The organism is Devosia sp. LjRoot16, from assembly GCF_964252795.1.
Taxonomy (GTDB): Bacteria; Pseudomonadota; Alphaproteobacteria; order Rhizobiales; family Devosiaceae; genus Devosia_A.
Genome location: NZ_CAXUPH020000007.1, coordinates 229,788 through 287,458, shown reverse-complemented (window position 1 = coordinate 287,458; position 57,671 = coordinate 229,788). Strand labels below are relative to the sequence as shown.

Below are 57,671 nucleotides of genomic sequence, written 5' to 3'. Positions count from 1 at the left end.
TCCTCAGGGATTGACGATCTTGCCGGTAGCATTGGCTGACGCGATGGCCCCCGAGGCCGAACTGATCGCGGCGATGGCTCCGCTCATCGCCGACCTTGCCGAGGACGGCGCCGGCGCGGTTGCGCTCGCCGGGTCGCGCGGCAAGGGCCGGTCGGACCGGCAGTCGGACTACGACTTCCGCGTCTACGCCCATGCCTACCGGCAAGACCTGAAGCAGACCGGGCAATGGAACCGCTTCGAGGCGGCCATGGCCGAGTGGCAGTCGCAGGGCGTCCGCATGGATGGGGTCTGGATGCGCAGCTACACCGGCGTCGAGAGCGATCTTGGCGCCTGGCTCGGCGGCACTGCCATCCCCAAGAGCTTCGAGTGGACCATCTGGGGCTACCACCTGCCGACCGATCTTTCGAGCCAGCAGATCGTCAGCGATCCGGAAGGCCGGCTCGCCGGCTGGAAGGACCAGCTCGCCTGCTACCCGGAGCCGCTGCGTAACTCGGTGCTCAAGCAGTACCGCGAGATCCTGAACTACTGGGCTGCCGACTATCACTATGAGAGCAAGGTCGACCGGCGCGACCTGGTGTTCCTTGTCGGCATCACCGGCAAACTCAGCAACGCGATCCTGCAGGTCGTGTTCGCGCTCAACCGCGCCTATTACCCGGGCGATGGCTGGAACCTGCCGATGGCGGCAGAGCTGCCGCTGCTGCCGCCCGATTTCACCTCCCGCATGGCGGCGATCCTGGAGCCGGGGCGCGACCCCGACGCCTTCCACCGCCAGCGCACCGAGCTCATTTCCATGATCGCCGATCTGGAGGTGCTGATCGCGGCCTGACCGGCCGTGGTGACGCCGGAGCCGAGGACTCCGGAACAACGACCAAAAAACGACCGAAGACCCAACGAATACCTGTGATTGAGGAGACACATCGTGAAGTTCACGCATCAACTGGCTGCCCTGGCGCTTGCCGGCACCGCCATCCTGTCCACCGCCAGCTTTGCCCAGGAGCAGGTGAACCTGACCTGGCAGATGTGGGGTGACGAGAAGGATACCCCGCTGTTCCAGAGCCTCGCCGACCTGGTGACGGCCGAATACCCCAACATCAAGGTGACGCCGCAATTCTCCGGCTGGACCGATTACTGGACCCGCCTGCCGGTGCTGGCCTCGTCCGGCCAGATCGCCGACCTCGTCGCCATGCAGTCGATGCGCATGCCGAGCTTCTATGGCGTGCTCGAGCCGCTCGATCCGTTCATCGCGGCGGACAATTTCGACAAGTCGGCGTTCGAATCCTCGATCATTAGCGGCCTGTCGCAGGATGGCGTGCAATACGCCCTGCCCTATGACGTCGGCCCGTGGCTGATGTTCTATAACCGCGACAAGTTCGCCGAGGCCGGCATTGCCGAACCCAAGCCCGACTGGACTTTCGACGACTTCAAGGCAGCCGCCGAAAAGCTGACCAGCGGCGACAATTACGGCTACGCCGTGCAGGCCTTCGATTTCGTCGCCCAGCCGATCGCCCTCGGGGCCGAGTATTTCAATGACGGCAACCAGTTCGACCTGACCAACCCCGGCTATGCCGCCGCGGTGGGTAAGCTCGTCGACCTCGTGGCGGTCGCCAAGGCCTCGCCGGTCTTTGCCTCGGGCGCCGGCGCCCAGACCGGCAGCGGGCGCTTTGCCGCCGGCAACGCCGCCATGGTGATCGATGGCCCCTGGTCGCTGCTGACCACCCAGGCCTCGGTCGGCTTCAAGGTCGGCGTCGCCCCGCTGCCGCGCGGCGAAGGCCCGTCCCGCTACATCACCGCCGGCTCGGGCTGGGGCATCTCGGCCGCCAGCCAGCACAAGGATGAGGCGTTCAAGGCACTGAAGGTGCTGACCGGTCCCAAGGCGGCGGAGATCCTCGCTTCGGCCGGCCGTGCCCTGCCCGGCCGCCTCGCCGAGCAGAAGTTCTGGTACGACGTCGCCGCCAAGGATATCGCCGGCGCCCGCGAGACGCTGCAATACTCCTTCGACCACTCGACCCCGTTCCGCCTCAATGAAAGCTGGAACGAGTTCGAGAACCTGCTCACCCAGTATCTCCCGCTGGCGCTCAACGGCGACAACACCACGGACGCGGTGCTGGCCGATATCCAGAGCCAGCTGCCGTAAGTCCCGACGCCCGGCCGGCCCCGAATCCGGCCGGGCTACCTACTGCAATGGCGCCGTCACAGGCGCTGCGAGGGAGGAGGTGCCCATGACACTTATCCAGGATACCGCGGTCGCGACCAGCGCCCCGGCCGCCCGCCCGCGAAGGCGCAGCGGGCGACGCGAGGGCCGCACGGCCTTCTTCTTCCTGCTGCCTAGCCTGTTGGGGGTACTGCTCTTCCTGGTGCTGCCGATCATCGCCTCCCTGGCGCTGAGCTTCACCAACTGGAAGCTGCTCGGCAAACCCGCCTTTGTCGGCTTCCAGAACTACATCCGGCTGTTCACCGCCGACCCGCAGTTCTGGACCGTCCTACGCAACACGCTGTTCTTCACCGTCGAATATCTGGTGCTGAACATCATCATCTCGGTGGGGCTCGCGACCTGGATCGCCAGCCTCAAGCGAGGGCAACGGTGGTTCCGGGTGGTGTTTTTCCTCCCCACATTTACACCCGGAATCGCCGTCGCCATCGTCTGGATGCTGATCTTCGCGCCGGGCGGCTTCTTCGATTTCATCATGAAGTCGCTGTCGCTGGGCGTGCCGAACCTGTTGACCGACCAGACCCTCGCCATGCAGGCGGTGATCATCGTCTCGCTCTGGGCCAATGTCGGCTACAACACCGTGCTGTTCAACGCGGCGCTCGACATGGTGCCGCCGAGCTATCTCGAGGCGGCCAAGATCGATGGCGCCAGCGCCTGGGATCGCTTCTGGAAGATCCGCCTGCCGCTGATCTCGCCCACCCTGTTCTTCGGCACGGTGATGACCGCCATCACCTCGCTGCAGGTGTTCGACCAGATCTATGTGATGACCCGCGGCGGCCCCGGCAACGCCACCGCCACGCTGGGCTACGCCATCTACCAGCGCGGCTTCCAGAATTTCCAGATGGGTTACGCCTCTTCCATCGCCTGGGTGATGTTCGCGCTGATCATGGCGCTGACTGCCCTGCAATTCTGGCTGCAGCGCAAGTGGGTGCACTATGACAACTAAGGTCCGGTCCCGGCGCCTCACCCTGGCGCTCGATATCCTCAACCACGGCGCGCTGATCCTCGTGGCGCTGCTGTTCCTGTTCCCGTTCTTCTGGATGGTGTCGAACGCGGTGCGCTCGAATGCCGAGGTGCTGGCCATCCCGGTGCGCATCCTGCCGCAGGAGTTCCAATGGGATAATTTCGCCAAGACCTGGTCGGAGCTGCCCTTCGGCCGCTTCTTTCTCAACTCGATGGTCGTCGCCGGCAGCGTCACGGTGATCACCGTGGTGGTCTCGTGCCTCGCCGGCTATGCCTTCGCCCGGCTGAAATTCCCCGGCCGCGACACCCTGCTGCTCGGCTATGTCGGCACGCTCATGGTGCCCTCGATCATGCTGATCATCCCGCTGTTCCTCATCGTCAACAGCCTGGGCATGGTCAACACCTTCCAGGGCGTCATCCTGCCGGTGGCCTTCAGCACCTTCGGCGCGTTCCTGTTGCGCCAGTTCTTCCTCTCGATCCCCGACTCGCTCGAGGAAGCGGCGCTGATCGACGGCGCCTCGCGGCTCCGCATCCTCATCAGCATCATCGTGCCGCTGTCGATGCCGGCCATCGGGCTCCTGTCGCTCTTCACCTTCATCGCCCAGTGGAACAACTTCCTCTGGCCGCTGATCGTCATGACCGGGCAGGAAAACGCCACCCTGCCGGTCGGCCTCACCCACTTCCAGACCCAGCAGGGCACGCAGTGGAACTACATCATGGCTGGCGCCGCCCTCTCGATGCTCCCCGGCATCGTACTGGCGATCCTGCTGCAGAAGCTGATCTACAACTCGATCGCGCTGAATGCGGGCATGGGTGGGCGGTAGGACCACCCACTGCCGGTGGCGGCCTCGCGTCCCCTCTCCCCTCTGGGGAGAGGGTTAGGGTGAGGGGTAGCCAAGCACACCAGAAGAGCTGCTATCGCCGTTTGCCCCGCCCCATCCGCGCGCTTGGCGCCCCTCACCCCGGCCCTCTCCCCAGAGGGGCGAGGGGGCGTTGTGGTGCCGCCAGTGCTACCTGCCGTCCACCGAAGCCCGCAGTCGGCCCCTCTCCCCTGAGGGGAGAGGGTAGTGCAGCTAGGACCGTCAGGTCCGTAGCGGAACTAGGGTGAGGGGTTCAGCTTCTCAGCGGGCGCTCGCTGCACCGCTTCACCCCTCAACCGGCGCTGCGCGCCACCTCCCGGCGAGGGCTACGCCCTCGTCCGGTTCCCCTGAGGGGAGAAGGGACAGATGGCCACCATCGCCGCGCGCCCCCAAAACAAAAAGGGGCACCCCTGAGGATGCCCCTTCGCTTCGATTATGCGACCGCCCCTACTTCAACATCCCCGTCTGCACCGAGCCCTGCAGCTGGCGCTGGAAGATGATGTAGGTGACGAGCACCGGCAGCACCGTGATCACCACGGCGGCGAACAGCGCGCCGAAGTTCACTGCATAGCCCGCCTGCGAGGCGAATGACGCCATGCCCTGGCTCAGCACGTAATTGGCGGTGTTGGTGTTGAGCGCGATCGGCAGCAGGAACTGGTTCCACAACCCGAGGAAGTTGAAGATCGCCACCGAGGCGATGCCGGGCTTCGCCATCGGCAGCATGATGGTGAAGAAGATGCGCCACGGGCCGGCGCCGTCGATCATCGCCGCCTCGGCGATCTCCTGCGGCAGGGTGCGGAAGAAGGCGTAGAGGAAGAACACCGTGAACGGCAGCGCGAACGCCACATAGGTGATGATCAGGCCGGGGAAGGTATTGAGCAACCCGAAGCCGCGCAGCGTCTGGAACAGCGGCACCACGGCGAGGAAGATCGGGAAGGTCAGCCCGGCCAGCATCAGGTAGTAAATGATCTTGCTGCCGCGGAACTCGTAGCGCGCCAGGTAATAGGCGCACATCGAGCCGAGCAGCATGACGATGGCCAGCGCAAAGCCGACAACGATCACCGTGTTGAAGAAATAGGTGCCGATCGACGCCGAGGTCCACGCCGACACGTAGTTGTCGAAGTTGAAGCTGGTGGGCAGCGTGAAGGGCGAGGCGAAGATCTGCTGCGTCGTCTTGAACGAGCTCATCAGCACCCAGAGCAAGGGCGCGCAGATGATCACCACCCAGGCGATGAGCGCGATGTGCGAAATCGTGGCGACGGTCTTGTCGGTCCAGATGGTCTTTCTCGCCACCGGATGTTCGAACTGCGCCACCGGCTTGGTCGGTGTTGCGACCGCGGCCGCGCGAATGGCGGGCGCCGCGACGATGGCAGCCGGCTTCGACTTGGGCGGACGACCGGTCCACCAGAACACGAAGAACACCAGCGCGGCAAAGATCAGCGTGATGATCGCCAGCGTTGCGCCCATCGAGGTCGCATAGCCGAACTTGCCCTTCTTGAAGGCGGTATTCAGCAGGTGCTGCGAAATCACCACGGTGGAGTTGGCCGGGCCGCCCGACGGGTTCAACGCCTGCATATAGACGAAGGCGTCGAGCGCCAGGATGCCGAGATAGACGTAAGCGGTGCGGATATTGTCGCGGATCATCGGCACGGTGATCGAGATCGCCGTGCGGAAGCGGCCGGCGCCATCGACGCGCGCCGCCTCATAGACCTCGGCCGGGATGCCTTTGATCGCGGCGATGAACAGCACCATGTAGAAGCCGACCATCGACCAGGCGATGACGAAGATCGAGGCGCCCATGGCGGTGCGCTCGTCGCCGAGCCAGGCGAAGGACTTGAAGAAATCGAACCCCAGGGCGGTCAGGATACCGTTCAGCAACCCGCTCGAGGGGTCGTACATCTGCGCCCACAGGATGCCGATGACGATCGCCGGCACCGTGTAGGGGAAGAACGAGATGACCCGGTAGATGCCGGAATGCTTGAGCCCCTGGATCTCACCGCGGGTCACCCCGCCAATGGTCACCAGCGTCGCCAGCGTCACCGACAGGATGATCACCAGCGGCGGCAGCACCACCACCAGGACGATGGAGTTGTAGACCGCCTTGGTGAAGACCGGATCAGTCAACAGGGTGACATAATTGGCCAGGCCAACGAAGTTCATCTTCTTCGAAAAGCCTGACCAATCGGTCATTGAGTAATAGAAGGCTTGCACGAATGGCGAGATCACGAAGATCACGTAGATCGCCAGGGGGAGCCCCAAAAACACCAGCGCGAAGCTGGAGCCCTCGAGGCTTGGTAGTTTCCACCGACGGGTTGTCGTGGCCGGTGCCCTCGCCATCGTGCTGTCCATTACTTCACTTCGACTTTCGTGACGGAGGCGTCGTTGTAAACGGCGCTGGTGATCGCCTCGAGAGCGGCAGTGAAGGCGGCTACGTCAAGCTTGCCATCGAGGAAGCTGTTCCAGACGACGAGTTCGTCCTGGTTCGTGCCGTAGAGGTCGAACGAGTTCCAGGTGAAGACGTCGTTGCCGGCGTCGGCCAGCAGCTTGCTCTGGGAGACCAGAGCGGTCGAACCGAAACCGTCGGCCGGCACGGTGTCCTTGACGATGGTCGGGGCGAGCTTCGTCTTGGCGAAGTTCGTCGCGGCTTCCTTCGAGAGCATCGTGCGGAGCAGTTCCTTGCCACCGGCAAGGTTCAGCGCGCCCGCCGGGATGATGAACGGTTCGCCCGCCGTGGCGTGCAGAGCCGTCTTCGGCAGCTTGTCGTTGGCGTCGATCGACAGTTCCGGCATGCCGGTCATCTTGAAGTCCGCCTTGGTGGCCGGCTTCATTTCGTTCTCGATCCACGAGCCCGACGGATAGAGCAGGAACGACTGGTCGTTCGACCACTGCGCCTGAGCAGCGGTGAACTGGGTGCCCGCGCCACCCGGCTTCATCATGCCGCCCGAGATGATCTCGTGCAGCGCGGTGAAGACGGCCTGGAACGCCGGATGCGACCAGAAGCCCGGGGTGAAGTTGTCGACGGCCAGACGCACTTCGTCGCCGCCCGCCTTGATCGCCGAAGCGACCGCAGTGGTGCGGTAATAGGTCGCCGCTTCCTTGCCCCAACCGAACAGGTAAAGGCCCTTTTCCTTGGCAACCTTGCCGAGCTCAATGGCTTCGGCCCAGGTGGTCGGCGGGGTCCAGCCATTGGCCTCGAACAGCGAGGCCGAGTACCAGATACCGTAGACGGTCATCACGTAGTTCAGCGCGATGAACTTGTCGCCGAAGGTGCCCGGCTTCTCGACGCCACCCACCAGGGTGTCGCGGATCTTGGTGCCTTCGAGGCTCGGCGCGTCGAGCACCGAGTTCATGTCTTCGAGCTGGTCGATGATGGCCGCAAAGCCGATGGCCTGCGCACCCGAGTTGTCGATCAGATCCGGCGGGTTGCCGCCGAGGAAACGCGGCTGCAGTTCCTGGGCGATCTGGGTCGACGGCGACACCTTGACGGTGACGGTCGGGTGGTTCTTCTGCACGAGGTTGGCGGCGAACTCGACATAGTCGATGCCGTAACCGCCGTTGAAGATGACGGCGTCAACGGTCGAACCGTCGGCGACACCAAACGGATTGGCCGCGTCCTGCGCGAAAGCGCTGGTCGAGCCGAGCAGGCCGCCAAACGGCGCGACTGCCACGAGGGCCGTCGTGCCGCGCAGGAATGCGCGGCGGTCAATGGTCTTTTTGAACATTTAGTTCCTTCCCTTCTCCAAGTATTTAGTCGTTAGGCCCCACGCCAAACGCCTCCGTAGTCCCTCAGGACTCCCCACGGATGCGCGTGCCGTAAAGATCTTCGAGAGCGCGATTGTGTTCGTCGCCCCCGGGGATATTTGCCGAGATGTAGAGCGGCGGCGTCTTGCCGCGCTTGAGCAGCGCTTCAGCGACGCCGATGGTGATGCGCTGAGCAATGAATGCTGCGGTGAGCGAGGAGACTGCGCCTACGCCCATGCCACCCTCCAGTTGCAGCGTACTGTCGCCGAAGGGCGCCAGGTTGTCGATGGCGATATCTGCCACTTCCATCAAACGCTTGCCGCTCGGATGCTTGGGCGTGACTTTGCTGGTGTGGTCGAAGCTGGTCACCGCCACCACCTTGTGGCCGCGCGCCTTGGCGGCGAGCGCCAGCCCGACGATCGAGCCGTTGACGCCCGAGTTCGAGGCGATGATGAACACGTCGTTCTTGTCGAGCTCGTAGAGCGACAGGAGGTTTTCCGCGACGTTCGGGTCGCGCTCCAGCGCGGCGCCGCCAAGGATCGACAGGTCCTTGCCGCCGCGCAGCACCAAAGCGCGCAGCGGGATGCGGTTGGCGGCGATCAGCCCACCGGCGCGGCCGGCGATTTCCATGGCGAAGGCTTCCGAGTGACCGGTGCCGAAGGCCTGCACCACGCCGCCGGCCGCGACGGCGTCGGCCACCAGCGCGATGGTGTCGTCGATCGCCTGGTTCGGGCCCGCGAGCTTGGCGAGGCGGGTCGAAACTTCGGTATGAAACTGCGTAGTCAGGTCGGTCATAATCACATGGGTTCCGTTAGGTCTGGGCCGTCGCGCGGCGCGCGGCAGTGTTAGGCAAGCCACCCCGCATCGGGCGGCGGCGTGGCGCTACCGCGGCGCCGGAGGCGGCGAGGAAGCGCGTCGTGCGGTCGAAATTCGATTGCGCAATCAACAGGTAAAGCAAATCCACCACGAACAGCTGGCAGTGCCGGGCCGACAGGTCCGCCGGCTGCAGGTAGCCATCGGGCGAGGCGGCGATCAGCACGTCATGGGCGAGGCGAGCCAGCGGCGAATCCGGGTTGCCGGTGATCGCCACGGTATGGGCGCCCGACGCCTTGGCGACGGTCAGCATCTGGATGGTTTCGTCGGTGCGGCCGGTATTGGAGATGCCGATGGCAACGCACCGGTCATCGAGTATGGCGGCGCTGGTCAGCCCGTTATGCACCTCGGCCCAGGTATGGACATTGACGCCGATGCGGTAGAGCCGCGCCTCGGTCTCGAGCGCCGTGAGCGCGCTGCCGCCGACGCCATAGACGTCGAGCTGCCGAGCCTTGACGATCGCCTGCGCCACCCGGATCGCGGTGGGCATATCGAGCAGCCCCGCCGTGGTCTGGAGGCTCAGCACATGGGTGTTGAGCAGCGCGTTGCGGATCTCGTCCGGCGAGTCATCGGGCCCGAACGAGCGGCCGATTTCGCCGATCCACGCCGCCTTGGCGCCGCCGCGGCCGACATCCTCGGCAATCCCGACGCGCAGCTGCGAATAGCCGCCATAGCCGATCATCCGGCAGAAGCGGGTCACGCTGGCGGCCGAGGTCCCCGCCCGCTCGGCGAGATCGGTGATCGAGAGGTTCAGCGGCGCCTTGGGATCGTCAATGAGGACCGCTGCGATTTTCGCCATCGTAGCCGGCATCTGGGACTGGTAAGTCCTGATCCGGTCCAGAACGCTGAACGTCTTTGCGATGGCGGTCATCTATGTTAGGAGCCCATGCCCTGAAAATCACTCTCAAGAAGGCCGCTGTGCGGATGAAAACAATTCTTATCCAGCAATTTTCACGAAGGCAAGCGGGTCGATAACGCGATGAACAAGGCGTTGCTCGCCATCGATGTGGGCGGTTCCACATCGCGTGCCACTCTGGTCGATCATGCCGGCCGCTGTCTCGGCCAGGGCCGCAATCGCGGCGGCAACCCGGCCTCGAACAGCCCGGAACAGGCGGCTTCCGCCATCATTTCGGCGGTCGAGGCCGCCGTCGCCGATGCCGGCGGCCAGCTCGATATCGAGCTGGCGCTGCTCGCGCTGGCCGGCCCCCGCGCCCATGTCGCGCAGGATCGGCTGGAAGCGGCCTTCCGTGAAAATGGCCTCACCGGGCCCCTGGTTTTCGCCGGCGACCTCGAGGCGATGCTCGCCTCGGTCACCGCGGCGCGCGATGGTTATTGCATCGTCGCCGGCACTGGCGCCGGTGCGGTGCGGGTCCGCAATGGCGCCATCGAAGCCGTGGTCGACGCCGCCGGCTACCTGCTCGGCGATCTCGGCTCGGGCTACTGGCTCGGCCACCACGCGGCGATCGCCGTCACCGCCGACCTAGAAGGCCGCGGCCCCAAAACCGTGCTGACCGCCGCGTTGCTCGGCGCCTTCGGCATCGCCTATTCCGACGAAAAAGCCTTCAGCGGCCGGCAGCTCTGCCTGCAGCAGTTTGTCGACGCGATCTACAAGCTCCGCCCGATTGAGCTCGCCCGCTTCGCCCCACTGGTCATCGCCAACCGCACCGATCCGGTGGCGGCGGCGCTCCTCGCGCAGTCCGAGGCCTACCTCCTCGCCGACTTCAAGATGATCTTCGATCCCGGCATGCCCGGTCCGGTAGCGCTCGGCGGCGGCATCGCTCCGCACCTGTTGACGCTGCCCGCCGCGGTCTCCGAAGTGATGCGCGCCGCCGGCCACACGCCGGATGTTCGCATCGCCGGCGACGGCTCGGTCGGCGCCGTGGTGCTGGCGCTGCGGGCCATTGGCGAGGCGGTGGACGACAGCACGGTCGCGACCGTCGCCGCATCGATGGCGGCAAGGAACGCGACGTCGGCGGTTTCGGCCTAGGAGTACCTAAGGACCCCTTGACTTCCTTGCGCGCACGGGCGTCGCAAAGTGCGTCCCCTCGCCCCTCTGGGGAGAGGGTCAGGGTGAGGGGGAGCCAAGCACACCGGCTGAACGAGTGCCCCCTCTACCTGTCCTGATTGTCGTGCGCTTGGCACCCCTCACCCCACGGATGAGGCCTCCGGCCCCATCCGCCGCCCTCTCCCCAGAGGGGCGAGGGGGCGGTGTGGCGCGACCAGTGACAACCCGCAGCCACCCGCTTGCCCAACCCCCTGTTGTCTGACAGCTTTGCCAAAAAGCCAGCGAAGTGCCTTGGGGGAGGTCCACCATCGTGACTGTCACCGTCTCAACCCGTCGCCGCGTCGGGCGCACTGCGCTGGAGCTGCCGGTGTTCGGTTTCGGCGCCGCGCATCTGGGCGAGCTCTACGCCAGGCTGGACGAAGCCGAGTCACAGGCGACCCTGGCCGCCGCCTGGGAGGCCGGGGTGCGCTTCTACGACACGGCGCCCTGGTATGGCCGCGGCCTCTCCGAGCATCGGCTCGGCGGCTTCCTCCGCACCCGGCCGCGTAACGAGTTCATCGTCAACACCAAGGTCGGCCGCATCCTCCACCGCCCCGATGACCCGGCAAACTTCAGCACCGCCCCCTGGGCCGGCGGCCTGCCGTTCGAGGTGGAGTTCAACTACACCCATGATGGGATGATGCGGGCCTACGAGCAGGTGCTGCAGCGGCTGGCGCTCAACACCGTGGATTCCCTGGTGATCCACGACCTCGACACCATGTTCCACACCCCCGAACTGGTGACGGTGTACCTGAAGCAACTGACCGACGGCGGCGGGCTCAAGGCCCTGCAGGAGCTGAAGGCCGCCGGCGATATCAAGGCGATCGGCGTCGGCAATAACGTCCCCGGCAATCTCGACGAGATGCTGAGTGCCATCGACGTCGATTTCGCCATCGTCGCCATGCCCTATACTCTGCTCGACCAGGGCGTGCTCGATACCTCGATGCAGCGCTGCCTCGATCGCGGCATCAGCGTCATCATCGGCGCCCCCTTCGCCTCCGGCATCCTCGTCACCGGCTCAGGCGCCGGCGCCATGTACGCCTATGGCAAGGCCCCGCCCGAAGTGCAGGCGAAAGTCCGCGGCATCGAGGCGGTGTGTGCGGCGCACAATGTCAGCATGCCGGTCGCAGCGCTGCAGTTCCCGTTAGCCCATCCGGCCGTGGTCTCGGTGATCCCCGGCGCGGCGAAGCCATCCGAGGTGCAAGCGAATGTCGCGGCGCTCGCGGTGAACATTCCCGCGGCGTTCTGGTCAGATCTGAAGGCGCAAGGCCTGCTAGCGGCAAACGCGCCGGTGCCCAGCCGCTAAAGCCCGCAGCCCAGTGACTAATCCAACTGCCTGATCCGCAGCGCCAGATACGGCCGGCTCGGCAGTTCCACCCCAAACGCCGCGTCCGCCTTGCCGCCGCGCACCACCTCGCCGTGCCGCGTCGGGTGCGGGATCAGTGCCGGGATGCGCTTGGCCGGCGTCACCGTCATCGCCCAGGTGTCGATCAGGTCGACCTCAAAATTCCCGTCTTCCTTCGGCAGCCCCGTGGTCCATTGATTGGGCTGGTGCTCGCCGAAATAGATGTAGCTGACCTTGCCGTCGCGGGCCCCGGAGATGCGGCTCCACGGCCAGGAGGCATTGTGGCCCATCGGCGTCAGCCCGTCCGTCGCGTCTTCCTCGACGATGGCGCGGAGGAACCCGATGCGCTTCCAGGCTTCGCCATGGAGTTTGCCGCCCTTGGCCCACCAGATCAGGTCGTCGGGGTCGGCATAGGTCTCGCCATGCCCGGCATAGCCGCCGCGCATCACCGTGGTCCAGAACCGGTGGGTGAGCTCCTCAGCCGTGATGTTGCCCCAGCTCGGCCAGATATTGCCCTCATATTCCGGCTCGTCGTTGACCACGGGCTTGCCATACTGCTCGCGCCATTCCGGGGTGCGCTTCACATCCCAGTTCTGGATGCAGACATGGCTGACCCAGGCCTTGCGATGGTCGAAATTCATCGACTGGTCGCCATTGTGGATCGACTTCAGGTGGCCGTAGGGGTCGTTCTCTTCGAGGATGTGGAAATAGCGGTCCCACTGCGCCACCGGCTTGGTGTCGAGCAGGAAATCGTACTCGTTGGCGAGCGCCCACCAGACGTTGGCATAGGCGCTGAGCCGGGCCGCGAGATAAGCGACGTAGCGGAAATCCTGTTCCGCCGACATGTTCGAGTAGCCCCAGCGGTCATAGGGGTGGAAGATGATCAGGTCCGCCTCGATCCCCATGTCGCGGAGTTTCCCGACCTGCTGCTCGAAATGCTGGAACGCTTTCGGGTTGGGCCGATCGAAATCGAGCTTGCCGTCGGCGCCCGGGAGATAGACGTCTTGCAGCGGCTCGTTGGTGTTGAACGGATAATCCTTGGGGAACACCCCCATGCGGATCTTGTTGAACCTGGCCTTGCCGAGCGTCTCGAGCGTCTCGGCCTGCATGGCGAGCGGCTGGTGCGTCCAGGCATAGCAGGTGGTGCCGAACGGCACGTAGGGCGTGCCGTCGGCATGAGCGAAGTGGAACTTGTTCTTCACGGCCACCGGCCCGTGCTGGCCGGGGCGCGCCGCGGTGACGGTGAAGCTGCCGATCTTGCCGTCGAGTTCGGTGGTCTTCGACCGCGTGCGGAACGTCCATTCGCCCTCATGGTCGGGCATGAAGCGCACGCGATAGGTGCCGTCCCCATCGTAGAAGCCCGGCACCCGCACTTCGCGCGAATGCTGCGCGAATACCGCGTCGAAGCTCACCTCGAGATAGGGGTTGCCGCTGGCCGGGCCGGCAAAGCTCGCTTCGAAAATATCGTACTTGGCGGTCATGGAGAGATCCTCAGTCGATGCGCTTGAACAGCAGCGCCAGATAGGGTTTCGGCTCGAAATGCAGCACGTCGCCACGCTTGACGCTCGGCGCGAGCGGCGTCTCGGTCATGTTCCAGGTGTCGATCAGCGTGGCGCTGTACTGCTCGTCGGGCGGCACCGCGACTGTCGCCTCGCTCGGCTGGTTCTCGCCCAGGTAGCTCAGGTAATAGCGGTGCGGCTGCCCGGCTGTCGGCCACCAGGCCATGGCCGGAGCCCAGCTCTCTTCGCCTGCTGGCGGCACGAACAGCTGCTGCAGCACCACATTGTCGAGCCCGCCTTGCATGGCGATGCGATAGGCGCCGGTGGATTTGATCGGATCGAGCCCTTCGTCAGGCCCCTCCTCCATGATGCGGCGAAGGAAGGCGATGCGCGCAACGCTCTCGCCGATCAGCTTGCCGCCCTTGGCCCACCAGATGGTGTTGGTGTCATTGTTGAAGGTTTCGCCATGGGTGACATAGCCGCCGTTCACCGCGCCATCCCAGAAGCGGCGCACCATCTTGTGGCCACTGATATTGCCCCAGAGCTCGGCGATGGTGCCCTCGTAGCAGCACTCGTCGATCGAGACGGGTTTGCCGTATTTCTCGCGCCACACCGCCGACATGTTGGCACTCGAGCGCTGGATCGAGGCGTGGGTGATACGCGGGTGGTTGTGGTCGTAGAACTTGAAGCAGTTATGCACCGATAACAGGTGCCCAAAGGGGTCGTTATCGGCGGTGATGTTGATGAAGCGATCCCAGTCCTGCGGGCTCTTTTGCGGCATCAGGTCGTATTCATTGGCCATCGACCACCACACATTGGGGAAGGCCGCGAGCCGCGCGGTAAGGTAGCGCAGGTACCGGTCATCCTCGGCCGGCGACATGTGCGAAAAGCCCCAGCGGTCGTAGGGGTGGAAGACGATCAGGTCGGCTTCGACCCCGATCTCCGCCAGCTGCTTGATGCGCTGCTCGAGATGCTGGAAATAGGCCGGCTCGAACTGGGTGAAATCGAACTTCCAGCCATACTTGTCGGCCCCGGCGAAGCTGCCGTCCCACTTGCTTTTGCCCGCAGTCACCAGCTTGAACGGATACCGCTCCGGCTCGTTCTCATTGTAGCGATAGTGCTTGGGGAACACGCACATGCGGATCTTGGTGAAGGGCGCCTTGGCGAGGCTCGCGAGCGTCTCCTCCTCCAGCACGTCGCCCTGCAGGTTCCACACATAGGCGGTGGTGCCGATATTGGTGTAGCGCGTGCCATCGGCGTAACGGAAATGGTGCCGGTTGGCGACGCGCACCGGACCGTGATGGTTGGGCAGAGCGGGGCCGACCTCGAACGTGCCGGTGACATTGTCGAGCACAGGCGCATTGCTGCGGGTTTCGTAGCTCCAGGTGCCCGCGGTGTCGGGCAGGAAGCGCAGTTTGTAGACGCCGTCACCGTCATAGAAGCCGTTGACCCGCACCTCGCGCTCGCCCTGGCGGAAGGTGGCGGTGAGCTGGATCTCGAGGAAGGGGTTGCCGGTGGAGGGGCCCGTCAGGCTCAGCTCCCAGGTGGCCCAAAGCGAGGCGGCGGTCGTGGTCATCTCTGAAATTCCCTTGGGTACAAAATGCTAGGGGCAGCAGCCAAAAAGGCCCCCTCACCCGGTCCTTCGGGCCGACCTCTCCCCCCAGGGAGAGGTGACGATGGGGGCGAGATGGTGCCTCCCTCCCACCTCTCCCTGGGGGGAGAGGTCGCCGCGCAGCGGCGGGTGAGGGGGCCTTTTGACCTCTACGAAGATCACGCCGCCACCTTCCGCGGTCGCCAGCGGCTCTTTGTCGTCGGGATCGAGCTCAAGAGCAGCTTGGTGTAGTCGTGCTGCGGATCGCCCATCACCTGGCGCGCCGGGCCGAACTCCACCACCACGCCCTTGTTCATCACCGCCACGTAGTCGGAGATGTAGTAGGCGGTGGCGAGGTCGTGGGTGATGTAGAGAAAGCTCCGGCCGGCTTCGTCGCGCAGCTGCTTGAACAGGTTGATGATGATCATCCGCCGCGACGCATCGATCATCGATACCGGCTCGTCCGCGACGATCAGCTTCGGCTGCGGGATCAGCGCCCGCGCCACCGAAATGCGCTGCAGCTCGCCGCCCGAGAACTGGTTGGTGTACTTGCCGCGCACCTCGCCGTATTTGAGCCCGACGCTGGTGAGCGCCGCCGCCACCGCCGCCTCCGCCTGGGCGCCATCCATGCCGCCGACCCGTCGCGCCGTTTCATGCAGGTACGCATCGACCGGCCGATAGCGGCTGAAGGCCTCGAACGGGTTCTGAAAGATCGGCTGCACCAACCCGAGAAACTGTTGCTTCGATAGCGTCGTGCCTTTGCCGGTCACCACCGTGTCGTAGACGATGGCCCGGCCCGAGCTCGGGGTTTCGAGCCGCAGCAGGGTCTTGGCCAGCGTGGTCTTGCCGCTGCCGGATTCCCCGACCACCGCGATCACCACCGGCTTGTCGCTCTCGACGTTGATGTTGACGTCGTTCAGCGCCCTGACCTGCCGCGAGCGCACCAGGCCGCCCTGCCGGTAGACCTTGTTCAGGGCTTCGGTCTTCAGGATCACGGTCATGCCGCTGCCCCCACAATCTGGCTGGGTCGCGCCATGAAATGCCCCGGCTTCACCTCGATCAGCTCCGGCTCCACCCGATAGGCCCGGTCACCCCCTGCCCCGGCCATGCTGGCCAGCACGCCGCGCATGCTGTCGTCGCCAATGGTGGGCAGCGAGTCGATCAGCATCTTGGTGTAGGGGTGCTGCGGGTCGGCGAAGACGCTTTCGGTATCGCCATACTCGACCACCCGGCCGGCATACATGATCAGCATCTTGTGGGTGACCTGGTAGTGGACGCCCATGTCGTGCGAGACGACGAGGATGGTGTTGCCCATCAGTTCCTGCACTTCCATCAGGAGCAGCAGGATTTCCTTCTGCACCACCACGTCGAGCGCCGTGGTCGGCTCGTCCGCGATGATCAGCTCGGGCTGGAAGAAGGTGGCGAGCGCGATCATCACGCGCTGCCGCATGCCGCCCGACAGCTGATGCGGGTAGGACTCCATCGCTTCAGCCGGCAGGCCGAGCTTGCCGATATAGGCCCGCGCCCGCTCCAGCACCCGCTTCTTGTTGCTGTCGGTGCCGGGGAAATCGGTGAACTGGTCGCGGATGCGGATCACCGGGTTCAGCGAGTTCATCGAGCTCTGTGGAATATAGGAGATCGATTTGAACCACTCCCGGCGGATGGTCTGGGTGTTCACCGGCAGCCCGTCAGCACCCTTCATGCCATATTCGATGCTGCCGCCACTGAGCGACATCGGCGATTGGATATCGCCATAGATCGCCTTCATCAGCGTGGACTTGCCGCAACCGGATTCTCCGGCAATGCCGACGATCGAACCGTCCGGAATGGTCAGCGTCACGCCGTTGACGGCTTCGATCACCCGGTTGCCGATGCGGTAGCTGATCTTCAGATCATTGAGCTTGATCATGCGACACCCCGCTTGTTGGCGAATGCGGCGTTGAAGCCGGTCGAGGTCAGGAACAACCCGAGAAAGAGCAGGATCGAGGCGACGATCGGCGCCACCAGCCAGGGGTAATTGCCGGTGAACAGCGCGTTGTAGTTGAGCGCCCAGAAGATGATCGAGCCGAGCGTCGGCACCTCGACCTTGCTGAGCCCGATCACCGCCAGCGTCGCCTCGGTGTTCACGGCAAAGAGGATGGTGTTGATGAACCCCACCACCATGTAGGCCGAGACGTAAGGGAAGATTTCCCGGACGAGGATGTTGAAGGTATTGGCGCCCGAAAACCGCGCCATGTTGATGAACTCACGCTCGCGCAGCGACAGCGCCATCGAGCGGATGGTGCGGGCGCCCCAGGCCCAGCCGAACACCACGATGATCAGGCCAACGGTGAGGAACGAGCTGTTGCCGCGGATCACTGCGCCCAGAATGATCAGGATCGGCAGCAGCGGGATGGTGATGAAGCTGTCGACCACCAGCATCACCACGCGCTCGTAATTGCCGCCGATATAGCCGGCGCTGAGCCCGACCGCTGTCGAGATGATGGTGACGCCGACGCCGACCAAGACGCCGAGGATCAGCGAGTTGCGGATGGCGAACACCAGGAACCAGAAAATGTCCTGCCCGATGGCATTGGTGCCGAGCAGGTGCTCCCAGGACATCGGCATGTTCTTCAAATACGTCGCCTGCAGCGACGGATCGGCGGGCGCAAAGAACGGCAACACGATACTGCCGACGATGAAGATGCTGACGAGACTCAGCCCAATGGCGAGCCGCGCGTTGAGCAGCCACAGCAAGCTGTCGCGGCGCTTGGCTGTCGGGGCGGCGGGAATGGCGGCGGCACCCGCCGCCGAGGGGCTCTCGGTCGTCATTTGTGGCGGATCCGCGGGTCGAGGAGGGGATAGATGAGGTCGATGACGAGGCCCGCCGTGGCGACGGCGATGATCGAGATGGCGATGGCGCCGTAAAGCACGTTGTAATCGCCGCCGCTCGCCGCGGTGCGCATGATCAGCCCGACGCCCGGATAGGAGAACAGCATCTCGGTGAGCAGCGCGCCGTTGAACACCGTGCCCAGCGACAGCGCCAGCGCCGTCACCTGCGGCAGCATGGCGTTGCGGAACACGTAGCGCACCATGCGGGTCCAGTTCGAGGCGCCCTTCAGCCGCGCATAGGTGACGTAAGGCTCCTCGGTGGTCGCCACCGCCAGCGCCTTCATACTGAGGATGTTCCAGCCGAACCCGGCGAGCACCAGCGTCAGCGCCGGCAGCAGCGAGTTGTAGATCACCATGCCGAATTTCTGCGGCGTCATCTGCCCGACCGGGAAGGTCGGCGACAGCGGGAAGATCGGGAAGATGTAGGCGAGCAGCAGGATCACGCTGACGGCGAGGATGTAATAGGGGATCGGGTAGAGCAGGATCCCGACCACTTCGAGGATGGTCGCCGCCTTCTTGGTGTGGAAGTACCCCGCCACCAGCCCGACCATGTTGCCGAGCAGCCAGGCGATGAAGGTCGAGATCAGCAGCAGCCCCAGCGTCCAGGGCAGCGCGTTGAAGATCATCTGGCTGACCGGCTGCGGGTAATAGGTGAAGCTCGGCCCGAAATCGAAGTGCAGCACCACCCGCTCGAGATAGCTCAGATACTGGCTGAACAGGTCGCCCTTCAGCCCGTAGAGCTGCTCGAGATTGGCGCGCAGCTGGATGATGTCATCGGCGGTGAGCGCGCCGCTGGCCCGTGCCTGGATCTGGCCGATATAGCCGTCGATCGGGTTGGCCGGCATCAGTCGCGGCAACAGGAAGGTGATCGTCAGCCCGATGAACAGGACCGCGAAATAGAGGCCAACACGCTTGGCCACGTATTGCAGGACACCCATTGGCCCACCTGCTCCGAGAACGAGAAAAGGGAATGGGGCGGCCGGGAGGAAAGCCGCCCCACCATCGACCAGCGGCTACTTGCCGGTCGGTTCGATGTTGACGATCGTCTTCTTGAACGACGACCACCAGGTGTAGGGCGCCGCGTAGAAGTTCGATTGCTTGGGATAGTTCTTCCAGTAGGTGTTGTTGGTCGGGATCGTCGTCGGGATGTTCATCAGGTTGATGAACTGCATGCCGCTGGTCAGCTTCTTGGCGATCTCGATGCCGTTGGCGACGAACGGCTCCGAGCCGATCTCGAGCACCTTGCTATCCTGCACCAGCTTGAAGATCGCCGGGTCGGTGACACGGATGAAGTTGCCCTGCAGCGGCTCGTTGGAGTCGACCGCCTTGACGAACGTGTCGCTGAACGAGTTCCAGCTGTTGAACCAGTTGGAGTTGTAGGTGCAGGTCATGTTCCAGTTGACCATCAGGTCGAGCTTGGCGTTGGTGTTCTGCACCGTGGTGAACTCGCCATTGTCGGCCTGGCGCGCGGTGACGTTGAACCCCGCCTTCTTCCAGCTGTCGGCGATCGAGAAGCCGGTGCGCTGCATCACCTTGTTCCAGTCGGCCGGGATGACGAAATCGAGCGTCCACGGCGAGCCGTCGGGCTTGGTGTAAAAGCCGTCCGCGCCCTTCTTGATGCCGACCGAGCCGAGCAGCTTTTCAGCTTCCGCCGGGTCGTACTTCCACCAGCCCTGGCCAAAGCCCTGCTTGACCGCCTCGCCGGTCGGCAGGTCCGCCTCGGGGGTGCCCTGCGCCTTGAGCGCCGCCACCATGCCGTCGCCGAAGCCGGCATCGAACGGCTTGTAGCCATCCGAGAGGGTCAGCCCGTTGAGGAACTCCAGCATCGGCTGGTAGTAGACCGGGTCGGTGATCGGCGTGTCGGCGAACGGCAGGGCCGCGGCCTTGAACTGCCCGCTGACGGCGCTGATGCCGACCTGCTGCAGGTTGGTCGTCAGGGCCAGCGCCCAGCGCACTTCGGGCAGGTCATAGGGTGACTTCTGCTGGTTGAAATAGACGCCGTAGGCACAGGCGTCATTCATGTCGTGGTACGGCAGCGTCGGCGAGAAGGTTTCGATCGCCGGGTTGCGCGCCTTGGCGGCGGCAATCGAATCCGGGCTCATGAAAGTGTCGACGTCATACTGGTTCTGGACGAACGCCAGGGTGCGCGTCTCTTCGGCGCCGAAATCCTTGTAGAGCACGTATTTCGGCTTCGGCGTGCCGAGGTTCCCCCAGCCCGAGCGCTGCCAATCGTCACGCAACTCCCACAGCTGCCAGAAGCCGTTGGGGTCGAACTCCTTGATCTTGTAGGGCCCGAGCGTCACCGCATTGGTGTTCTTGAAGGTGACGACATTGTCGCCCTGCCCTTCGAAGATGTGCTTGGGCACCGGCACGAACAGCGAGCCCCAGGTATAGACGCCGAGCACGGTCTGGAAATCATAGGCCGGGTTCGCAGTCTCGATATCCATGGTGTAGTTGTCGACCTTGGACCAGCTGCCCTCTTTCACGTAATTGGTGGTGCGGGCGACGAAGGTCAGCTTGTCCTTGTACTTGAAGGACGTATCGAGCGTGTAGATCAGGTCGTCGACGGTGAACTCCACCCCGTCGCTCCAGAACACGCCGGGGCGGATCTTGATGCGGAACTTGGTGTGCTCGGGGTTGAGCACTTCCACCGGGCCGGCAGCGAGCTCGGGGTAGGACTGGCCGGTCGCCGTATCCATCTCCCACAGAAAGCTCCAGCCCAGCTCGCGGAAGCCGCGCCAGATCGCATACTGGTTGAGCGGGTTCTGCACATCGGGGTTGGCCGATTTGCCGTCGAAGGTCTGCACGATCAGCGTCTCGTTGCGGGGCGTGCCCACATCGGTCATTTCCTGCGCGTAGCTGGCGCCTGCCAGCAACAGCCCCGCCAGCGGGGCCAGCACGTATCGGCCAAGCCGTACCATTGTCCGTGTCCTCCTCTTGTGCCCCGATCGCCGCCGGGTCTCGGCAGTCGCATCCGGGATTTTGAACCTCGCGGTGGTCGGCCATCGCACAGCCGTGCCCGTCAGCCGGCTGCAAGCCGCCTGGACATCAGTCGCCGTAATCGAAGGGCTCCTCACCTGCTCCCCTGCACCCAGGCGCAACCTGCACCTGAGGTACATCGCAAACAGACGAGTTCTGTCTGTTTCGCTTTGTTTGCGATTAATGAGGATTACGGAGGTATCTGAGGCAAGTCAATGCCGTTTTTCGTCGAGATCGCCAGCAAGCGGCGCTGATCCGGGCCGGTTCGACAGCACGTGACAGCTCCCTGCCCCAACGGTTGACGCTGGAGCAGCGAGACTAAGGCACTGGCAGGTTTATACTATTTCAGCGGGCGATGATCAGCTCGATGCCGCGGCGCTCGAACTCGCGGGCATCCTCATCGCGGATCCCGTCATCGGTGATAAACGAGTGAATCACGTCCAAAGTGCCAAGCCGCGTGAACGAAGTGCGGTTGATCTTGGTCGAATCCGCCACCAGGTAGACGTGCTGCGCCGCCTTGATCATCGCCTGCTTGAGCTGCAGGTCGGCAAAGCTCGGATAGGTGAGTCCCGCCTCGAGCGACACGCCGGCGGTGGCGAGGAACAGCTTGCCGGCGAGGATATCGCGGAAATACTCCACCGATTTGTCGCCGCTGAGCGACAGGGTCGGCGCCTTGAACTGGCCGCCCGGCATATGCACGGCAAAGCCCGGCACCGCGCCGAGGATCAGCGCGATGTTGAGCGCGTTGGTGATCACCGTCAGCTCGCGCCGCTGCAACAGCCCATGCGCGACCTCGGTGGTGGTCGAGCCGGCATCGAGGATGATCGTCTCGCCATCACCGACCAGCGATGCGGCCCGCACCCCGATCCTGCGCTTTTTGTCCATGTTCTCAAGGTGTTGCAGGCTCAGCGTCTCGACCTGCCGGGGCAGTGTCTTGAGGAACGCGCCGCCATGCTCCCTGGTGATGTAGCCGTCGGCCTCCAGCCGTTCGAGATCCTGCCGGATCGTCGCTTCGCTGACTTCGAACGCAGCCGAGAGGTCGCGCACCCGGGCGCTGCCCTCTTCCTGCAGCCATTCGAGAATCTTGCGCCGCCGCGGCTCGGCCAACAGTCCGCTCAGCGTGCCGGCGTCGACGCCGCCGCCTGCCTTGCGGTCCTGCCGGCGGATGCTTTTCTGCTCGTTCATCTCTCAGGCGCGCCTCTGCTGACCTCTGGCAAATTACCGTGGCGGCCGGGTTTTCCGCAACCCGCACACTTCGGATATCTAGCGACTATATGCCAAACGAAACCATTCGCAAATTTTCGATAGTGACGAGCGGCAAACAATCGGTTAGTTGTCGCAGCAAGATGCATGGGAGGCAGCGGCAGCAAGCCCGCCTACCCCGAATGCTGGAGGAGGCAGTTTTGACGTTCCCGGCTTCCGCCGAACTTCGCAACGATCCGGTCGCGCTGATCCGCGACAAGGCGCTGTGGATCCGCCGGCGCAGTTTCCAGATGGTCTACGAGGCGCAACTGGGTCACCCCGGTGGCGATTTCAGCGCCGCCGACGTGCTGGCGACGCTGTATTTCGGCGTGCTGCGCCACGACCCCGCCGATCCACGCAACCCGGCGCGAGATCGTTTCGTGATGAGCAAGGGCCACTGCACCGGTGCCTTTTATGCCGTGCTGGCCGCCGCCGGGTTCTTCCCGGAAGCGCAGCTCAGTACCTACATGCAGCCGCTGTCGCTGCTCAACGGCCACCCCAACCGCAACTACCTGCCAGGCGTGGAGACCAATACCGGCCCGCTCGGTCATGGCCTGCCGGTCAGCGTCGGCATCGCCATTGCCGGCCAGATCGACAATGCCGATTTCCGCACTTTCGTGCTCACCGGCGACGGTGAGTTGCAGGAAGGCAGCAACTGGGAAGCAGCGCTCACCGCCGGTCACCGCAAGCTCGAGAACCTGACGCTGATCATCGACCGCAACCGGCTGCAACAGGGGGCGCGCACCGAGGAAACCGCCAGCCTCGACCCGCTCGACGACAAGTGGCGCGCCTTTGGCTGGCATGTCGAGGTGGTCGACGGCCACGATCACCGCGCCCTCTACGAGGTGCTGAGCAAGTCGCCTAAAGGCCGCGGCAAGCCGCTCTGCGTCATCGCCAACACTTTCAAGGGCAAGGGCGTCAGCTTCATGCACGACAACGTCGCCTGGCACCACGGAGTGCCCAACAAGGAACAGTACGAGCAAGCCATGCGGGAACTCGCCTGATGAGCGCCGCCGCCCCTGCCCCTGCCGGCTGGCACGATTGCCGCGATACCTTCTCGAAAACCGTCGAGGCACTGGCCGAAGCCGATCCGCGTATCGTCACCGTGGTGAGCGACAGCGTCGGCTCGTCCAAGCTGGTCAATTTCCGCAAGCGCTGGCCCGAGCGCATGGTCAATGTCGGCATCGCCGAACAGACCGTGGTGGCAGTGGGCGCCGGCCTCGCCAATGGCGGCAAGATCCCCTTCGTTTCCGCCGCCGCGTGCTTTCTCACCGCCCGGGCGATGGAGCAGATCAAGGCCGATATCGCCTACACCAATGTCAACGTGAAGCTGATCGGCCAATCGAGCGGTGTCGCCTATGGCGAGCTCGGCCCGACCCACCATTCCATCGAGGATATGGCCTGGCTGCGGCTGCTCAACAACCTGACGCTGATCGTCCCCTCCGACCCCTGGGAAACCGAGCAGGCGATCCGCGTCGCGGCGGCGCTCGATGGCCCGGTGTTCATCCGGGTGAGCCGCATGCCGGTGCCCGACCTGCCGCGCAGTAACGCGCGCTTCGAGATCGGCAAGGCCGAAACCCTGCGCGACGGCAACGATCTCGCCATCATCGCCAATGGCGTGATGGTGCACCGGGCGCTGGCCGCGGCCGAAGCCCTCGCCGCCGACGGCATCGCCGCGCGGGTCATCAACATGTCGACGGTCAATCCGCTCGACGAGGCAACCATTCTCGAAGCGGCAAAGACCGGCGCCGTCGTCACCGTCGAAGAGCACTCGGTGCGCGGCGGCCTCGGCGGTGCGGTGGCCGAAGTCTTGGCGACGCACGATCCGGTGCCGATGCGCATCCTCGGCTTCCCCGGGTTCCTGCCTACCGGTTCGGCCGACTGGCTGCTCGAGCATTTCCATCTGAACGCCGCCGGCATCGCCGACGCGGCGCGCCAGCTCCTCGCCCGCAAATGAGCAACGGGCTGATCCTCGCCATCGACCAGGGCACCACCAACACCAAAGCTCTGGCGTTCGACGCCGAGGGGCGGGTGGTTGCCAGTGCCTCGGTGCCGATGGCGGTCAGCTATCCACAGCCCGGCTGGGCCGAGCAATCGGCGACCGACATCTGGCAGAGCGTCGCGCACGTGATCGCCGAGGTAGTGGCCAAGGTCGGGCCGGATCTGGACGCGCTGGCGATTTCCAACCAGCGCGAAACCATCGTGGTGTGGGACAGCCGCACCGGCGCGCCCATCGCTCCGGCCATCCTCTGGCAGTGCCGCCGCTCAGCCCCCGCCTGCGCCGCCATCCGCGCCGCCGGGCATGGCGAGCTGATCGAAGCCCGCACCGGGCTCGGCATCGATCCGTTGTTCCCGGCAGCCAAGCTTGCCTGGATCCTCGACCATGTCTCCGGCGCTCGCGAGGCTGCCACAGCCGGGAGTTTGCGCGCCGGCACCATCGACGCCTGGCTGCTCTGGAACCTGACCGGAGGCGAGCACGCCACCGACCATTCCAACGCCTCGCGCACCCAGCTGTTCAACACCGAGGCGCTGGCCTGGGACGAAGAGCTCGGCCGCATCTTCAACGTGCCGCTTGAGCTCCTGCCAAAAGTCCGCCCCTCGGACAGCGCCTTCGGCACCGTGGCCGCGGGTGTTTCGGCACTCGCCGCCGGCACTCCCATCCACGCCATGATCGGCGACTCGCATGCGGCTTTGTTCGGTCACGGCGTCCGCGAACCGGGCACGGTGAAGGCGACCTACGGCACCGGCTCGTCGCTGATGACGCTGACCACCGGCCGCATCATGAGCCGCAGCGGCCTCTCCTCGACCATCGCCTGGAGCACCAGCGCCGGCGTCGCCTACGCGCTCGAGGGCAATATCTCGGTCTCCGGCCAGGCCGTCGCCTTCATGGGAAGCCTGCTCGGCCTTGCCGATCCCGCCGCCGTCGCCGCACTGGCCGCTACCGTGTCCGACAGCAATGGCGTGATCTTCGTGCCGGCCCTGGTCGGGCTCGGCGCCCCCTACTGGGATCCAGACGCCCGCGGCAGCATCTCGGGCCTGGCGCTCGGCACCACCCCGGCGCACCTGGCGCGCGCCGCCGTCGAGGCCATCGCCTTCCAGGTCAGCGACGTCTTCACCGCCATGGAAACCGACCTCGGCCAGCCGCTGGCCCGGCTCTCCGCCGATGGCGGCGCGGCGCGCAACGACATGCTGCTGCAGTTCCAGGCCGACCTGCTCGGCCGCCCGGTGCTGCGCGGCGAGCTGCCCGAAGTCAGCGCCGCCGGCGCCGCGCTGCTCGCCGCGACGGGCCTCGGCCGCAACACCACACGGGCCACCAAGGCGCAACGCCAATTCACCCCGCAAATGTCCGCAGCGCAGCGCAATGCCGCGCTCTCGGGCTGGCTGAGCGGCGTCGGCCGCGTGCTGCAGCGCGACCCCATCACCTGAACCAACCGCCCCGGGCGGAGCAACAAACGAGGGAGAACAACAAGATGAGCAAGCTGCGCTTCGGAGCCGGCATCTGGCACTTTGCCACCTATGTCGACCGCTATGCGACCGACGGCTATGGCGAGCCGCGCAACGTCATCGAGGCCATCGACCTCGCCGGCAAGGTGCGCGACCTGAGCGTCGTCGACATCAACTACCCGTTCTTCGGCGGCGAATTCAGCAACGCTGAGATCAAGACGGCGCTCGACCGCAACAAGCTTGGCGTCATCGGCATCACCCCCGAGATCTACACCCGCGAGTTCAGGAAGGGCGCCTTCACCAACCCCGACCCCGGCATCCGCCAGCGCGCCCACGAACTGATCACCGAAGCCGCCGGCGTGGTGCGGGCTTTCGGCGCCGAGTACGTCAAGCTCTGGCCCGGCCAGGACGGTTGGGATTACCCGTTCCAGGTCGACCACGGCACCTTGTGGAAGAACTCGCTCGATGGCGTTGGCCGCCTCGCCAGCGAGAACCCGGATTTGAAGTTCGTCATCGAATACAAGCCGCGCGAGCCGCGCGTGCATATGAGCTTTGACTCGCTGGCGCGGACGCTGCTCGGCATCGAGAAGATCGGCCTCCCCAATGTCGGCATCCTGCTCGATTTCGGCCACGCCATCTTCGGCGGCGAATCGGCGGCAGACTCCGCCCAGATGGCCATCGACTACGGCCGGCTGTTCGGCATGGATGTCAACGACAACTACCGCTCCTGGGACGACGACCTGGTGGCCGGCAGCCTCCACCCGATCGAGCTGTTCGAGTTCTTCCATGTCCTGCGCAAGAACAAGTGGGACGGCGTCTGGCAACTCGACCAGTTCCCCTTCCGCGAAGACAGCGTCCAGACCGCCGACCACGCCATCGACTTCCTCAAGGCGGTAGACCGCGGGCTGGAAGCGCTGGATCTGAAGGCGCTGCGCAAGGCCCAGGAAGACCACGACGCGATCTCTGCGCTCCGCATCGCACAGAAGGCGCTGTTCGGGGCGTTTTAGACCCGGAACCCGCTGTCGTTGGTGAGCTGTGGCCGCACGCTCTGTGAGCCACTGCCGCTTCACCAAACTCGGTGTCATCCCAGCGAAAGCTGGGACCCAACTCGCCGCAGCGCAAGTGGGTAGATGGGTCCCAGCTTTCGCCGGGATGACACCGGTGGGGTAGGATAGCTTGTGCCTGCCGCAAAGCCCGTTCCGGGTCCCAAATCGGACAAGCTGCCGCACCGACAAATGGGGCACTTTCCAACCGCCTCGACGCCACCTATACCCGATGCACACACTGAGCTGGGGACGGGACGCTGCCGGGATTTTCGCCTGACGTCGCATTGGGAACATTGTGTGCCTTGCCATTTCTGGCATGCGTCCTCGCCTATGCGCTGCAGGGTCGATTATCCTCAGGAGCGGTGTATGTCACCGGCGGCGTCGCAGCCCTGCTCTTCCTCGTCACCCTGCTGCTGTTCCCGCAGGTTTCAGCGGGCGACGCGCTGGTCTACCGCATCGAGTGGATCCCGCAGCTCGGGCTCAACCTGACGCTGCGCATGGATGGCCTCGCTTGGCTGTTCTGCGTGCTGATCACGCTGATCGGCCTGCTCGTCGTGCTCTATGCGCGCTACTACATGTCGCCCAAGGATCCGGTGGCGCGCTTTTATGCGCTGCTGCTCGCCTTCATGGGGGCGATGCTGGGGCTCGTGCTCTCCGGCAACATCATCCAGCTCGCTGTGTTCTGGGAGCTGACCAGCCTCGTCTCGTTCCTGCTCATCGGCTACTGGTACCACCGCGGCGATGCGCGCGATGGCGCCCGCATGGCGCTGATCGTTACCGGCATGGGTGGGCTGGCGCTGTTCGTCGCCATGCTGCTCATCGGCCATATCGTGGGCAGCTACGAGCTCGACGATGTGCTGGCTTCGGGCAGCACGCTGGTCGATAGCCCGCTCTACCCGGTGACGCTGATCCTGTTCCTGCTCGCCGCCTTCACCAAGAGCGCGCAGTTCCCGTTCCAGTTCTGGCTGCCCAACGCCATGACGGCGCCAACCCCGGTCTCGGCCTATCTCCACTCGGCGACCATGGTGAAGGCCGGCGTGTTCCTCCTCACCCGCTTCTGGCCGGTGATGTCGGATTCCGAGCTCTGGTTCGCCATCGTCACCTATACCGGGCTCGCGACGCTGATCTTCGGGGCTGCCGCGGCCTTGTTCCAGCGCGACCTCAAGGGCCTCCTCGCCTATTCGACCATCAGTCACCTCGGCCTCATCACCACGCTGCTCGGCATGGGGACGCCGCTCGCTGCCGTCGCGGCGATCTTCCACATCGCCAACCACGCCACCTTCAAGGCCTCGCTGTTCATGGTGGTGGGCATCATCGACCACGAGACCGGCACCCGCGACGTGCGAAAGCTCAGTGGGTTGTGGCGGTTCATGCCGTTCACCGCCACCTTCGCCATCATCGCTTGCGGCGCCATGGCCGGGGTGCCGCTGCTCAACGGCTTCCTGTCGAAGGAAATGTTCTTCACCGAAACGGCGGAGTTCCACCCCGACATCTTCGTCAACTACTCGCTGCCGATCGGCGCGACCATTGCCGGCATGCTGAGCGTCGCCTACTCGATCAAGTTCGTGCATGGCGTGTTCTTCGGGCCACCGCCAACCGAACTCGACCGGGTGCCGCACGAACCGCCGGCCTTGATGCGGCGGCCGATGGAACTCTTGGTAGTGGTCTGCCTCGCCGTCGGCATCATCCCCGGCATCACCATCGGGCCGTTCCTCGCCGCGGCAGTGCAGTCGGTGCTCGGGCCCGACACGCCCTATTACAGCCTCTCAGTCTGGCACGGCTTCAACTGGCCGCTGCTGATGAGCCTCCTCGCCATGCTCGGCGGCGTGGTGATCTACGTGCCCTATTACCGGCGCTTCCGCGATGTCGACGGACTGCCCTTGCTGACCCGCTTCCGCGGCCAGCGTATCTTCGAACGCCTGCTGCTGAACGCCACCAACAAATGGGCGCGCAGCTTCATCGAGCTGTTCGGCACGCAACGGCTGCAGCCGCAGATCTTCATCGTGGTGCTCCTGGCGCTCGCCGCGGGCGTCGCGGCCGGCTGGGCCCGCATGGGCAACCTGCCGCTGCCGGAAAGCTTCGATCCGGTGCTCGGCCTCGTCTGGCTCGTGGGCGGCATCAGCGCCATCGCCGCCGCACAGCAGGCCAAGTTCCACCGGCTCGCGGCAATGATCCTGATGGGCGGCGCCGGGCTCGCCACCTGCATCACCTTCGCCTGGCTGTCGGCGCCCGACCTGGCGCTCACCCAGCTGCTCGCCGAAATAGCCACCACGGTGCTGATCCTCTTGGGCCTCCGCTGGCTGCCCAAGCGCCTGCCGGTGCCGGAGGACCTGACGCTGAAGATGCGGCTCAGGCGCCTGCGCGACGTCGGCCTCGCGGTGTTGGTCGGGCTGGGCGCCGCCCTCTTGAGCTACGCCGTGATGACCCGCGACGCTCCCCTGGGCATCTCGGAGTTCTTCCTCGCCAACGCCTACAAGGAGGGCGGCGGCACCAACGTGGTCAACGTCATGCTGGTGGATTTCCGCGGCTTTGACACGATGGGCGAGATCACCGTGCTCGGCGTCGTGGCGCTCACCGTGTTCGGCCTGTTGCGCCGCTTCCGGCCGGCCGTCGACAGCGCCGAGCGGCCCGAGCAGCAGCGCCTGCTCGATGGCAGCGCCGACGGCCAGCGCGTCGCCGACGATTTCCTGCGCATCCCCTCGCTGATCATGAGCTGGCTGTTCCCGGTGGTGATCCTGATCGCCATCTACATGCTGCTGCGCGGCCACGACCTGCCGGGCGGCGGCTTCATCGCCGGCATCATCATGTCGCTGGCCTTTATCCTGCAATACATGGCCCGCGGCACCCGCTGGGTCGAAGAGCGGCTGCGCGTCCTGCCGGTGCTGTGGATCGGCTGGGGCCTGCTGCTCGCCATGCTGACCGGGCTGGGGGCGATGGCGCTGGGCGCGCCGTTCCTCACCTCGGCTTTCGCCTATGCCGAGATCCCGCTCATCGGCAAAATCCCGCTGGCGACGGCGCTGCTGTTCGACCTGGGCGTCTTTGCCCTGGTGGTCGGCGCCACCGTGCTGATGCTGATCGCGCTGGCGCACCAGTCGATCCGCCGGCCCAAGCCTGCCGGATCGGCCAAACCCAGGGAACGCGAGGGGCTGGCAAAATGGAACTGATCCTTGCCGCCGCCATCGGTGTGCTTGCTGCCTCCGGGGTCTATTTGATCCTCCGCCCCCGCACCTTCCAGGTAATCATCGGGTTGTCGCTGATCTCCTACGCGGTGAACCTGTTCATCCTCGCCATGGGCCGGCTGCGCATGGATGCGGCGCCGATCCTCGATGGCGCCAACGCCAACCCGGCCGACTATGTCGATCCGGTGCCGCAGGCGCTGGTGCTCACCGCCATTGTCATCGGCTTTGCCATGACGGCTTTGTTCCTCGTGGTGCTGCTCGCCGCCCGCGGCTTGACCGGCAATGACCATGTCGATGGGAAGCTCGACTGATGGCCGAGCTCAACCACATCGCCATCCTGCCCATCCTCGTGCCGATGGCGGCGGTGATCGCCAACCTGCTGCTGGGCAACCTCAGGCCCGTCAGCCGGGTGCGGCTCAACATCGCCTTCAGCGTCGTGCTGCTGCTGGTTTCGATCCTCTTGCTGGTGGTGCTGGCGCGATCGGATGGGAACCTCGCAGCAGTCTACCCGCTCGGCAACTGGCCGGTGCCGTTCGGCATCGTCTTGGTCGCCGACCGGCTGGCGGCGGTGATGGTGCTGGTCACCTCGATCCTGTCGCTCGCGGCCCTCCTCTATGCCTCGGCGCGCTGGCACAGCCGCGGCAGCAACTTCTTCCCGCTGTTCCATGCCCTGACCATGGGGCTCAACGGCGCCTTCTTGACTGGCGACCTGTTCAACCTGTTCGTCTTCTTCGAACTGCTGCTCGCCGCCTCCTACGGGCTGACGCTGCATGGCGGTGGCCGCAACCAGGTGAAGGCGGCGCTGCACTATATCGCCATCAACCTCGTCGCCTCGTTCCTGTTCCTCATCGGCGTGGCGCTGATCTACGCCACCACCGGCACGCTCAACATGGCCGATATCGGCCGCGCCGTGCCGCTGATCGCCCCCGATGATCGCGGGCTGTTCGATGCCGGCGCTGCGGTGCTGGGGGTCGCCTTCCTGATCAAGGCCGGCTCCTGGCCGCTGCATTTCTGGCTGCCGCGCACCTATTCTTCGGCGGCGCCACCCGTCGCGGCCCTGTTCGCGGTGATGACCAAGGTGGGGTTCTACGCCATCCTCAGGCTCTGGACCCTGGTCTTCGCCAACGCCTCGGGCCCGGAACTGGCGTTCGGGCAGAACGTGCTGCTGGTGCTGGGGCTGGCGACCATCGCCTATGGCAGCATCGGCGCGCTCTCCAGCAAGGCGCTCGACCGGCTGGCGAGCTACCTGATCCTGGTTTCGGCCGGCACGCTCCTCCTCGCCGTCGGCTACAACGCGCCAGGGGTGACCAGCGGGGCGCTCTATTATGTGGTGGCCGCCACCCTCGCGGCCGGGGCGTTGTTCCTGCTCAAGGATGTGATCGACCAGATCCTGCCGGCCGAAGCCCAGGTGCTGGCCGTGTCGCTCGAAATCTACGGCGACGAGGAAGAGGCGCCCGATGACAGCGACGAGGTCAGCCGCACCCTGCCCGGCGCCGCGACGCTGGTCAGCTGGTGCTTCGCCATTGCTGCGCTGATCATGGCCGGCTTGCCGCCGCTCTCCGGGTTCGTCTCGAAATTCGCCATGATCTCGGCAGCGCTCGGCGCCGGCCCGACTGCCGCCACCTGGTGGTTCATCGCGGCGCTGATCGGCTCGGGGTTCCTGGTGCTGGTGGCGATGGTGCGCAACGGCATCAACATCTTCTGGACCTCGCTGCCCGACAGCGACGTCCCGCGGGTCCGTACTGCCGAAATCGTCCCGATCGTCGCGCTCCTGGCGCTCTGCGTGCTGCTGGCGCTGGCCGCCGGGCCGGCGATGGCGTTCTTCGCCGAGACGGCGGCATTCATCCACTCGCCGCAGGGCTACATGGATGTGGTGCTGCCCATGGGGACTGCGCCATGAAGCGCCTGCTCCCCTATCCGGTTCTCGCCGCGCTGCTGCTGCTGATGTGGCTGGTGCTGCAGCAATCGATCGGCTTGGGCCAGATCCTGCTCGGTGGCGCCGTTGCTGTTGCCGCCGCGCTCGCCGCCAGCGCCATCCTGCCCGGGCGCGTGCGTTTCCGGGGCCTCACCAGCCTGCTGCAGCTGGTGGCGGTGGCCGGCATCGACATCATCCGCTCCAACATCGCGGTGCTGCTGATCCTCATCAACCCGAGGGCTGAACCCTCGGCGGGCTTCATCAAGATGGAATTGCAGCTGACCAACCAGTTCGGGCTGGCGGTGCTGGCCTGCCTCCTCACCGCGACGCCGGGCAGCGCCTGGCTCGAATATGACGGCGAGCACAACACCGTGCTGATCCACGTGCTCGACCTCGCCGACAAGGACGAATGGATCGCCACCGTCAGGCACCGCTACGAGCGGCTGTTGCTGGAGATTTTTCAATGAGCCAGATGATCCTCGACTGGAGCCTCCTCGCCGCCCAGCTGATGCTGGGCGTCTGCATGCTGGCAACGCTCTACCGCATGGTGCGCGGCCCCCGCGCCCAGGATCGGATCCTGGCGCTCGATGCGCTCTATGTCGTCGGCCTGCTGCTGCTGGTGACGCTCGGCATCCGCACCGGCTCTACGATCTATTTCGAGCTCGCCATGCTGATCGGCCTGCTCGGCTTCGTCGGCACGGTGGCGCTGGCCAAGTTCCTGATGCGCGGCGAGGTGATCGAATGATCGACGAGCTGCCGCTCTGGCTTGCCATCCTCGTCTCGGTTTGCGTCGTCGTCGGCGCCGGCCTCACCATGGCCGGGTGCCTCGGCCTCGTCCGCTTCCCCGATTTCTACCGTCGCATCCACGCCCCCACCATGGGCACCAGCATGGGCGGCGGCCTGATCCTCCTGGCTTCAGCGATCTTCTTCACGGTGACGGAACAGCGCCTGGTGATCCACGAACTGGTGATCTTCCTGTTCGTCACCGTCACCACGCCGGTAACGCTCATGCTGCTGGCGCGGGCGACGCTGTTCCGCGATAGGATTGAGGAAGCGAGGGACGGAACGCCCCCTTCCGGCGAGGCAAAGGACTGACTGCAAGCCTGTCGCAAGCTTGCCGATGCAAGGTACTTCGGTCGTGAATCGAGGTGCCGAAAATGACCAAGCCAGACGCAACCATCGTCCGCGAAGTGTTCGACCTGACCGGCGCGCGCTGGACCGTGCCGGTGCTGGTGGCGCTGGAAACCGGCCGGCTGCGCTTCGGCGAAATCGCCCGCGATGTCGGCGGCGTGGCCCAGAAGCAGCTGGCGGCGACGCTCAGGGAACTGGAGCGCGACGGCTTCGTCGAGCGCACCGCCTTCGCCACCATCCCGCCGCGGGTCGAATACGAGCTCACCGAGCTGGGCGAGGAACTGGTCGGCGGGGTCAAACGGCTGGGCTCGATCGCGCTGAACAACCGCGACCGTATTGCGACGGCGCGCCGGCAGTTTGCCGAACGGGCTGAGACTTCGGCTTCGATCTAGCACCAGCGGCGCAGTCGGCGACCCTCTCCCGCCTGCGGGGGAAGGGGGACCAGCCGAAAGGCTGGTGGGAGGGGGGTGCCGCAGACTCTGGCCTGTGCCCCGTCCGCTTACGATCAATGCGTGGGGCACCCCCCTCCCACCACGCTTTCGCGTGGTCCCCCTCCCCCGTAAACGGGAGAGGGAGTCCCGACTGCCGATTTCCGCGCCTAGACCACCATCACATCTTGTGTTCAGCGTGGTCGCAGGTCACCGCCGGGTTGAACGGCATCAGGTCGCCTGCCGGGTTGGTGCGGTAGAGCCAGACATGCTGGTCGTAATGCGGCATGAAACCATGCGCCTCGTCGCCGGCGGTCGCCGGGTCGTCGGCCATGTGGTCCCAGGCGCGCCCGTTGAGCACCAGTTCCTCGGTCTTGCCCGACGCATCCCAGGCCGCCTGGAACACCAGGTTCTCCACCGCCACCAGTTCGAGCGTGCCATCGGCCTGCGGCTCATAGATCAGCACCGAGGGCTTCATCCAGTCGGTATAGGTGCTCTTGCCGTCGACCTTGGGGGCGGTGCCAGTGATCTCGAGCTGGCCCGGGTGAATGTAGTGGAGCCCCATGGCGCCGAGTTCCGGCGGCAACCCCGAATTGGCGGCCGACACGCAGTGATTTTCGGGCAGGATGTAACCATCCGCCAGCGCCACGTTCACATCCTTGTACTTGTCCACGGCCTTGCGCATGTCGTCGAGGCTGACATCGGCGGCCGACGCAACCATCGGGCAGAACGAAGCAGCCAGTGCAAGCAGAACCAGTCTTCTCATGTTCTTCCTCCCACGCGAGACGCCGCAGGCGGGCGGCCGGCGGCTGCGAGGAAGGCAGCATATCACGCCGCTAACAAGCGTATCCAGTAACAGCTGATGCCAGATTCATCAGCGATGACACGTATTTACCAAGACCATTTCGCAACCATGCGATGCACTTCGCGCGCTGTGACTGAGGATGTGCTAGTGATTATGCGCCAGGATGATTTCACCGCCTCGTTCGAACACTGACTTTGGTCGCCACCATGCAGCGGACTTTTGTCGCTCTACTCCTGATCTGCTTCAGCCAGGCGGCAGCGGCAGCAGAAGCCGTGGGCCAGCCGCCGACCTGGGCAGATATCAACCCCATCGTCACCAAGCACTGCGTGATGTGCCATTCCGCCCAGGGCGCCGGGAAAGGCCTGCGCCTCGACAGCTACGCCCTGGCGATCGCCGGCAGCAAGGATGGCCCGGTGCTGCTGCCGGGCGACCCCGAAGGGAGCGAGCTGGTCCGCCGGCTCAAGGGCATCAGCACCCCGCGCATGCCGTTCTTGAGCTACCCGCTGGCAGAGGAGCAGATCGCGCTGTTCGTCCGCTGGGTGGAGGCGGGGATGCCGGAGGAGTAGCCGAGGAACGTGCAGTCGGCGCACCCTCTCCCGTTTACGGGGGAGGGGGGACCACGCGAAAGCGTGGTGGGAGGGGGGTGCCCCGGTCCGATCCGGATAGATCGCTGACAGTTTAGTCCGGATACATGGCTGACAGGAGGACCTGTCGATGCCGTGGGAAGCGACGTCAGTGATGGATGCGAAGGTGCAGTTCGTGGCGGACTGCCTTGTTGGCGATGAGCCGATGAGCGTTCTTTGCGAGCGCTACGGCATCAGCCGACAGACCGGTTACAAGTGGCAGCGGCGCTTTGCTGAGGAAGGCGCCGGTGGGCTTGAGGAGCGCTCGCGGGCACCGCACCATCATGGCCGAGCGACGCCGGCCGATGTGGTGGTTGAACTGATCGAGGCTCGCCTGCGCAAGCCCTATTGGGGACCCAAGAAGCTGCTGGCGATACTGAGCCGTGAGCATCCGGACTGGCCGTGGCCGGCGCCGAGCGGTTGCCGATCTGCTGCGTCGCGAGGGACTGAGCCAGCCGCGTCGCCGACGCCGGCGAGCGCTGACGATCGAGCAGCCCTTTGCCCAAGTGGCAGCTGCCAACGACGCCTGGTGCATCGACTTCAAGGGCTGGATCCGCACATCCGACGGCACGCGCTGCGATCCCCTGACGGTGAGCGATGCCCGTAGTCGATACCTGTTGGGGCTTGAGATCATCGAGCCTGTCACCGAGGCGGTCAGCAAGGTCACCGACCGATTGTTCCGCGAGCACGGTCTGCCCAAGGCCATGCGTTCCGACAACGGTTCACCCTTCGCTTCTACCGGCGCAGGCGGACTGACCCGGCTATCGGCGCGCTGGGTCAAGATGGGGATCGACCTGGAACGGATCTATCCGGGCAAGCCGCAACAGAACGGCCGGCACGAACGTATGCACGGCACCCTGAAGGCTGAGACCTGCGATCCACCGGCCGATACGGCAGCCCAGCAACAGCGCCGGTTCGAGGCCTTCCGGCACGAGTACAACTTCGAGCGCCCCCATGAGGCGCTCGACCAGAGACCGCCGGCCGAGCTCTACAGCGACTCCCCGCGCCCGTTCTGCGAGCGACTTGAGGATCCCTCCTATGGGCCGCACGAGCAGGTTCGCCGGGTACGAGCGAGCGGCGAGGTCAGGTGGCGTGGCGGAATGATCTTCGTCTCCGAGGCCCTCATTGGTGAGGTCGTCGGCATCACCGAGCGTGACGACGGACACTGGTTGGTCCGCTTCGCCAACGTGCCCCTCGTCCTCATCGACCGCTACACCCAGAAACTCTCAAGGTTCGGACCAGCTCGACCAGCCCCCAACACCGTGAAAACTGTCAGCGATGTATCCGGACAATAGTGTCAGCGATCTTCCCGCTTGCTCACACAAACTCTGGCCTCTGCCCAGTCCGCTTACGATCAGTGCGTGGGGCACCCCCCTCCCACCACGCTTTCGCGTGGTTCCCCCTCCCCCGCAAGCGGGAGAGGGTACGCCGACTGCCCATACCGGTGACTACCTTATTTGGCCGCTAACGCCCCGATCCCCCCACCGATCGCCACGTTCAGCGCCACATAGTTGCTCGCATATTGCCGCGTCGACGTTGCCAGCTGGGCCTTGGCGTCGAACAGGCTGCGTTCGGCGTTGAGCACGTCGAGGATCTGCCCCTGCCCTTCCTGGTAGCTCTTCCGCGCCAATTCGAGCTGCCGCTGCGCGCTGTCCGACACCTTGGTCGCGGCATCGATGCTGCGGCCGTCGCGACGCACCGCGGCCAGCGCGTTTTCGGTCTCCTCGATGGCGCCGCGCACCGCGCTCTGCCAGCTGAGATAAGCCTGGTTCACTTTCGACAACGCCGCCTGGTGGTTGGCCTTGGCCCGCCCGCCATCAAGGAACGGCAGGCTGAGCGTCGGCCCGAACCCCCAGCTGGTGGTGTTGCCGCCGGCCAGCGCCGCCAGCTGAATATTGCCGCTGAGCGTGATCGACGGATACAGCTGCGCCTCGGCGATCCCGGCATTGGCGGTCGCCGCCAGCAGCGCCCGCTCGGCCGCCTGGATGTCCGGCCGCTGCCGGATCAGGTCGGCCGGAACGCCGGCATTGACCTTGGCCCGCGGCCAGGGCTGCGGCGCGCCCTTGATCAGGTCCTTTTCGATCGCGCCCGTTGATTGCGCCGTCAATGTCGCCAGCCGGTTGAGGCTGCGCACGAACCCCAGCTCCTGGCTCGGCAGCTGCAGCGAGGCGGCATCGAGGGCGCTTTGCGCCTGCAGCACGTCGAGCTGCGAGCCGGCGCCGTTAGAAAGCAGCGACTGGGTCAGCTCCAGCGTCTGCTGGCGAGTGGCGAGGCTCGAGCGGGTGAGCGCCAGCGATTCCTGATAGTAGCGCAGGTCGATATAGGCGTTGGTGAGTTCCGACAGGAAGGTCAGCCGCGCCGTGTCGGCCGAGAGGTAGGCCTGATCAAGACCGGCCTCGGCGGCCTTCCTCAAATTGGCATACTGCCCGAACAGATCGAGCATCCACGAGGCGGTCGCGCCATAGGTGACCGACGAACTCGATGCCCCCGAGCCCCCGCTTTCGCGCCCGGCGACGCTGCCCGAGGCCGAGGGCAGCACGGTGGCGCCGACGGCGATCATGCCGGCATTGGCCTCGTTGATCCGCTCCACCGCCTGGGCGATCGAGAGGTTCTGGCTGAGCCCGCGGTCGATCAGCCGGCTCAGCCGCTGGTCGCGGAACGCCGTCCACCACGCCTTGTTGCTGTTGTCGACGGAAACTCTAGCGTTAGACGAGGCGCTAAACGCGGCGGCCACCGTCATCTGCGGCTTCTGGTAGGCGAGCGACGAACAGCCCGCCAGGAGCGCCGCGATGCTGACGGCAACGAGCAGTCGGGGCAGGCGCGCGGCGCGCGCCTGCAAAGCCGGTGCGGTGATCATGATCAGTCCTTGGGTTATCGGATCAGTGCGGGGCGAGATCAGCCGCCGCAGGCGTTGGATGATGCTGCGCCGGCTCGCGCCGACGCAGCACACGCTTGACCAGTCCGCTCAACGAGTCGGTGTAGGTCAGCATCACGGGAACGACGACCAGCGTCAGCAGCGTCGAGCTGATCAGCCCGCCGATCACCGCATGGGCCATCGGCGCGTTCTGGCTCGAGCCTTCGTGGAGGCTCAGCGCCAAGGGCAGCATGCCGAACACCATGGCGAGCGTCGTCATGATGATCGGGCGGAAGCGGGTGACCCCGGCTTCGACCAGCGCGTCATAGAGGTTCCAGCCCTCGCGCACGTGCTGGTTGGCATTGTCGACGAGCAGGATGGCGTTCTTCACCACAAGGCCCATCAGCATGATGAAGCCGATCATCGACATCATGTTGAGCGTCGAGCCACCGATCAGCAGCCCGACCAGGACGCCGATCAGCGACAGCGGCAGCGCCATCATGATGGCAATGGGCTGGACGAAACTGCCGAACTGGCTGGCCAGCACCAGGTAGATGAACACCACTGCCAGGAGCAGCGCCGAGCCGGCAGAGGAGCCGATATCGCCCAGCTGCTCGGCATCGCCGCCCATCGACATGCGGTAGCCGGCAGGCATCTCGATCGCATCGATCGCCGCCTGGATCTTGGGCATCAGCTCGCCGATATTGGCGCCGCTGATATTGGCGTCGACCGTCACCTGCCGCGACAGGTCCTGCCGGTTGATCTCGGCCGGGCCGGTCGAGGTCTCGATCTCGGCGATGTCGCCGAGCCGGATCACCGCGCTGTCATTGCGGCTGATCGGCAGGTTGGAGAGCAGCTCGACGCTGTTGCGCTCGCCTTCCGGCAGCCGCACCACCAGCTTGTAGGTTTCTTCCGCCGGCGAGGTCCATTCGCTGACCTCTTCGCCACTGAGCATTGGCTGCAGCACCGCACCCACCTGCTGCAGCGAGATGCCGGCTTCGCTGGCAAGCTCGCGGTTGACCCGGATGCCGACGATCGGCTGCGCCGCATCGAGCGAAGTTTCGATATCGGTGAGGCCGGGGATCTGGGCGAGCTTTGCCGCCAACTGGTCGGTGAGGTCGCCGAGCACCGCAAAACTGTCGCCATAGGCGGTGACCTGGATCGGCTTGCTCAGGCTGCCAAAGCCGCTCGAGACGCCGACAATGGTCTTCACCCCGGGCACCTGAGCGAGAAGATCTCGAACTGGCGCCGTCATTTCGTGCGGCATCAGCTGGCGTTCGCCCGGCGGCACCATGGTGACGACGACGGTGCCGGCATTATTGCTCGATACGCCCTGCCCGCCGGCGACGGTGGCATAGGTGCGCTTCACTTCGGGCAACGTGCGCAGCAGCGCTTCCACCTGCCGGACCTTCTGGCCGGTATAGTCGAGCGATGAGCCCTGCGGCGTCTCCACTTCGACCTGGAACTCGCTGTTATCGGTCGCCGGCGTCACCTCGAAGCCGACCAGCGGCACCAAAGCGAAGCTGGCAAAGAACAGCACCACGGCCGTACCAAGCGTCGTCATCCGATGCCGCAGGCACCAGCGCAGCAGCGCCCGATAGCCGCCGGCGCACCACTCGAAGAAATGGTCGAACTTCGCCACCGCCCGGCCGAGCGGGCCGCGCCTGGCGCCCGGCTCGGAATCCGGGTCGTGCCACACCGACGACATCATCGGGTCGAGCGTGAAGGCGACGAACAGCGAGATCAGCACCGCCACCGAGACGGTGACGCCGAACTGCAGGAAGAACCGCCCCATGATGCCGTCCATGAAGGCGACGGGGAGGAACACCGCGACGATCGACAGCGTCGTCGCCAGCACCGCGAGACCGATCTCGTTGGTGCCGTCGAGCGCCGCCTGCACATGGTTCTTGCCCATATGCAGGTGCCGCATGATGTTCTCGCGCACCACGATCGCGTCGTCGATCAGGATGCCCACCGACAGCGACAGCGCCATCAGCGTCATCATGTTGAGCGTGAAGCCGAGCGCAAACAGCACCGTCATCGTGCCGATGATCGAGATCGGCAGCGTCAGCGCGGTGATGACGGTCGAACGCCACGAGTTGAGGAACAGGAAGACGATCAGCACGGCGAGCCCCGCGCCCTCGACGATCATGTTCTGCACCGTGTGGAACGACTGCTCCACCGGCACGGCATTGTCGGCCACCACGTCGATGCTGACGCCCTCGGGCAGCTCGCGCTCCTGAAGCCGCTCGAGCTCCTGGTGCACGGCCTTCGCCACGCCCACGGTGTTGGCGCCCTGCACCTTGATGATGTTGATCGCCAGCGCCCGCTCGCCATTGATGAAGGCGAGACTTTCCTCGTCGCCCTGCCCCTGGGTGATGGTCGCCACATCGCCGAGCCGCACGGCCTGACCGCCGGTGCGCGACACGATGATGTTACGGAAATCCTCGACATCCTCGAGCCGGCCTTCGACCTGGATGGCGCGCGACACCGCGCCCTCGGTGATGGTGCCGGCCGGCAGGTCGAGATTGTTCTGCCGGATCGCTGAGATCACCTCGGACATGCTGACGCCGAACCCGTCGAGCCGGTCCGGATCGACCAGCACGTCGAGCTGCTCCGGCACCCCGCCGACCAGATCGGCGCTGCCGACGCCCGGGATATTGCGCAGCCGGTTGACCACCACGTCATCGGCCAGCTGCGTCAGCTCGCGCGAGCTGAGTTTGTCGGAGCGGATGGCCAGCGACATGATCGGCATGGCGTTGGGGTCGAACCGCAGCACCCGCGGCTTGTCGGCATTATCGGGCAGGTTCGCTTCGATGCCGGCGATCTTGTCGCGCACCTCCTGCACCGCGTCGACCGAGCTCACCTCCATGTCGAACATCATGATGATCATCGCAGCGTTCTGCTGCGCGATCGATTGCAGCGTATCGATGCCGCTGATCGAGTTCACCGCGTCTTCGATCGGCTTGATGATGTCGTTTTCGACCGATTGCGCCGAGGCGCCGGGATAGTTCACCACCACCGCGACGACCGGCAGGTCGATATTGGGCATCTGCTCGATGGAGAGGCGCGAGTAGGAGTAGAGGCCGAACACCAGCAGCGCCACCATGACCATGGTGGCAAAAACCGGGTGGCGGACGCTGATCTTGGTGAGGAACATGGCTCAGTTCTCCACCACGGTGACGCGCATGCCGGGCTTCAGATCATCGAGCTGGCCGGAGACATAGCTCTCGCCGGCCACGAGGCCCGAGGCGAGCTCGGTCATCCGGCTCGACGCCCACTTGCGCGCAATCTCGACCGGCTGACGCACCAGCGCCCCATCGGCGATCCTGAGGATATGCGTCCCCTCGTCATCCTCGCGCAAAGCCGCGTCCGGCACGGCAAACGCCCCCTGCGTTTCTTCGATGACGATGCTGCCCGAGGCGAACATGCCACCACGCAGCTTGCCTTCGGGGTTGGGCACCGAGATCAGCACCGGCACGGTGCGGGTGCCTTTGGCCGCGACCGGGCTGACGCCCTCGACGGTCGCGGCAAAACTCTGGCCGGGCAGTCCCTCGACCGTAAGGGATACCCCTTGCCCCGGTGACAGCTTCGGGCTGGCGCTCACCGGCACATAGGCGGTCATTTCCATCATCGCGAGATCGACGAGATCGAACAGCGCCGCCCCTGATGTGATCAGCTGGCCCGGCTCGATCGAGCGCGCTGCGACGATGCCGTCGAACGGCGCGGTGATGGTGGCGTTGCGGATCACCAGTTCGGCGCCCGCAACCTGCGCCTCGAGCGCCGCGAGGTTGGCCTTCAGCGCTTCGATCGAGGCTTTCTCGGATTCGACCGTGGCGCTGGGGGTGAGGCCGCTATCGGCGAGGCGCAGGGTGCGCTCGAGCTGGTTCTCGGCCTGCGCCAGTTGCGCGCGAGTGGCTGCCGCAGTGCTGCGCTGCTGGCTCAGCTGGATCTGCGAGGTCTCGACATCGACCGTCGCCAGCACATCGCCTGATTTCACCTGGTCGCCGATCCGCGCGTCGACGCTTTTAAGCGTGCCGTTGACCTGCGAGGCGATGGCAATGGAACGCCGCGGCATCAGCGAGCCCGTTGCTTTGAGCGTTTCGGCCAGCGTCGTGGGAGCCGCCGTCGCGACGTCGATGGTCAGCAGGCGCTTCACCACATCCGCGGCCGGTGCGGCGGCTTCGGTCGGGGTCGAGGCCTGCGGCGCAAGGAACTGCGGCAACACGAACACCGCGAGGCCGACCACCACCACGGCAGCACCGGCCCACATCCACGGGAAGCGCGCCGGCTGGATGCCGGCCGCCAGCAGCGCCCGCTTCTTCAGTTCGCGCCGGCTCAGCGCCCACTCGGGTTTCGCAGCGGGCTGGATTGCGGGCTCGTCCATGGCGCAGTCCTCAGGGTGATGGGTCCAAACGTCTCGCCGCCCTGGGAGACCCGGGGCATTGCGAGCGATGGCTTGTCTGCCGCCAAGCTTGCATGAACCTTGCGTGGCCCCGGCGCAGCGCGCATGGGTCGGTTGCGCGGGCCGCCTCGGGCGGCGCAAGCTTTCGGCAAGCTTGATCGGCGATGACGACGAAGGAGGTGCCGATGCGGCTATTGCTGGTTGAAGACGAGCCCGACATGGCGGCGCTGCTGCGCGCGGCGCTGGAGAAGCACGATTTCGTCACCGACCACGTGCCCTCGATCGAGTTCGCCATCGAGGCGATCGAGACGGTGGCGCATGACCTGGTGATCCTCGATCGGCAGCTCGGCGATGGCGACGGCGCCTCGCTGATCGCCCATATCCGCAAGCGCCGCCCGCACACCCCGATCGTCGTGCTCTCGGCCATGGGCGGCGCCCACCACCGTATCGAAGGCCTGAACCTCGGCGCCGACGATTATCTGGCCAAACCCTTCGTCGTCGACGAGCTGGTGGCGCGGCTCCGGGCCGTACTGCGACGGCCCAGCCAGGTGGAAACCGCGCCGTTGGCGATGGGCAACCTGTCGCTCGACCTCAACCACGGCGACGTGTTCGTTAATGGCGAGAAGGTCGATCTGCCGCGCCGCGAATACCTGGTGCTCGAAAGCCTGATGCGCCGGTCCGGCCGCACCGTGCGCCGCGCCGCGCTCGAGGAAGACGTCTACGGTTCGGACGACGAGATCCAGTCCAACTCGCTCGAAGCCCACATCTCGCGCCTCAGGCGCAAGCTCGCCGAAGCCGGCAGCACCGTCGAAATCCATCCGGTGCGTGGCGTCGGTTACCTCCTCAGGCAGTCATGACCCGCAAACCCAAAATCGTCCGGCTCGAACGCCGCCTCACCCGCCGCATGATCCAGGTGCAGGCGGTGGCGCTGTTGCTGTTCTTCGCACTGGTGGTGTTCCCGCTCGGCATCTACCCGGCGCTCCGCTTCATCGATGCGCCGCCGCTCGACCCAGGCAATTCCGCGACCTTCGCCGAGGCGATCCGGCCGGCCGCCGGCGGTGGCGCCGAAATCGAGATGACCTCCAAGCTGAAGCAACTGATCGCCGACAGGCCGGCGGTCTGGTTCGTTGCCGCGACCGAGGCGGGCACCGAGGTTTCCTACGGCAAGATGCCCATCTACTACGAGGAGCTGCACGGCGAGCTCTGGCAATTCGCCTCGGTCGACGTCCGCCCGCGCGCCGGCTCCCAGGCCGATGGCTTGCAGCTCGAAAAGCACCAGAGCCAGATCGGCGACGTCATGGTGGTCTCGGGCGGTGGGCGGACCATCGGCGTCGTGTCGTTCGTTGCCGGCTTCTGGGCCCTGTTCAGCCTGGCCCTCCTCGCCATCACCAGCATTGCCACGACCATCATCATCCCCAAGGTGATCCGCCGCGAGCTGCGCGGTTTGAAGCAGGCCGCCGAGCAGGCCGAACTGATCGATATCGATGCCCGCGGCACGCAGCTGCCCACCGAGAACGTGCCGCAGGAGGTCCGCGCCCTGGTCGACGCCGTCAATGGCGGCCTCGCCCGGCTCGACAAGGCCTATGCGCAGCGCGAGCGCTTCCTCGCCGACTCGGCGCATGAACTCCGCACCCCCATCGCCATCCTGCAGACCCGGCTGGAGACCGCCGAGCCCTTCCCCGAAAAGGCCCGGCTGCTGATGGATGTCGCCCGCCTCTCGAGCCTCGCCGACCAGCTGCTCGACCTGCAGCGCATGGACCTGGGTGAAACCACGATGGAGCCGCTCGACCTGGTCGAACTCGCCGGCACCGTGGTCAGCGATCTCGCGCCGCTCGCCCTCAACGCCGGCTATGAACTGGGGCTCAACGCCCCGGATCACCCGGTGATGATCCGCGGCGACGAAGGCAGCCTCACCCGCGCCCTCGCCAATGTGGTGCAGAACGCCATCGTCCATGCCGCCAATCACGGCCAGATCGTCGTCGAGGTCAGCCCCAACGGCACCGTTTCGGTAATGGACGATGGCCCCGGCATCGCCCCGGCCGACCGCGAACGCATCTTCGAGCCGTTCTACCGCATCAAGCCCCTCGCCACCGGCGCCGGCCTCGGCCTCAACCTCGTCGCCTCCATCGTCCAGCGCCACAAAGGCCGCGTGGCGGTCACGGAATCCCCCACGGGCGGCGCAAGATTCTCGATGCTGCTGCCGCTGGCGGAGGGGTAACGCCGACCGCGCAGTCGGCGTGCCCTCTCCCGCCTGCGGGGGAGGGGGGACCACGCGAAAGCGTGGTGGGAGGGGGGTGCCCCACGCACTGATCGTAAGCGGACCGGGCAGGCGCCAGAGCCTGCGGCACCCCCCTCCCACCAGCCTTTCGGCTGGTCCCCCCTCCCCCGTAAACGGGAGAGGGCGCGCCGACTGATAGTCTTGTGCCCCTACGAAGCCAAACTGATATGCGAGGTCGTGTCCCGCGCGATGTAGCTCTGGATCTGCCGCACGATCTGCGCCGCGTGGCCGGCGGCGAGCTTGTCCGCCAGTTCCGCATCCCCGGCAGCCACCGCCGCCACCATCGCCTCGTGCTCGTCGACATATTGGCGCGGCAGGGTGTCATCGAAGCTCTGGTAGTAGAGCCGCAAAATCCGCCGCCCTTCGTCGAGCAGCCGGGTGAACAGCCCGGTGAAATAGCTGTTGCCGCCGGCGGCGGCGATCGCCACGTGGAAATCGCGGTTGGACTGGATCATCTTCAGCGCATCGCGCTGCGCCACCGCGTCGGCATAGGCGGCCTGGAGCTTCCGGATCGTCACCATATCGCTGTCGCGCCGGTGCACTGCGGCGCCGCGCGTCGTCACCCGGTACATCAGCGTCAGCGCCTCGAAATAGATCGGCAGCTGCACGAAATCGATCGACGAGACGATGGTGCTGCGGTTGGGCAGCGTCGTCACCAACCCCTCGGCCGAGAGCCGTACCAGCGCCTCGCGGATCGGGGTGCGCGACATCTCGAACTGCTCGGAAAGCCCCACCTCGTCCAGCGGCGCGCCCGGCTCCAGCGTCAGGTCGAGGATCGACTGGCGCAGCTTCTCATAGACGGTCTGCGCCCCCTGCCCGCGCACCCGCACCGGCTCGCTGCCATCCGGCGCCGTCTTGCCCTTCTTTGTCGCCCCGCGCATAGCAGCCACGACGATTCTCCTGCATTCAGCCTGCTCTCGGCGCTAGAAAGCCGGTTCCACCGGCGATTGCAACGGCTGCTTCCGGCTATGCCTGTTCTGCACCCCTCCCCCTTGAGGGGAGGGGAGCTAGGCCTCGAGCAGCCACACCAGCATGCCGCCCGCCTGGCGATTGGCCCAGAGGTGATAGGGGATCGCCGTAAAGCGCGTCGGCTCCAGCGTCGAAGGCGCGTTGCGATAGAGCGCCCCACCCCAGCCGGCATCACCAGCCTTCACGGCGCCGCCGCTGAGCGTCACCGCGCCGCCGAGCAGGTCGGGATCGAACGCCGTCTCGATCGCCGCCCCCGGCGCCAGCCGCAGCCGCTGCGGCACAAAGCCGTTATCGACCTCTTCGAGGCAATAGACCACCGGCCCGCGCTTCAGCGCCACCCGCCCGGCATCTTCGGTGACTTCGGGGTTGGCGTAGAGCCGCTCGACCGGCATGGCGAAACCGATCCGCACCTCGTCGCCGGCCCGCCACTCGCGTTCGATGGTGGCATAGCCCTTGGTCACCTCAAGCGGCACGAAGGCGCCGTTGACGCTGAGCTTCGCCTCGCCGCACCAGCCCGGCACCCGCAGCCTGAGCGCAAAGCGCTTCGGCGTCGCCGGCGAAATGCCGAGCCGGATGTCGCCATCCCAGGGATAGCGCGTCTCCTGGCTGAGCTTGACCACGGTATCGCCCAGCACCGCCTCGGCGGTGTTGGCGCCATAGAGGTGCACCGCGAGCTCGTCGGGCTTCGTGGTATAGAAATAGCTGCCGAGCGAGGCGATCAGCCGGGCGATATTGGTCGGGCAGCACGGGCAATAGTGCCACTTCCAGCGCCTGTTATCGCCGTGGCTCTCGAGCACATTCTCGTAGAAATAGTGCTCGCCATCGCGCGAGATCCCCGACAGCGCGCCGTTGAACAGCACCAGCTCGACATGGTCGGTGAAGCGCCCGTCGAGCTCGATCTGCGCCATGCGATGGCCCCAGAACGCCAGCGCCACCGCCGCGCAGGTCTCGGCATAGGCGGTGACGTTGGGCAAGTCATATTCCCGCGTGAACCCCTCATTTGCATGCGCCGGCCCCAACCCGCCGGTGACATAGAGCTGCCGCCCGGTGAGGTTGTCGAACAGCCGGTCGCAGGCGGCGAACAGGCTGAGATCGCCGGTCTCCGCCGCCACATCGGCCATCGCCGAGAACAGGTACATGGCGCGCACCGCATGGCCCACCACCTGGGTCTGCTCGCGCACCGGCATATGGGCCTGGCTGTAGGAGTAATCCTTGAAGATGTAATCCCTGGGGTCCTTGCCACGCCGCCGCGCCTCCTCGTCGTAGTAAGCCGGCTGCTGGCCGCGCTCGTTGACGAAGAATGTCGCGAGGTCGAGGTGCCGCTGGTCACCGGTGATGCGATGCAGCTTGATCAGCGCAATCTCGATCTCTTCATGCGCATCATAGCCGCGCAGTTTCCCCGGCTCGGCCCCGAACGTGTCGATGATATGGTCGACGGCACGGCTCATCACCTCGAGGAAGCGCCGCTTGCCGGTCGCCTCGAAATAGGCGACGGCCCCCTCGAGCAGGTGGCCCATCGAATACATCTCGTGCAGGTCGCGGAGGTTGGTCCAGCGCTTCTCCGGCTCGCGCCGGATGAACCACGAATTAAGATAGCCATCCGCCAGCTGCCCCTTGGCCAGCTGCTCGACGATCTCGTCGATCTTTGCTTCGAGCTCCGGGTTGGGATGCGCCTTCAGCGTATAGCTCGCCGCCTCGATCCACTTGCCGAAATCGCTGTCGAAGAAGTGCTGCATGGAAAGCCCGCTCGGCTGGATCGGGCGAACCAGCGGCGCCGGCGGCAGGTGGAAGTTCAGCACCTCGAGGAACCCCTCCTCGTCGAGCCGCTGGTGCTGCGTCGGCACGGTGACCTTACGCACCGTCTCGCTCCAGCTCTCCCAGAACCCGCCAGTGAAATCGACCTTGGCGTGGTCAACGGGAGTGTAGCGATCGAGGCGTGGATTGGAGGGGGCGGACATTGGGATGCCTGGTTTCAATAGTTAGGTGTTCACTGATCAGCGCCACAACCACGGTGTCATCCCAGCGAAAGCTGGGACCCAACTCGCAGCCCGCGCCAGCTGATGGATGGGTCCCAGCTTTCGCTGGGATGACAGCCGGTGGGAGGTCGGGGATGGTGCCCAACCCCCATTCTGGTGCGCTTCAATTACCCACCGAGATCGCCGCCGTCATCCGCTCGAGCCAGGCCCGAGCCGACAGCGACAGCTTGTCCGCCAGCGCCTGCCGCACCCGCGCATGATAGCCATCGATCCACGCCACCTCCTCGCGGGTCAGCGCGCTCACATCCGCCAATGCCAGGTCGATCGGCGCCAGGGTCAGCGTCTCGAAGCGCAGGAACCCCGGCGCCGCGGCGACCGTCTCCACCTGGTTCTCGACCCTGAGCCCAAACTCGCCTTCGCGGTAATAGCCGGGCTCGATGGTCATGATCACGCCGGGCGCGAACTCATAATTGTTCACCACCTTGCCGAAGCGCTGCGGGTGTTCGTGCACCGAGAGGAAGTGCCCGACCCCGTGCCCGGTGCCGTGGTCGTAGTCGAGCCCGAGATCCCAGAGCGGCCGCCGCGCCAGCGCATCGAGGTGATGCCCCCTAGCCGTCACCGGGAACTGCGCCGTCATCAGCGCTACAAAGCCCTTGAGCACCGCGGTATAGGTGCGACGCACCTCGTCGGAGACTGGGGCGAAAGCCGTCGTGCGGGTGACATCGGTAGTGCCGGTCAGATACTGCCCGCCGGAATCGATCAGATAGACGCTGCTGGTCGTCAGCGCGGCATTGGTCGCTTCGCTCGACGCGTAATGGCACATCGCGGCGTTCGCCGCCGAGGCCGAGATCGAGCGGAAGCTCGGCTCGACGAAACCTTCGCCCCGGGCCCGGAACTCCAGCAGCTTGTCCTCGGCCTCGAGTTCGGTGATCGCGTTACCGGACGCTTCGCGTGGCCCAACATTGTCGGCGAGCCAGCTCAGGAACTCGGTGAGCGCCACGCCATCGCTGACATGCGACGCGCGGAAGCCCTGGAGTTCGGTGCTGTTCTTGATCGCCTTGGCAATGGTGATCGGGCTCGTTTCCGACAGCACCGTGCCCCCTGCCCCGGTCACCGCCAGCGCTGCCGCCACCGAGGCGAAGCGCGGATCGACCAGCGCCCGCTTGCCGCCCGCGCGCCCCGCGATGCCGGCGAGCAGGTCGGCCGGCGAACGCGTCGTTACCGCTTCGAGCTCATAGGCCTCGCGATCGTTGGGGAGCTTTCGCTCATCGACAAACCACTCGGTATCCCCGCTCTTGTCGAGCAGCAGGAACGACTGGGGCAGCGGCGTGTATTTGACATCGCTGCCCCGCACATTGAGCAGCCAGGCGATATTGTCGGGCTGCGTCTCGACCAGGAAATCCGCCCCGAGCTCGGCCAGCCGCGCCCCGATGCGGCGGCGCTTTTCCACTGCCGCCTCGCCGGCATTGGCAAAGCTCGCGATCCGCCCGGTCGGCGGCTCCGGCTGATCCGGCCAGATCGCGTCGATCGGATCGGCCTCGAGCGGCACCAGTTCGCCGCCGGCCTGCTGCATCGCCGCCACCAGCCGCTGATGCAGGTCCGACGGGATCAGCATCGGGTTGAAACCGATCCGGCGGTTGCGCGGCAGCTTTTCGCCGAGCCAGCGCTCCAGCGGAAAATCATAAAAGTGCGAGATCTCGAACGCCTCGAGATCGACTTCCTGGCGCACCTGCACCTGGTAGCGGCCATCGACGAAGATCACCGCCGCCTCGGCAGTGACCAGCGCGATGCCCGCCGAGCCGGTGAAGCCGGTGAGATGGCGCAGCCGCTCATCATGCGGCGCGCAATATTCACCCTGGTGGGCATCGAAGCGCGGCACGATCACCCCGTCGATACCCAGGGCCCCGAGATGGGCCCGGAGCGCCTGAAGTCTGGTCATCGTCAGAAGCCGTACTTGGAGAGATCCGGCCGGCTCTTCAGCCCGGCCTCGGTGATGGCGCGCACTCGTGCTTCTTCGGCACCGACCAGCGGCAGCCGCGGCGCCCGGGTCACCGGCGAGGTGCCGCGGACAATGGCCTCGACCAGCTTGATGTTCTGGACGAATTTCGGCCCGATATCCATGCTGAGCAGCGGCAGGAACCAGCGATAGATCTCCATCGCCTCGGGGATCCGCCCCTCTGCCGCCAGCTTGTAGATGGCCACCGTCTCGCGCGGGAAAGCCACCACCAGCCCGGCGATCCAGCCAGAACAGCCGAGGATCAGGCTTTCGAGCGCCAGGTCGTCGACGCCGGTGAGGAGCTGATAGCGATCGCCCAGCGCCCGCAGCGTCTCGTTGATGCGGCGGGTGTCGCCAGTCGATTCCTTGATGGCGACGAATTTCGGCTCGTCCGCCATTTCCTTCAGCATCGCCTCGGTGACGTTGATGCCGTAGGCGATCGGGTTGTTGTAGATGATGATCGGCAGGCCGGAGGCGGCGGCGATGGCGCGGTAATGCGCCACCACTTCGCGATCGTCGGCGAGATAGCGCATCGCCGGCAGCACCATCAGCCCCTCGATGCCGATCGCCTCGGCTTCCGCGGCGAGCGCCGCGCCGGCCCGGGTCGAATCCTCGGCGATGGTGAGGAGAATGGGCTTGCGGCCCGCGGCTTCCGCGATTGCCGCCTTGGCGATGGCGAGCTTTTCCTCGCGCGTCAGGCTAGAGGCTTCACCGAGCGAACCGCAGACGATGACGCCGTCGACGCCGGACTCGATCTGGTAGGCGACATCGGCCCGCACCGCCGTGAGGTCGACCTCCTGCTCAGCCGTCATCTTGGTGGTGATCGCCGGGAATACGCCGCGGAAATCGCTCTTCTGCATCGTCTGGTCCTTGTCTCGCGGGCAACGGCCGCACTCGTCGTTCAGGACGCGTCACGGCGTCCGGCCTTGTAGCTCTCATAGGATGAAAAGCAACTGTCGGCAAGTTGTCGACATTACTATTGACAAGCTGCGTACAGGCTGTCGACTATCCCCAGCACGGGAGAGGCTGCGCATTGCGGCCGCTCGCCCACATCAGGAGGGAACCCATGGCGCATACCACCCCGAAACGCCTCAAACTGCTGCCCCGGCTGGCGCTCGCCGGCCTCGTCGCAACCGCTCTCTCGGCCCTGCCCAGCTTCGCGCAGGACGCCCAGCCCGGCGGCACCCTGCGCATCCTCGGCACCGAGGATCTCGACCATTTCGACCCGACTTCCGCGGCTCTGGTCACCACCAACAATTTCCTGCGCGCCGTATCGCGCCAGCTGATCTCCTACGAAGCCTCGACCGACGAGACGGTGCGCATCACCCCCAAGGGCGATCTCGCGACAGAAGTCCCGCAGCCGACCGATGACGGGCTCACCTACACCTTCAAGATCCGTCAGGGCGCGCAGTGGAACGCCCCCTCGGGCGCCCGCCAGATCACCTCGGCCGACCTCGAGCGCGGCTTCAAGCGCATGTGCAACCCGGCGCTCGGCTCGGCGGCGCTGACCTATTATTCGAGCCTCGTCGCCGGCATGGCCGAGTTCTGCGATGGCTTTTCCAAGGTCGAGCCGACCGTCGAAGCGATGAAGGCCTATATCGAGGGCAACGACATCACCGGCATCGAGACGCCGGATGATGAGACCGTGGTGATCAAGCTGACGCAGCGCGCCGGCGATTTCATCTACATGCTGTCGCTCGCGACCTCCGCCCCGGCGCCGATCGAAGTGCTCGACTACCTGCCCGATGGTCCGGATTACCGCAGCAACTTCATCGCCAGCGGCCCCTACACTCCCGGCGCCTACACGCCGGATTCCTCGCTGCAGCTGGTGCGCAACCCGGCCTGGACCGCCGACAGCGATCCGCTGCGCAAGGCCTATGTCGACCAGATCGACATCACCTTCGGGCTCACCGTCGACGCCATCATGCAGCAGCTGCAATCGGGCGATGGCGACATGACTTATGATGTCACCATCCCGCCGGCCATCCTCTCGATGCTGACCGCCCAGGGCGACGAAAAGCTGATGACGGTGTCGTCGGGCAACACCAACTTCATCTTCATCAACACCGTTTCGGGCAACAATAACGGCGCGCTCAAGGACCTGAAGGTACGCCAGGCGCTGAACTACGCCGTCGACAAGGCCGCCATCGTCCAGCAGATGGGCGGGCCGTCGATCGCCAAGCCCGTCAACGGCATTTTCGGCCTCGGCGTGCTCGGCTACCACGAGTTCGACCTCTACCCCTCGCCTGAGGCCAAGGGTGACCCGGAAAAGGCCAAGGCGCTGCTTGCCGAAGCCGGCTTCCCCAATGGCATCACCTTGAAAATGCCGTTCCGCAACAAGGGCAACGAGCCGGCGGTGGCGCAGACCATCCAGGCCTCGATGGCCAAGGCCGGCATCACCCTCGAGCTGACCCCGGTGGCTCCGGCCGACTACTATTCGAAGTTCATGACCAACCCGGTGAACACCCAGGAAGGCACCTGGGATATCGCGCCGGTCGGCTGGACTCCGGATTGGGCCGGCGGCTCGGCGCGCTCAGTGTTCCAGCCGCAGTTCAGCTATGACGGCACGCACCAGACCTATAACTACACCGACTACAACAACGACAAGGCCAACGAGCTTGGCCAGCAGGCGATCAACGCCACGACGCCCGAAGAAGTCGGCGCGCTCTGGGCCCAGGTCGATGAGCTGGTGATGGCCGATGCACCGGTGGTGCCGCTGATCGCCAACCTGATCGTGCTCTACCACGGTGCGGCGGTGCAGAACTTCCAGCCCTACTCGATCGGCGTCCAGGGCGACTGGACCAACGTCTGGCTGCAGCAATAGGCTGGGGCTGGTTCGAACGCCCGTACTTCCCCTCTCCTCGCGGTGAGGGGAAGTACGATTTCGGCGATCACAAGCGTATTTCTGGGGCTCGTGGTCGAGTGGACCCACCGTGATCACCCCACCACCGGCTGTCATCCCAGCGAAAGCTGGGATCCAACTCGCAGCCCGCGCGAGCGGGGAAATGGGTCCCTGCTTTCGCAGGGATGACACCCGTGGGCAGGTCAAGGGCCGAGTCAGCCGTGCAGCCGGTTCAGCCTAATCGAATACCGCACCAGCGCTTGCGAGGCGCCGGTGCCCAGTCTGGAGTGGTTGCGTGGCAGTTCTCGAAGCGCGGCATCTGAGCGTCGATATTCCCACTGAAGACGGCGTGATCCACGCGGTGCGCGACGTCTCCTTCGCGCTCGAAGCCGGCGAACTGTTCGGCATCGCCGGCGAGTCCGGGTCGGGCAAGAGCGTATTGACCCAGGCCATTCTCGGCCTCCTGCCCAACGCCACCGTCACCGGCGAAGTGCTGTTCGAGGGCCGCAATCTCCTGGGCCTGAAGCCCGCCGAATTGCAATCGATCCGCGGCTCGCGCATCGGCATGATCTTTCAGGATCCGATGTCGAGCCTGCACCCCTATTACACCGTCGGCAGCCAGATCACCGAGATGATCCACGCCCACGAGAAGGTGGATAAAGCCGTGGCGCGCCGCCGCGCCGTCGACCTCCTCGCCCGCGTCGGCATCAGCGAAGCGGATCGCCGTTTCGACAGTTTCCCGCACCAGTTCTCCGGTGGCATGCGCCAGCGCGTGATGATCGCCATGGCGCTGATCCTCAACCCGCCGCTGGTCATCGCGGACGAACCCACCACCGCCCTCGATGTCACGGTGCAGGCGCAGATCGTCGCGCTGCTCGACGAGATGCGGCGCGAGCGCGGCACCACCGTGGTGATGATCACCCACGATCTCGGGCTCCTCTCCAGCATCGCCGACCACGTGATGGTGATGTATGCCGGACGCCGCATGGAGCTGGGGCCGAGCGCCCCGCTCTTCGCCGCCCCGGCCCACCCCTACACATCGGGGCTGCTCGCCTCCTCGCCCGCCAATTACGAGGCGGGCGCCGAGCTGGTGCCGATCCCCGGCCGCCCGCCCAGCCTGCTCGAAACCCCCAGGGGTTGCGTGTTCGCGCCGCGCTGCGCCAGCGCCCTGCCTCGCTGCACCACCGAAGCGCCGCCGCTCCGCGTCTTCAGCGATGGCCTGCAGTCGCTGTGCTGGCTCGAAGGCCCACCCGCCGATGCCGCCGCCAGCGTCGCGGCCATCGCCAAAGCCCCAGCCGCCGACGAGATCGTCGTCAAAGCCGAGGGCGTCCGCCTGACCTATGGCGGCGGCAGCCTGTTCAATCCCGGCGCCGGTTTCGAGGTGCTGAAGGGCATCGATCTCGAACTGCACCGTGGCGAAACCCTCGGTCTCGTCGGCGAAAGCGGCTGCGGCAAATCCACCTTCGCCCGCGTGCTGGCCGGGCTGATCCCAATGACCCATGGCAAGGTTTCGCTGCTCGGCCGCGACCTCGGCAGCCTCGATGGTCGCGCCTGGCAGGCGATGCGGCGCGAGGTGCAACTGGTGTTCCAGAACCCCTTCGGCGCCTTGAACCCCCGACGCCGCGTCGGCGCCATTATCGGCGATCCCTATCGCATCCACGGCCTCGCCGGTGGCGCTGAGCGGAAGCGCGAAGTGCAGCGGCTGATGGAGCTCGTCGGTCTCAACCCCGAGCACTACAACCGTTTCCCCTCGGAATTCTCCGGCGGCCAGCGCCAGCGCATCGGCATCGCCCGCGCCCTCGCTCTCAACCCCTCGCTGATCATCTATGACGAGCCGGTCTCGGCCCTCGATGTCTCTATCCAGGCGCAGGTGCTGAACCTGATGCGTTCGCTGCAGCGCGACCTCGACCTCACCTACCTGTTCATCTCGCACGATCTCGCGGTGGTCCGGCATGTCTGCGACCGCATCGCCGTGATGCAGGCCGGCCAGATCGTCGAGCTCGCCGAGGCCGAGACGCTCTACCGGGCCCCGCAGCACCCTTATACAAAGACGCTGCTCGCCGCCTCGGTCACCACCCCGCCCCGCCACTCCGCCGCCGGCCGCACGCTGGTCTTCTCCAATGTCGTGGAGGCCGCATGAGCACCGGAGCTGCCATTCCCGTCGTGCAGCGTGGTTCGCTGGCGCTGACGCTGCGCCGGCTCAGGCGCGACCCGGCCATCATCGCCGCGCTGGTCTTCATCGTGCTGGTGGTGCTGTTCGCCCTCTCGGCGCCATGGATTTCGGCGCTCACCGGCCACTCCGCCATCGAGCAATATCGCGATACCGGCCTCTCCGAGATGGGCCTGCCGGTGGCGCCAAACGCCGAGTTCCTGTTCGGCACCGATCACCTCGGCCGTGATGTCCTCGTCCGTCTCGCCTATGGCGCGCAGGTCTCGCTCACCGTCGGCGTGCTCGCAGCGGTCGTCGCGGCGTTGATCGGCATCACCGTCGGCATGGTCGCCGGCTATTTCGGCGGCTGGGTCGATACTGTGCTGAGCCGCGCCATGGACCTGGTGATGAGCGTGCCGTTCCTGCTCTGCGCCCTGGCACTGGTCTCGGTGTTCGGCCCCAGCCTGTCGCTTTCGATCGGCGTCATCGTGTTCTTCAGCTGGACCACCATGGGCCGCGTCATCCGCGGCCAGGTGATGTCGCTGCGCCGGCAGGAATTCGTCGAGGCCAGCCGCTCGCTCGGCGCCGGGCCGCTGTCGATCATGTTCATCGACATTCTGCCGAACCTCAGCGTGCCGATCATCGTCTACACCACCATGATGATCCCGGGCTCCATCGTCTTCGAGGCGACGCTGAGCTTTCTCGGCATGGGCATCGTGCCGCCGGCTCCGAGCTGGGGCGGCATGCTGGCCGACGCCGCCGGCAACTCGCTCTATCTCGTCGCGTCCTGGCTGGTGCTGATCCCCGGCCTCGCGCTGCTGTTCACCACGCTCGCCTTCAACATCCTCGGCGATGGGCTGCGCGATGCGCTCGATCCGCGCGGCCGGCCGGTGCGGAGGAAACCGAAATGATCCGCTATCTCCTCGGCCGAGTCGCGTTCGGCGCGCTGATCCTTTTGACGCTCAGCATGTTCGTGTTCTTCCTGTTCTTCGTCGCCCCGGGCGATCCGGCCCGCATGGTGGCGGGCGACAAGGCGACCGAGACGCAGCTGATCCAGATCCGCACCAATCTCGGCCTCGATCGGCCGATCCACGAGCAATATCTGAGCTTTCTCGGCAAGGCCGTGACCGGCGATCTCGGCTTTTCCTACCGCAACCAGCAGCCCGTCGCGAAACTGATCTTCAACCGGCTGCCCGCCACCCTGTCGCTGGTGGTCGGCGGCGTGCTGGTCTGGCTCGCCGTCGGCATCCCCATCGGCATCATGTCGGCGCGTCATCCCGGCGGAGTGCGCGATCGCTTGGGACAGGGCTTCATCCTCATCGGCCTCAGCTTCCCGACTTTCGTGCTCGGCATGATGTCGCTTTACCTGTTCTATTTCCTGCCCCGGCAATCGGGCTTCATGCTGTTCCCGGCCGGCGGCTTCAAGCCGTTCCTGCCCAACCCGGCGATCTGGGCCTGGCATCTGATCCTGCCCTGGACCACCCTGGCGCTCACCACCGCCGCGGTCTATGCGCGGCTCACCCGCGGCCAGATGATCGAAGTGATGGGCGAGGATTACATCCGCACCGCCCGCGCCAAGGGCCTCTCGGAGCGCAAGGTCGTCTGGAAGCACGGCATGCGCGCCACCCTCACCCCGCTCGCCACCCAGCTCGGCGCCGATATCGCACTGCTGCTCGGCGGCGCCATCGTCATCGAACAGGTCTATGGCCTGCAAGGCGTCGGCGCCCTCGCGGTGCAGGCCGTGGCCAACCAGGACCGGCCGATCATCATCGGCGTGGTGCTGCTCGGCGGCCTGTTCATCGTCGTCGCCAACATCATCGTCGACATCGCCTATGTGCTGCTGGATCCGCGTGTGCGGTAGGGATTTTCAATGGGCTAACCGACATAGTGGTGGGCACTACCTGGACACACCCACCGGATGTCATCCCAGCGAAAGCTGGGACCCAACTGGCCACAGCGCAAGCGGATGAATGGGTCCCAGCTTTCGCTGGGATGACATCGCGGGTGGTTCGGTTGGCGGTGAGAACGCTCTAACGAATGTGAAGGATTTTTGAGAGATGCCCGTCGCCGAATACACCATCCCCGGCATGCTGATCCGCGACCACCTGCTGCCGGTGCCGCTCGACTGGAGCAAACCTGAGGACCAAACCATCGAGCTGTTCCTGCGCGAGGTGGTCGACCCCACCAAACGCCATGACGACCTGCCGCTGCTGGTGTTCCTGCAGGGCGGCCCCGGCGGCAAGTCGCCGCGCCCCACCAAGGGCAGCCCGTCCTGGCTGACCGAGGCGCTGAAGACGCATCGCGTCATCCTGCCTGATCAGCGCGGCACCGGCCGCTCCGCCCGCATCGAGGCCGCCACCATGGCGGGCTTTGCCACTGGGGACGCCGCCGCCGACTACCTCAGCCATTTCCGCGCCGACTCGATCGTCGACGATTTCGAGCACGCCCGCAAAACCCTGTTCCCCGGCAAGCGCTGGGAATCGCTCGGCCAGAGCTATGGCGGCTTCCTCACCCTCACCTATTTGTCGCGCTACCCCGAGGCGCTCGCCGCCTGCTACGTCGCCGGCGGCCTCGCGAGCCTCGTGCCCAACGCCGACGAGGTCTACCGCCGCACCTATCCGCGCGCGGCAGGCAAGAGCCGGCTCTACTACAAGCGCTATCCCGATGACGTCGCCCGCGTCGCCGCCATCGCCGATTTCATTGACAGCAACGACGTCCGCCTGCCCGATGGCGACCGGTTGACGGTCAAGCGGCTGCAGACCATCGGCATTGATCTCGGCATCGCGCCCGGCCACGAGAACGTCCACTGGCTGATCGACGAAGCCTTCTCCACCCCGGACCGGCTGTCGGATCATTTCCTGTTCAGCGTCATGAGCCTCACCAGCTATGATAGCGGCCCGCTGTTTGCCGCGCTGCAGGAGAGCATTTACGGCCACGGCGCCGGCGCCACCAACTGGGCTGCCGAGCGGGTCCGCGCCGATCACCCCGAGTTCGACCCCGCCGCCCGCCCGCTGCTGTTCACCGGCGAGATGATGTTCCCGTGGATGTTCGAGGAAATCCGCTCGCTCCGCCCGTTCAAGGCCGGCGTCGAAACCCTGGCGGCGCGCCAGAGCTACTCCGAGCTCTACGACCTGAAGCGCCTCACCGCCAACCAGGTGCCGGTGAGTGCGGTGGTCTATTACGACGATCTCTATGTCGATGCAGGCCTATCGCTCGAAACCGCCGCGGCGGTCGGGAACCTGCAGCACTGGGTCACCAACGAATACGAACACGACGGCATCCGCCAGAGCGGCAATGTGTTCAAGCGGCTGGTGGAAATGGTGAAGGAAGCGGGCGGGCCGGTTAGAGGGTAGGAGGCACCGCAGCACGCAGTCGGCGTCCCTCTCCCGCTTGCGGGGGAGGGGGGACCAGCCG

47 protein-coding genes and 1 pseudogene (1 of these 48 only partly in view) are annotated in these 57,671 nt (G+C 65.6%); 28 read left to right on the top strand and 20 right to left on the bottom strand.

The annotated features are described in order from the left end of the window. From ACSQ23_RS27780 to ACSQ23_RS27760, 5 genes are all read left to right on the top strand, one after another. A protein-coding gene (locus tag ACSQ23_RS27780; RefSeq protein WP_436092629.1) for an alpha-L-fucosidase crosses the window boundary here: on the top strand, positions 1–14 show its 3' portion. It extends 1,309 nt beyond the left edge of the window; the window shows 14 of its 1,323 coding nt (coding positions 1,310–1,323); the start codon falls outside the window, past its left edge; the stop codon is at positions 12–14. Positions 15–19: 5 nt separating this feature from the next. Further along, positions 20–826, top strand: a complete 807-nt coding sequence (locus ACSQ23_RS27775; RefSeq protein ID WP_244488579.1) for a DUF4037 domain-containing protein — start codon at positions 20–22, stop codon at positions 824–826. Positions 827–919: 93 nt separating this feature from the next. Next, the gene (locus ACSQ23_RS27770) at positions 920–2,134 is read left to right on the top strand and encodes an ABC transporter substrate-binding protein (protein ID WP_436092628.1); all 1,215 of its coding nucleotides are present in this window, start codon (positions 920–922) and stop codon (positions 2,132–2,134) included. A gap of 94 nt (positions 2,135–2,228) precedes the next feature. Further along, complete coding sequence (locus ACSQ23_RS27765; RefSeq protein ID WP_407065088.1) at positions 2,229–3,155, top strand: carbohydrate ABC transporter permease; 927 nt, start codon at positions 2,229–2,231, stop codon at positions 3,153–3,155. Next, entirely contained in the window at positions 3,145–3,996 is an 852-nt protein-coding gene (locus ACSQ23_RS27760) for a carbohydrate ABC transporter permease (RefSeq protein WP_436092627.1), read from the top strand. Before ACSQ23_RS27765 ends, ACSQ23_RS27760 begins: the two co-directional genes overlap by 11 nt. Positions 3,997–4,479: 483 nt before the next feature. Here the strand turns inward: ACSQ23_RS27760 and ACSQ23_RS27755 are convergent, their stop codons facing one another. From ACSQ23_RS27755 to ACSQ23_RS27740, 4 genes are all read right to left on the bottom strand, one after another. Beyond that, entirely contained in the window at positions 4,480–6,369 is a 1,890-nt protein-coding gene (locus tag ACSQ23_RS27755) for an ABC transporter permease (RefSeq protein WP_197421326.1), read from the bottom strand. 11 nt (positions 6,370–6,380) lie between these two features. Then, complete coding sequence (ngcE, locus tag ACSQ23_RS27750) at positions 6,381–7,754, bottom strand: N-acetylglucosamine/diacetylchitobiose ABC transporter substrate-binding protein (protein ID WP_055883445.1); 1,374 nt, start codon at positions 7,752–7,754, stop codon at positions 6,381–6,383. Positions 7,755–7,818: 64 nt separating this feature from the next. Beyond that, positions 7,819–8,568, bottom strand: a complete 750-nt coding sequence (locus ACSQ23_RS27745) for a sugar isomerase domain-containing protein (protein WP_055883447.1) — start codon at positions 8,566–8,568, stop codon at positions 7,819–7,821. A 16-nt stretch (positions 8,569–8,584) separates the two neighbouring features. After that, on the bottom strand, positions 8,585–9,517 hold the full coding sequence (locus ACSQ23_RS27740) for a MurR/RpiR family transcriptional regulator (RefSeq protein ID WP_056004227.1): 933 nt from the start codon (positions 9,515–9,517) through the stop codon (positions 8,585–8,587). Between the two features lie 108 nt (positions 9,518–9,625). Here ACSQ23_RS27740 and ACSQ23_RS27735 point away from each other — a divergent pair, with 108 nt between their 5' ends. Beyond that, a complete protein-coding gene (locus ACSQ23_RS27735; protein WP_436092626.1) occupies positions 9,626–10,633 on the top strand; it encodes an N-acetylglucosamine kinase in 1,008 nt (335 codons plus the stop codon). Between the two features lie 328 nt (positions 10,634–10,961). Continuing rightward, positions 10,962–11,996, top strand: a complete 1,035-nt coding sequence (locus ACSQ23_RS27730) for an aldo/keto reductase (protein ID WP_436092625.1) — start codon at positions 10,962–10,964, stop codon at positions 11,994–11,996. Positions 11,997–12,013: 17 nt separating this feature from the next. Here ACSQ23_RS27730 and ACSQ23_RS27725 read toward each other — a convergent pair whose 3' ends face one another. The 8 genes from ACSQ23_RS27725 to ACSQ23_RS27690 form a co-directional block, all read right to left on the bottom strand. Next, complete coding sequence (locus tag ACSQ23_RS27725) at positions 12,014–13,516, bottom strand: DUF5060 domain-containing protein (RefSeq protein ID WP_436092624.1); 1,503 nt, start codon at positions 13,514–13,516, stop codon at positions 12,014–12,016. 10 nt (positions 13,517–13,526) lie between these two features. Further along, positions 13,527–15,110: a DUF5060 domain-containing protein gene (locus ACSQ23_RS27720; protein WP_436092623.1), complete on the bottom strand. Its 1,584-nt coding sequence runs from the start codon at positions 15,108–15,110 to the stop codon at positions 13,527–13,529. A gap of 194 nt (positions 15,111–15,304) precedes the next feature. Further along, positions 15,305–16,126, bottom strand: coding sequence for an ABC transporter ATP-binding protein (locus ACSQ23_RS27715; RefSeq protein ID WP_436092622.1), 822 nt, complete (start codon positions 16,124–16,126; stop codon positions 15,305–15,307). Further along, on the bottom strand, positions 16,123–17,034 hold the full coding sequence (locus ACSQ23_RS27710; RefSeq protein ID WP_436092621.1) for an ABC transporter ATP-binding protein: 912 nt from the start codon (positions 17,032–17,034) through the stop codon (positions 16,123–16,125). The genes ACSQ23_RS27715 and ACSQ23_RS27710 overlap by 4 nt, the downstream gene beginning before the upstream one ends. After that, entirely contained in the window at positions 17,031–17,936 is a 906-nt protein-coding gene (locus tag ACSQ23_RS27705; protein WP_436092620.1) for an ABC transporter permease, read from the bottom strand. Before ACSQ23_RS27705 ends, ACSQ23_RS27710 begins: the two co-directional genes overlap by 4 nt. Then, positions 17,933–18,934, bottom strand: a complete 1,002-nt coding sequence (locus ACSQ23_RS27700) for an ABC transporter permease (protein WP_055883475.1) — start codon at positions 18,932–18,934, stop codon at positions 17,933–17,935. The genes ACSQ23_RS27705 and ACSQ23_RS27700 overlap by 4 nt, the downstream gene beginning before the upstream one ends. 75 nt (positions 18,935–19,009) lie before the next feature. Further along, on the bottom strand, positions 19,010–20,917 hold the full coding sequence (locus tag ACSQ23_RS27695; RefSeq protein ID WP_436092619.1) for an ABC transporter substrate-binding protein: 1,908 nt from the start codon (positions 20,915–20,917) through the stop codon (positions 19,010–19,012). 403 nt (positions 20,918–21,320) lie between these two features. Beyond that, positions 21,321–22,160 (bottom strand): DeoR/GlpR family DNA-binding transcription regulator, encoded by an 840-nt coding sequence (locus tag ACSQ23_RS27690; protein ID WP_436092618.1) that lies wholly within the window; start codon positions 22,158–22,160, stop codon positions 21,321–21,323. 308 nt (positions 22,161–22,468) lie between these two features. On the opposite strand from ACSQ23_RS27690, the gene ACSQ23_RS27685 reads away from it, so the two are divergent. From ACSQ23_RS27685 to ACSQ23_RS27635, 11 genes are all read left to right on the top strand, one after another. After that, positions 22,469–23,221, top strand: coding sequence for a transketolase (locus tag ACSQ23_RS27685; RefSeq protein ID WP_436092690.1), 753 nt, complete (start codon positions 22,469–22,471; stop codon positions 23,219–23,221). Continuing rightward, positions 23,221–24,174 (top strand): transketolase family protein, encoded by a 954-nt coding sequence (locus ACSQ23_RS27680; protein ID WP_436092617.1) that lies wholly within the window; start codon positions 23,221–23,223, stop codon positions 24,172–24,174. Before ACSQ23_RS27685 ends, ACSQ23_RS27680 begins: the two co-directional genes overlap by 1 nt. Further along, positions 24,171–25,643, top strand: a complete 1,473-nt coding sequence (locus ACSQ23_RS27675) for an FGGY family carbohydrate kinase (protein ID WP_436092616.1) — start codon at positions 24,171–24,173, stop codon at positions 25,641–25,643. The genes ACSQ23_RS27680 and ACSQ23_RS27675 overlap by 4 nt, the downstream gene beginning before the upstream one ends. A gap of 44 nt (positions 25,644–25,687) precedes the next feature. Continuing rightward, positions 25,688–26,668, top strand: coding sequence for a sugar phosphate isomerase/epimerase family protein (locus ACSQ23_RS27670; RefSeq protein WP_055883486.1), 981 nt, complete (start codon positions 25,688–25,690; stop codon positions 26,666–26,668). Positions 26,669–26,991: 323 nt separating this feature from the next. Beyond that, positions 26,992–29,871: a monovalent cation/H+ antiporter subunit A gene (locus ACSQ23_RS27665; protein ID WP_436092615.1), complete on the top strand. Its 2,880-nt coding sequence runs from the start codon at positions 26,992–26,994 to the stop codon at positions 29,869–29,871. Beyond that, positions 29,862–30,197 carry a Na+/H+ antiporter subunit C gene (locus tag ACSQ23_RS27660; RefSeq protein WP_055883493.1) on the top strand — a complete coding sequence of 112 codons (336 nt, stop codon included), beginning with the start codon at positions 29,862–29,864 and terminating at the stop codon, positions 30,195–30,197. The genes ACSQ23_RS27665 and ACSQ23_RS27660 overlap by 10 nt, the downstream gene beginning before the upstream one ends. Then, positions 30,197–31,786, top strand: a complete 1,590-nt coding sequence (locus ACSQ23_RS27655; RefSeq protein ID WP_244488576.1) for a monovalent cation/H+ antiporter subunit D — start codon at positions 30,197–30,199, stop codon at positions 31,784–31,786. Before ACSQ23_RS27660 ends, ACSQ23_RS27655 begins: the two co-directional genes overlap by 1 nt. Continuing rightward, positions 31,783–32,268, top strand: a complete 486-nt coding sequence (locus ACSQ23_RS27650) for a Na+/H+ antiporter subunit E (protein ID WP_056004184.1) — start codon at positions 31,783–31,785, stop codon at positions 32,266–32,268. Before ACSQ23_RS27655 ends, ACSQ23_RS27650 begins: the two co-directional genes overlap by 4 nt. Next, positions 32,265–32,546, top strand: a complete 282-nt coding sequence (locus ACSQ23_RS27645; protein WP_056004181.1) for a K+/H+ antiporter subunit F — start codon at positions 32,265–32,267, stop codon at positions 32,544–32,546. The genes ACSQ23_RS27650 and ACSQ23_RS27645 overlap by 4 nt, the downstream gene beginning before the upstream one ends. Beyond that, positions 32,543–32,896 (top strand): monovalent cation/H(+) antiporter subunit G, encoded by a 354-nt coding sequence (gene mnhG, locus ACSQ23_RS27640; RefSeq protein WP_436092614.1) that lies wholly within the window; start codon positions 32,543–32,545, stop codon positions 32,894–32,896. The genes ACSQ23_RS27645 and mnhG overlap by 4 nt, the downstream gene beginning before the upstream one ends. 62 nt (positions 32,897–32,958) lie before the next feature. Beyond that, entirely contained in the window at positions 32,959–33,324 is a 366-nt protein-coding gene (locus ACSQ23_RS27635) for a winged helix-turn-helix transcriptional regulator (RefSeq protein WP_055883506.1), read from the top strand. A gap of 217 nt (positions 33,325–33,541) precedes the next feature. Here the strand turns inward: ACSQ23_RS27635 and ACSQ23_RS27630 are convergent, their stop codons facing one another. After that, complete coding sequence (locus ACSQ23_RS27630; protein WP_055883510.1) at positions 33,542–34,126, bottom strand: hypothetical protein; 585 nt, start codon at positions 34,124–34,126, stop codon at positions 33,542–33,544. A gap of 245 nt (positions 34,127–34,371) precedes the next feature. Here ACSQ23_RS27630 and ACSQ23_RS27625 point away from each other — a divergent pair, with 245 nt between their 5' ends. The 3 genes and pseudogenes from ACSQ23_RS27625 to ACSQ23_RS27615 all read left to right on the top strand — a co-directional run bounded on the left by ACSQ23_RS27625 (position 34,372) and on the right by ACSQ23_RS27615 (position 36,083). Continuing rightward, the gene (locus tag ACSQ23_RS27625; RefSeq protein WP_436092613.1) at positions 34,372–34,731 is read left to right on the top strand and encodes a c-type cytochrome domain-containing protein; all 360 of its coding nucleotides are present in this window, start codon (positions 34,372–34,374) and stop codon (positions 34,729–34,731) included. A gap of 148 nt (positions 34,732–34,879) precedes the next feature. Continuing rightward, positions 34,880–35,119, top strand: a pseudogene (locus tag ACSQ23_RS27620) (helix-turn-helix domain-containing protein); the annotation flags it as partial. Between the two features lie 52 nt (positions 35,120–35,171). Further along, a complete protein-coding gene (locus ACSQ23_RS27615; protein WP_436092612.1) occupies positions 35,172–36,083 on the top strand; it encodes an integrase core domain-containing protein in 912 nt (303 codons plus the stop codon). 158 nt (positions 36,084–36,241) lie between these two features. Here ACSQ23_RS27615 and ACSQ23_RS27610 read toward each other — a convergent pair whose 3' ends face one another. From ACSQ23_RS27610 to ACSQ23_RS27600, 3 genes are read right to left on the bottom strand one after another with little or no spacing between them, the layout of a single operon-like run. Beyond that, the gene (locus tag ACSQ23_RS27610) at positions 36,242–37,645 is read right to left on the bottom strand and encodes an efflux transporter outer membrane subunit (protein WP_436092611.1); all 1,404 of its coding nucleotides are present in this window, start codon (positions 37,643–37,645) and stop codon (positions 36,242–36,244) included. Positions 37,646–37,667: 22 nt separating this feature from the next. Beyond that, positions 37,668–40,802 carry an efflux RND transporter permease subunit gene (locus ACSQ23_RS27605; protein WP_436092610.1) on the bottom strand — a complete coding sequence of 1,045 codons (3,135 nt, stop codon included), beginning with the start codon at positions 40,800–40,802 and terminating at the stop codon, positions 37,668–37,670. Between the two features lie 3 nt (positions 40,803–40,805). Next, complete coding sequence (locus ACSQ23_RS27600; protein WP_436092609.1) at positions 40,806–42,029, bottom strand: efflux RND transporter periplasmic adaptor subunit; 1,224 nt, start codon at positions 42,027–42,029, stop codon at positions 40,806–40,808. A gap of 203 nt (positions 42,030–42,232) precedes the next feature. Here ACSQ23_RS27600 and ACSQ23_RS27595 point away from each other — a divergent pair, with 203 nt between their 5' ends. Continuing rightward, the gene (locus ACSQ23_RS27595) at positions 42,233–42,904 is read left to right on the top strand and encodes a response regulator transcription factor (protein WP_436092689.1); all 672 of its coding nucleotides are present in this window, start codon (positions 42,233–42,235) and stop codon (positions 42,902–42,904) included. After that, a complete protein-coding gene (locus tag ACSQ23_RS27590) occupies positions 42,901–44,265 on the top strand; it encodes a sensor histidine kinase (RefSeq protein WP_055883525.1) in 1,365 nt (454 codons plus the stop codon). Before ACSQ23_RS27595 ends, ACSQ23_RS27590 begins: the two co-directional genes overlap by 4 nt. A gap of 209 nt (positions 44,266–44,474) precedes the next feature. Here ACSQ23_RS27590 and ACSQ23_RS27585 read toward each other — a convergent pair whose 3' ends face one another. The 4 genes from ACSQ23_RS27585 to ACSQ23_RS27570 all read right to left on the bottom strand — a co-directional run bounded on the left by ACSQ23_RS27585 (position 44,475) and on the right by ACSQ23_RS27570 (position 50,126). Continuing rightward, a complete protein-coding gene (locus ACSQ23_RS27585; protein WP_055883528.1) occupies positions 44,475–45,206 on the bottom strand; it encodes a GntR family transcriptional regulator in 732 nt (243 codons plus the stop codon). 126 nt (positions 45,207–45,332) lie between these two features. Next, on the bottom strand, positions 45,333–47,252 hold the full coding sequence (locus ACSQ23_RS27580; RefSeq protein WP_436092608.1) for a glycoside hydrolase family 127 protein: 1,920 nt from the start codon (positions 47,250–47,252) through the stop codon (positions 45,333–45,335). Positions 47,253–47,433: 181 nt separating this feature from the next. Then, complete coding sequence (locus tag ACSQ23_RS27575; RefSeq protein ID WP_436092607.1) at positions 47,434–49,209, bottom strand: M24 family metallopeptidase; 1,776 nt, start codon at positions 49,207–49,209, stop codon at positions 47,434–47,436. Between the two features lie 2 nt (positions 49,210–49,211). Beyond that, complete coding sequence (locus tag ACSQ23_RS27570; protein ID WP_436092606.1) at positions 49,212–50,126, bottom strand: dihydrodipicolinate synthase family protein; 915 nt, start codon at positions 50,124–50,126, stop codon at positions 49,212–49,214. 206 nt (positions 50,127–50,332) lie between these two features. On the opposite strand from ACSQ23_RS27570, the gene ACSQ23_RS27565 reads away from it, so the two are divergent. The 5 genes from ACSQ23_RS27565 (at position 50,333) to ACSQ23_RS27545 (ending at position 57,610) form a co-directional block, all read left to right on the top strand. After that, positions 50,333–52,090: an ABC transporter substrate-binding protein gene (locus ACSQ23_RS27565; RefSeq protein ID WP_082528338.1), complete on the top strand. Its 1,758-nt coding sequence runs from the start codon at positions 50,333–50,335 to the stop codon at positions 52,088–52,090. 313 nt (positions 52,091–52,403) lie between these two features. Continuing rightward, on the top strand, positions 52,404–54,248 hold the full coding sequence (locus ACSQ23_RS27560) for a dipeptide ABC transporter ATP-binding protein (protein ID WP_436092605.1): 1,845 nt from the start codon (positions 52,404–52,406) through the stop codon (positions 54,246–54,248). Then, the gene (locus tag ACSQ23_RS27555; protein ID WP_436092604.1) at positions 54,245–55,168 is read left to right on the top strand and encodes an ABC transporter permease; all 924 of its coding nucleotides are present in this window, start codon (positions 54,245–54,247) and stop codon (positions 55,166–55,168) included. The genes ACSQ23_RS27560 and ACSQ23_RS27555 overlap by 4 nt, the downstream gene beginning before the upstream one ends. Continuing rightward, a complete protein-coding gene (locus tag ACSQ23_RS27550) occupies positions 55,165–56,118 on the top strand; it encodes an ABC transporter permease (RefSeq protein ID WP_436092603.1) in 954 nt (317 codons plus the stop codon). Before ACSQ23_RS27555 ends, ACSQ23_RS27550 begins: the two co-directional genes overlap by 4 nt. A gap of 196 nt (positions 56,119–56,314) precedes the next feature. After that, positions 56,315–57,610, top strand: a complete 1,296-nt coding sequence (locus ACSQ23_RS27545) for an alpha/beta fold hydrolase (RefSeq protein ID WP_436092602.1) — start codon at positions 56,315–56,317, stop codon at positions 57,608–57,610. Positions 57,611–57,671: the final 61 nt, after the last annotated feature.

What these genes read in the sequence shown, in the direction of transcription:
- ACSQ23_RS27660 (WP_055883493.1), top strand. Translation starts at nt 29,862, where the DNA reads ATGGAACTGATCCTTGCCGCCGCCATCGGTGTGCTTGCTGCCTCCGGG.
- ACSQ23_RS27675 (WP_436092616.1), top strand. Translation starts at nt 24,171, where the DNA reads ATGAGCAACGGGCTGATCCTCGCCATCGACCAGGGCACCACCAACACC.
- ACSQ23_RS27545 (WP_436092602.1), top strand. Translation starts at nt 56,315, where the DNA reads ATGCCCGTCGCCGAATACACCATCCCCGGCATGCTGATCCGCGACCAC.
- ACSQ23_RS27580 (WP_436092608.1), bottom strand. Translation starts at nt 47,252, where the DNA reads ATGTCCGCCCCCTCCAATCCACGCCTCGATCGCTACACTCCCGTTGAC.
- ACSQ23_RS27595 (WP_436092689.1), top strand. Translation starts at nt 42,233, where the DNA reads ATGCGGCTATTGCTGGTTGAAGACGAGCCCGACATGGCGGCGCTGCTG.
- ACSQ23_RS27555 (WP_436092604.1), top strand. Translation starts at nt 54,245, where the DNA reads ATGAGCACCGGAGCTGCCATTCCCGTCGTGCAGCGTGGTTCGCTGGCG.
- ACSQ23_RS27575 (WP_436092607.1), bottom strand. Translation starts at nt 49,209, where the DNA reads ATGACCAGACTTCAGGCGCTCCGGGCCCATCTCGGGGCCCTGGGTATC.
- ACSQ23_RS27735 (WP_436092626.1), top strand. Translation starts at nt 9,626, where the DNA reads ATGAACAAGGCGTTGCTCGCCATCGATGTGGGCGGTTCCACATCGCGT.
- ACSQ23_RS27565 (WP_082528338.1), top strand. Translation starts at nt 50,333, where the DNA reads ATGGCGCATACCACCCCGAAACGCCTCAAACTGCTGCCCCGGCTGGCG.
- ACSQ23_RS27745 (WP_055883447.1), bottom strand. Translation starts at nt 8,568, where the DNA reads ATGACCGACCTGACTACGCAGTTTCATACCGAAGTTTCGACCCGCCTC.
- ACSQ23_RS27610 (WP_436092611.1), bottom strand. Translation starts at nt 37,645, where the DNA reads ATGATCACCGCACCGGCTTTGCAGGCGCGCGCCGCGCGCCTGCCCCGA.
- mnhG (WP_436092614.1), top strand. Translation starts at nt 32,543, where the DNA reads ATGATCGACGAGCTGCCGCTCTGGCTTGCCATCCTCGTCTCGGTTTGC.
- ACSQ23_RS27605 (WP_436092610.1), bottom strand. Translation starts at nt 40,802, where the DNA reads ATGTTCCTCACCAAGATCAGCGTCCGCCACCCGGTTTTTGCCACCATG.
- ACSQ23_RS27700 (WP_055883475.1), bottom strand. Translation starts at nt 18,934, where the DNA reads ATGGGTGTCCTGCAATACGTGGCCAAGCGTGTTGGCCTCTATTTCGCG.
- ACSQ23_RS27570 (WP_436092606.1), bottom strand. Translation starts at nt 50,126, where the DNA reads ATGCAGAAGAGCGATTTCCGCGGCGTATTCCCGGCGATCACCACCAAG.
- ACSQ23_RS27625 (WP_436092613.1), top strand. Translation starts at nt 34,372, where the DNA reads ATGCAGCGGACTTTTGTCGCTCTACTCCTGATCTGCTTCAGCCAGGCG.
- ngcE (WP_055883445.1), bottom strand. Translation starts at nt 7,754, where the DNA reads ATGTTCAAAAAGACCATTGACCGCCGCGCATTCCTGCGCGGCACGACG.
- ACSQ23_RS27755 (WP_197421326.1), bottom strand. Translation starts at nt 6,369, where the DNA reads ATGGCGAGGGCACCGGCCACGACAACCCGTCGGTGGAAACTACCAAGC.
- ACSQ23_RS27600 (WP_436092609.1), bottom strand. Translation starts at nt 42,029, where the DNA reads ATGGACGAGCCCGCAATCCAGCCCGCTGCGAAACCCGAGTGGGCGCTG.
- ACSQ23_RS27590 (WP_055883525.1), top strand. Translation starts at nt 42,901, where the DNA reads ATGACCCGCAAACCCAAAATCGTCCGGCTCGAACGCCGCCTCACCCGC.
- ACSQ23_RS27645 (WP_056004181.1), top strand. Translation starts at nt 32,265, where the DNA reads ATGAGCCAGATGATCCTCGACTGGAGCCTCCTCGCCGCCCAGCTGATG.
- ACSQ23_RS27585 (WP_055883528.1), bottom strand. Translation starts at nt 45,206, where the DNA reads ATGCGCGGGGCGACAAAGAAGGGCAAGACGGCGCCGGATGGCAGCGAG.
- ACSQ23_RS27630 (WP_055883510.1), bottom strand. Translation starts at nt 34,126, where the DNA reads ATGAGAAGACTGGTTCTGCTTGCACTGGCTGCTTCGTTCTGCCCGATG.
- ACSQ23_RS27710 (WP_436092621.1), bottom strand. Translation starts at nt 17,034, where the DNA reads ATGATCAAGCTCAATGATCTGAAGATCAGCTACCGCATCGGCAACCGG.
- ACSQ23_RS27670 (WP_055883486.1), top strand. Translation starts at nt 25,688, where the DNA reads ATGAGCAAGCTGCGCTTCGGAGCCGGCATCTGGCACTTTGCCACCTAT.
- ACSQ23_RS27655 (WP_244488576.1), top strand. Translation starts at nt 30,197, where the DNA reads ATGGCCGAGCTCAACCACATCGCCATCCTGCCCATCCTCGTGCCGATG.
- ACSQ23_RS27740 (WP_056004227.1), bottom strand. Translation starts at nt 9,517, where the DNA reads ATGACCGCCATCGCAAAGACGTTCAGCGTTCTGGACCGGATCAGGACT.
- ACSQ23_RS27705 (WP_436092620.1), bottom strand. Translation starts at nt 17,936, where the DNA reads ATGACGACCGAGAGCCCCTCGGCGGCGGGTGCCGCCGCCATTCCCGCC.
- ACSQ23_RS27680 (WP_436092617.1), top strand. Translation starts at nt 23,221, where the DNA reads ATGAGCGCCGCCGCCCCTGCCCCTGCCGGCTGGCACGATTGCCGCGAT.
- ACSQ23_RS27725 (WP_436092624.1), bottom strand. Translation starts at nt 13,516, where the DNA reads ATGACCGCCAAGTACGATATTTTCGAAGCGAGCTTTGCCGGCCCGGCC.
- ACSQ23_RS27715 (WP_436092622.1), bottom strand. Translation starts at nt 16,126, where the DNA reads ATGACCGTGATCCTGAAGACCGAAGCCCTGAACAAGGTCTACCGGCAG.
- ACSQ23_RS27720 (WP_436092623.1), bottom strand. Translation starts at nt 15,110, where the DNA reads ATGACCACGACCGCCGCCTCGCTTTGGGCCACCTGGGAGCTGAGCCTG.
- ACSQ23_RS27685 (WP_436092690.1), top strand. Translation starts at nt 22,469, where the DNA reads ATGGTCTACGAGGCGCAACTGGGTCACCCCGGTGGCGATTTCAGCGCC.
- ACSQ23_RS27550 (WP_436092603.1), top strand. Translation starts at nt 55,165, where the DNA reads ATGATCCGCTATCTCCTCGGCCGAGTCGCGTTCGGCGCGCTGATCCTT.
- ACSQ23_RS27635 (WP_055883506.1), top strand. Translation starts at nt 32,959, where the DNA reads ATGACCAAGCCAGACGCAACCATCGTCCGCGAAGTGTTCGACCTGACC.
- ACSQ23_RS27760 (WP_436092627.1), top strand. Translation starts at nt 3,145, where the DNA reads ATGACAACTAAGGTCCGGTCCCGGCGCCTCACCCTGGCGCTCGATATC.
- ACSQ23_RS27650 (WP_056004184.1), top strand. Translation starts at nt 31,783, where the DNA reads ATGAAGCGCCTGCTCCCCTATCCGGTTCTCGCCGCGCTGCTGCTGCTG.
- ACSQ23_RS27690 (WP_436092618.1), bottom strand. Translation starts at nt 22,160, where the DNA reads ATGAACGAGCAGAAAAGCATCCGCCGGCAGGACCGCAAGGCAGGCGGC.
- ACSQ23_RS27695 (WP_436092619.1), bottom strand. Translation starts at nt 20,917, where the DNA reads ATGGTACGGCTTGGCCGATACGTGCTGGCCCCGCTGGCGGGGCTGTTG.